This window comes from Rhizobium tumorigenes, from assembly GCF_003240565.2.
GTDB classification, from domain to species: domain Bacteria; phylum Pseudomonadota; class Alphaproteobacteria; order Rhizobiales; family Rhizobiaceae; genus Rhizobium; species Rhizobium tumorigenes.
In genome coordinates, this window is sequence record NZ_CP117255.1 from 620,323 (window position 1) to 674,929 (window position 54,607).

Sequence of the window (54,607 nt, forward strand, 5' to 3'; positions counted from 1 at the left end):
CATCCGCCGCCACCCGCTTCCGAAACGCCACGCCATCGATGGCCCCGCGCATCTCCGAGACCCCGGTTTTTGCCAGCGGCGCCGCAAAGGCATGCGGCGAAACCGCTCCCGCACTCGCAGCTGCCGCAAAAGCGCCAACCATCAACTCACGTCGGGAAATCATGCTCGGCTCCTCGAATGGAAGGGAGTTCACCTTATGCATCTCCTCATGATGCCGATAAAATCGCACGAGACGCGATCCCGGTCTATCGCACACGCCGGAACCACTCTTTTTGCTGCGTCGCCCTGATCATTTCCAGATCGAAGTCCGCAAAGGCGATCTCTGTTTGCTCTCCTGCCATGCAAACAATCCGTCCAAGGGGATCGACGGCGAGAGACCGGCCGTCGTTCTTCGGTGCCGGATAGTTGGCCACGGCGACACCAACAACCGATTGGAACGCCATGGCGCGGATGCCTGCCACGCGGACATCGCCCACCTCGCGGTCATCGACAAGAGGGCTGCTGTTAGGCACGAAAATGACCTCGGCGCCCAAGTGGACGAGGTCGGACGCCACGTCGGGAAATTCGCGGTCCATGCAGATCATGATGCCAACGGTAACATCGCCGTTCCGGGTCGAAAGGCGAGCGACACTGGAGCGGTCGCCCGGTGCGCAGGCATCTTCCGGTATGTCGAAATGGCAGATGTGTCGCTTTCTCTGCTGCAGCACGATTTCGCCGTCACTGTCGATCAGGACTGCAGCGTTGAAGGGCTTGGGTTCGGCCCGTTCGAGAAAGGTTGCCACGACGGCAATACCATGTTTGCGCGCTGCGTCGCGAAACCGCTTCACGTACTCCCCATCCGGGACCACTGCTCCATCGATCCAGGACGCTCTAGAGCTCGCATCCGTGCCGTCGTAGCGGCTGTAACCGTTGGAAAACATCTCGAGAAACACCACGACATCGGCGGCTGCCTTGGCTGCCGAGGCAATCGCGGCACCAATGTCCGCATCCGGCATGATTTGCGCCAGCCCGACGCGCATCGAATGGGTTGCCAAGACATCCTCCTTGTCTGCATCGCAATCGCACATGGCCGTCTTGTTCAAGACAGCAGTCTGTCGATGCGCCCTCGCAAGCACGAAGGTATCACCGTTTTGCGCCCCATCGACAAGCAGAAACCGCCCCAGCACATGCCGGCCGCTGCGACAGCGCAGCCCATCGCGCTCCGCCGTTGACCCATCTAAATTTGCGCGAAAGCACACCCCCCTCTGGCCGTCCGGGAAACTGTCGCTATCTTGTCCTCCATGAGGCCAGATGCATTGCTTTACCCCGCCCCGGAAGGGCTTTTCTGCCCGGTCGGCGGGTTCTATGTCGACCCGGTGCGTCCGGTCGACAGGGCGTTGATCACCCATGGGCACTCTGACCATGCGCGGCCCGGCCATGGCCATGTGCTTGCCACCCGCCAGACGCTCGACATCATGCGTATTCGCTACGGCGAGGGCTTTGCCGGCAGCGAGCAGGCGGCCGGTTTTGGCGAGGAGATCGTCGTCAACGGCGTCACCGTCAGCTTTCATGCCGCCGGCCATGTGCTCGGCTCGGCGCAGATCGCCATCGAGAAGGATGGCCTGCGCATCGTCGTATCCGGCGACTACAAGCGTCGCCCGGACCCCACCTGCGCCGCCTATGTGCCCGTGCCCTGCGACGTCTTCATCACCGAGGCGACCTTTGCGCTGCCGGTCTTCCACCATCCGGACCCGATGGCCGAGACGCGCCGGCTGCTTGCCTCGCTGAAACAGTTTCCCGACCGCACCCACATGGTCGGTGCCTACGCGCTCGGCAAGGCGCAACGGGTCATCCGCCTGTTGCGCGATTGCGGCTATGACGAGCCGATCTATATCCACGGTGCGCTGACGCGGCTGTGCGATTACTACGAGAGCCAGGGCATCGCGCTCGGCGAGCTCCGGCCGGCGACCATCGAAAGCCGCGCCGACCAGACGACATTCCACGGCGCCATCGTCGTCGGCCCGCCCTCGGCGTTCGCCGACCGCTGGGCGCGACGCTTCCACGACCCCGTCTCCGCGTTTGCCTCCGGCTGGATGATGGTCCGCCAACGCGCCAAGCAGCGCGGCGTCGAACTGCCGCTGGTCATCTCCGACCATTGCGACTGGCCGGAACTGCTGGAAACCATTTCCGAGCTGCAGCCCCAGGAAGTCTGGGTGACGCACGGCCGCGAGGAAGCCCTGGTCCGCTGGTGCGAACTCCAGGGCATCAAAGCCAAGCCACTGCATCTGGTCGGATACGAGGACGAGGGGGATTGATGGTGGATCGCGACCGACTGTTGCGCCCGGGAGAAGGCGGCGCTCGCCCGATCTCCCCCCTTGTGGGGGAGATGTCAGCGCAGCTGACAGAGGGGGGTAGCTCTCCGCAAATTCTGAATGTGCCGCATACCCCCCTCTGCCCTGTCGGGCATCTCCCCCACAAGGGGGGAGATCGCTGGAGCGGCCATCCCCGCCACACCGGAAATGTCTCGCTTGCTTGCGGGAGCCGCTCATGAAAGCCTTTGCCGATCTCCTCGATCGCCTGGTGCTGACGCCCAGCCGGAACGGCAAGCTGAAGCTGCTGACCGATTACTTCCGCGACACGCCCGATCCCGACCGCGGCTATGGCTTGGCGGCCATTGCGGGTACCCTCGAGGTGCGCAACGTCAAGCCGGCGATGCTGCGCGAGCTGGTGCTGGAGCGGATGGATCAGGTGCTGTTCCGCTATTCCTACGACTATGTCGGCGATCTCGCCGAGACCATCTCGCTGGTCTGGGACAACGATGCGGATATAGAGCGCGCGCCGACAGATGAGCCAGGTCTCGGCCAGGTCATCGACGAGATGAATGCGCTGGGCCGCACCGAGGTGCGTGGCTTCGTGCGCGACATGCTCGACAGGCTCGATCCCTCCGGTCGCTTCGCCTTCCTGAAGCTTGCGACCGGCGCCATGCGCATCGGTGTGTCGGCGCGGCTTGCCAAGCAGGCGCTGGCCGAATTGTCGGGCAAGGACGTGACCGAGATCGAGACGTTGTGGCACGGGCTGGAGCCACCCTACGTGACGCTGTTCCAGTGGCTCGAGGGCAAGGGCGACCGGCCGCTGCTGGCAACGCCTGCGATCTTCCACTCCGTCATGCTGGCAAACCCGGTCGAACCCGGCAATCTCGATGGCCTCGACCCGAAGGACTTTGCCGCCGAATGGAAATGGGACGGCATCCGCGTCCAGCTGTCGCGCTCGGGCTCGACGTCGAAGGTTTACTCGCGCTCGGGCGACGATATCTCCGGTGCCTTCCCTGACGTGGTGGACGCCATCACCTTCGAGGGCGTCATCGACGGCGAACTGCTGATCGGCGGCACGGCGCGCTCCAACAGCCCGACCCGCACCTTCTCCGACCTGCAGCAGCGACTGAACCGCAAGACGGTGAATGCCCAGATGCTCGCCGACTACCCGGCGTTCATCCGCACCTACGACCTGCTGTTCGACGGCGACGAGGATGTCCGCGCCCGGGGCTTCATCGAGCGTCGCAACCGGTTGGCCGAGATCATCGAGCACGCGCCGCACGACCGTTTCGATCTCTCGGCGCTCGTCGATTTCACCGACTGGGACGAGCTCGACAGGCTCCGCGCGGCGCCGCCCGATCCTGTTATCGAAGGGGTGATGATCAAGCGCCGCGACAGCCCCTACACAGCCGGCCGGGCCAAGGGCCCGTGGTTCAAATGGAAGCGCAATCCGTTCAATATCGACGCGGTGCTGATGTACGCCCAGCGCGGCCACGGCAAGCGCTCGAGCTACTATTCCGATTTCACCTTCGGCGTCTGGTCGACGACACCGGAGGGCGAGCAGCTCGTGCCGGTCGGCAAGGCCTATTTCGGCTTCACCGATGCCGAACTGGAGGTGCTCGACAAGTTCGTGCGCAACAACACGGTCGAGCGCTTCGGTCCGGTCCGGTCGGTGAGGGCTGAGCGTGAATTCGGCTTTGTGGTCGAGGTCGCCTTCGAGGGCATTAACCGCTCGAGCCGGCACAAGTCCGGCGTGGCCATGCGCTTCCCGCGGATCGCCCGTTTGCGGCAGGATAAACCGCCTTTCGAGGCCGATCGGCTGGAAACACTGGTCGCAATGATTGACGCCAAGACCCCTCCAGCCGAATATTAGCGTCGCTGCGAATCCTCACCACAAAGTGAGTTGGCGCCGACTTTCAACCCGTGCAGACTTGGTCTGGCGGGGAACCACCGACGGAGCTTTGACTTTGACTGATGTACCTGAGTTCTCCCACCGCCGCCGTGCGGTTCTGACCGGCCTCGCCTCATGCGTGCTCCTTCCGATCTCCGCCCGCGCAGCTTCCGTTGCCTCCCGCGCCACCACGCCAGCTGCTGCTTCCACGACGCCACCGGCGCCGGCCACTGCTGCTGCGCAAACCCCGGCTGCAAAGGCATCGGATGTTCCCAACACAGCACCGGCGCAGATGAGCGGCGATTATCAGCGCGAGCGCCGCAAGTTCCGCACCAACCTGCTCGTCAAGGGACCGGCGCCGGATAAGTACGAAGCGCTCGTCGCTCCCGAAGGTGCAAACCAGATTTTCTACCGCAGCGGCTATGGCGGAGAGCTCGAGCTCGTCGCCTGGGTATCGCGCTATGAGCGCACCCGCACGCCGCGCCCGGCAGTCCTCTTCCTGCATGGCGGCAACGCGATCGGCCAGGGCCACTGGCAGCTGATGAAGCCCTACATAGACGCCGGCTACGTGGTGATGATCCCCAGCATGCGCGGCGAAAATGGCCAGAAGGGTAACTTCTCCGGCTTCTACGACGAGGTTGACGACGTGCTGGCCGCCTCGGACCGGCTACGTCACATGCCGGGAGTCGATCCGCATCGCATGTTCCTCGCCGGCCACAGCATCGGCGGCACGCTGGCCATGCTGACGGCGATGTCGACGCGGCGTTTTCGCGCCGCCGCGCCGATATCGGGAAATCCGGACTCCTTCGCTTTCTTCAACAGGTACCCGCAGGACATCCGCTTCGACGACAAGGACCCGCGCGAATTCCAGATGCGCTCGCCTGTCTGCTACGCTCACAGCTTCAAGTGCCCGATGAAGGTGATGCACGGCTCGGAAGAGGTGCACTTCGTCACCCGCGTCGGCGTCCTGTCGAAACGGGCCCGCGAGGCGCATGTCAACATGGACGTCGATGTCATCCCGGGCGGCCACTTTTCCGCCCTGCCGGCCGAAATCGAACGCAGCATCCAGTTCTTCAAGGGCATTGCCGCCTAGCCTGTCGCGGAAAAATGGGCGGCTTTATCCGCAGAACACCCGTATCACGGTCGATTTCGGGTTGGTGACGCTCTCGAATGCTGTGCCGCTGTGGACAAAATTCAGCCGCGACGGCGTATCGGTGGCGACACGTTCCTGGCTCCCGTAGTGGCGGGAGTCTCCGGGTATTTTGAGCCCCACTGTCGCAGAGGATGGCCCGCCCACGAACTTTTGATATCGGGATGCACCACAGGCATCCGAGGTCGATGCCTGGTTTGACGGGGACGTGGTTGAGCATGCACTCAGAAAAATCAGTGCCGAAAATATTGATGCTAACGGTGAAGGTTTCAAGGTTGTGCCTTTTGCGTGATGGTTTGCTCTATCTCTGCTCTATCTCTGCTTTATCAGAGGCATAGACATTGCCACCGCGCCATTGCCGGCGCAACCGGTCTGATAATCTCAACACAGGATAGACTATGGCGACCTTCCCGGGGTCGTCTTCATGCTGGCGTCATCCGCTCGATCAGCGCCTGCGCCGCCTCGGCGATGACGGTGCCCGGCGGAAAGATCGCGTCGGCGCCGGCGGCCCTGAGCGTGGCGAAATCCTGGACGGGAATGACGCCGCCGACCGCAATCAGGATGCTGGCACCGCCCCGGCGGGTGAGGGCGCTTTTCAACTCCGGCACCAGCGTCAGATGGCCGGCGGCGAGCGACGAGGCACCGACGATATCGACGCCTTCGCGCACCGCGAGATCGGCCACTTCCTCCGGCGTCTGGAACATCGTGCCGACGACGACGTCGAAGCCGATGTCTGCAAAGGCCGAGGCGATGACCTTCTGGCCCCGGTCGTGGCCGTCCTGGCCCATCTTGGCAACCAGAATGCGGGGCGCCGCACCCCGTGCCCTGCGAAACCCCTCGACGGCGGCAACGGCGGCGTTGAACACGGGATCGCTGTCGCCGACCTGGCTGCGGTAGACGCCGGAGATCGTCTGCACCTCGGCCACGTGCCGGCCGAATGCCTTTTCCATCGCCAGCGAGATTTCGCCGACGGTAGCCCTTGCGCGCGCCGCCTTGACCGCGAGATCGAGCAGGTTGCCCTCGCCATTGCGGGCCGCCAGCGTCAGCGCATCCAGCGCCTGCTCCGTGGCAGCAGTGTCGCGCAAACCCTTCAACTGCTGCAGCTTCGACAATTGCCGGGCGCGCACCTCGGAATTGTCGATCGTCAGTACGTCGACGTCGCGCTCCTCGGCGAGCCGGGAGACGTTGAGCCCGACCACAGCCTGCCGGCCGCTGTCGATACGGGCCTGCGTCCGGGCGGCGGCTTCCTCGATGCGCAGCTTGGGGATGCCGGTTTCGATGGCTTTCGCCATGCCGCCGAGCGCCTCGACCTCCTCGATGTGATTGAGCGCCCGGGCAGCGAGATCGTGCGTCAGCCGTTCCACATAGGCCGAGCCGCCCCAGGGATCGATGATGCGGCTGGTGCCGGATTCCGTCTGCAGCAGGATCTGCGTGTTGCGGGCAATGCGGGCGGAGTGATCGGTCGGCAGTGCCAGCGCCTCGTCGAAGGCGTTGGTGTGCAGCGACTGGGTATGCCCCTGCGTCGCCGCCATCGCCTCGACCATGGTGCGGACGATGTTGTTCATCGGGTCCTGCGCCGTCAGCGACCAGCCAGAGGTCTGGCAATGGGTGCGTAGCGCCAGCGACTTCGGGTCTTTCGGCGCAAAATTCTTCTGCATCAGCGCCGCCCAGAGCAGTCGCGCGGCCCTGAGCTTTGCCACCTCCATGAAGAAGTTCATCCCGACGGCCCAGAAAAACGACAGGCGCGGCGCAAACTTGTCGATATCGAGCCCGGCAGCAACGCCGGCCCGCGCATAGTCGATGCCGTCGGCAATCGTGTAGGCAAGTTCGAGGTCTGCCGTCGCGCCGGCTTCCTGCATGTGGTAGCCGGAAATCGAGATGGAGTTGAATTTCGGCATTCTTCGGCTGGTATAGCTGAAGATGTCCGAGACGATCCGCATCGAGGGCTGCGGTGGATAGATATAGGTGTTGCGGACCATGAACTCCTTGAGAATGTCGTTCTGGATGGTGCCGGACAGCTTGTCCTCGGATACGCCCTGTTCCTCGGCGGCAACGATGTAGAGCGCCATGATCGGCAGCACCGCACCGTTCATCGTCATCGAAACGCTCATCTCGCCGAGCGGAATGCCATCGAACAGCTGCTGCATGTCGAGGATCGAATCGATCGCGACGCCGGCCATGCCGACATCGCCGGCGACGCGCGGATGGTCGCTGTCATAGCCGCGATGGGTGGCAAGGTCGAAGGCCACCGAAAGCCCCTTCTGTCCGGCCGCCAGATTGCGCCGGTAAAATGCGTTCGACGCCTCGGCCGTCGAGAAACCGGCATATTGGCGGATCGTCCAGGGCTGCTGGACGTACATCGTCGGGTAGGGGCCCCGGATGAAGGGCGCTGCACCCGGATAGGTATCGAGAAACGGGACCTTGGTCAGTTCCGCCTCGCCATAGCGACGTTTGACGTCAATCCCCTCAGGCGTCTCCCAGGCGCCACCGGCTTCTGCTAGCGTCGGAAGGTCAGGGCGAACCCAGGGCAGGATTGAAAAATCAGGAATGCGGCTCATACGATATCTCCCAAGCCCATGACCGGCACGAGTGCCCCGCCACGCCCCTTCATCAACGAGCCCCAAGACCCCAGGCACCGGCTCACCGATCTTCGACAGGCACCGCCCCATCCGCCCTCATTCCTGCGCTCGTCACAGAAATCCAGCCAAGGCGCGTCTGCGCCTTGAGGGGACCGGTGCCACACGCGCAAGAGCCTTTTCCGCCCAAAGACTTGGGCGTGCTGGATTCCTGTGACAAGCATAGGAATGAGGGGTGGGGATGCGGCGCTCTGTGCAGCAAGATGGTCCTGTTTCGAGGAGGGGGCTCTCAAGCCCCGTAGTCGCAAGGCAAATGTCACTCGGCTCCCTTGGCCACCTATCGATAACCCGCGCCGCGGGCCCACTCCTTTTTCCCGAGCACTGTCCCATCCTACCTCATTCCTGTGCTCGTCACAGGAATCCAGCCAAGGCGCGTCTGCGCCTTGAGGGAACCGGTGCCACGAGCGCAAGAGTCTTTTCCGCCCAAAGACTTGGGCGTGCTGGATTCCTGTGACGAGCACAGGAATGAGGGAAGGGGCGGCGCTCTGTGTCGCCGCAAGCCGGCCCTGTTTCGAGGAGGGGGGTGTCAGGCCGCATAGTCGCAAGGCAGATGTCACTCGGTTTTCTTGGCCACCTATCAATGACCCGCGCCGTGGCCCCACTCCTTTTTCGCGAGCGCCGCCCCATCCTCCCTCATTCCCGTGCTCGTCACAGGAATCCAACCAAGGCGCGTCTGCGCCTTGAGGGGACCGGTGCCGCGTGCGCAAGAGTCTTTTCCGCCCAGGGACTTGGGCGTGCTGGATTCCTGTGACGAGCACAGGAATGAAGGTGGGGGATGCGACCCTTCGGCCGGTAAGCCCCTCGGGTTCCGGTAGCGGACACGTCATCCCGTGCTGTCGGCCCATTGCCGGATAGCTCCGTCTTCTCCCCAATCCAGCCGTCATCGCGCGATCTCCTCATCCCGCCGCACCGGCTGCATGCCTAGGGTTGCTATCGGGTGGAGGGGGCCGAGGACGGAGGCGGGGCGGTCGTTTTCGGGTGCGTAGAGTGAAGTGCCAACGATCGGTCTGGCTGGACGGTTTCGGCGGGACTTGGCGATCATCAATGCCAGGCTGCCATCGGCGATGGCGGTCTGCAAACCACCTGCACGTTCGATATTGCCGAACAGCGCCCAGGCCTTGGCCGCCAGTGCGTCCGTCAATGCCTCGATGCCGCCGGAGCCTGCGGATGGGTCGGTGACGTCGGCGAGGTGGCTTTCGGCGGTCAGTATAAGCTGCGTGTTACGCGCGAGCCGTCGCGCCAGCGGGTCGGGAAGGCCGTGCGTGAGGGTGTGGGGGAGAACGGCAATCTCGTCGGCGCCGCCCGTGCCGGCGGCAAATACCGCGATGGTGTTGCGAAGGATATTGGTCTCGGGATCGCGCAGCGTCAGCATGCGGTAGCTGGTTTCAGTGAAAACATGCGGCCGTAGCGCTGGATCGACGCCGCAGGCTTCTGCGATGCGGGCAAAGAGCAGCCGTGCGGCGCGCACCTTGGCCATGGTGAGAAACTGGTCCTGGTCGGCGCAGAGGTTGAGACTGATGGCGCCGAGCACCGCCTCCGGCTCGATGCGCTCTGCCTCCAGGAGGCGCAGATAGGCGGCGATTGTCGCTGCCATGACGGCCAGTTCCTCCGCCTCGGTGCCGCCGGCATTGTGGATGATCCGCCCGTCCGCGTTCAGGATGGTGCCGCCGCGTGCCAGCCCTTGCCGCTGCCGGAAGCGGGTGCCGAGGTCGCCCGTCTCGACAGGCCGTCCGCCAAAGGCCGCCGGGGTGAAGGGGTCGATGCCGAAATGCACGGTCTGCGGCAGGTCCGCGCCGGACGACTGCAAGAGGACATCGACGACGGAAACCGACTGGACGCCCTGTTCGAGCCGCACCGAAACCGGACGGCCTGCGGTGGCGGCAAAGATTGAGGCGACAATGGCCCTGTTGTCTGCAGCCATCCCCATGCCAAAACCCTGGGCGCTGTCGTCAAACACCATGCTGACAGCCGTGGCGCCGTTGGCCAGATCGTCGGCCAGTTGCGACAAGGCGCGTGTTGTATCCGGATCGTCGATCCGCTGGGAGATCGCCCATGCTGCCGATGGCTGACGACGCGTCAGCGGTGTTGCATCCCGGACCCTGTCGTAGAGCGGTTGGATGGCGATACCGTCGTCGGTCGCAGACACCAGCGTGCGGTCGAAATCAGCGCCCTTCAGCGCCTTGCCAACCAGCACCAGCCAAGCCTCGCGATCTGTGGCGGCAAAAGCCTGCGGGTCGAGAATGTTCAGCGTCATACGATCCTCCTCAGGTCGTTCTAAAGGAGCGAGGCGGCGTCGAAAACAACACTTTGGCCGGTTTCTAAAAATAACTGCGCCATCCCGCCTAATTCGGATGACAAGCCTGCCTCACTGCCTCACTGCCTCACTGCCTCACTGCCTACTTCCTCCTTCTGCACCGGACACCAGCCTCGCGCCAGCCGTGGCTGGCAGGGTGCGGTGCATTGCTCCTTTTGCGCGTTCTCGATGATGGCTGGTCCTATGCTCCTTTCCCGTTTGCTGTTGCTGGCTTCGACTGTCTCCTGCCTCGCACTGGCAAGTTGCAGCATCATTCCCGACACCGGCGCCACCGATCCGGATCGCTTCGCCCAGGAAACCGCGCCGGTCTTCTATCAGCCGGAAGGCATCGATCCCGAGAAGGTCAAGCGCCTGCCGGTGCAGCCGGTGCCGCAGGTTCGCAATATCTACCAGACGCAGTTCCACCAGACCTATGGCTTGCCGGTGTCCAATCCGGTGCACCAGGCGATGTATGCCCAGCAGCACGAAGACGATTTCACCTTGCCGGCCATACCCTATTCCCGGATCGATCCGCGCTTCCTGCGTCAGGAGGTCAGCTACCAGTCGACCGAGCGGCCGGGCACCATCGTCGTCGATACCCGGAACTACTTTCTCTATCTGGTCGAGGGCAACGGCAAGGCGATGCGCTACGGCGTCGGGCTCGGTCGCGAAGGCTATGCCTGGGCCGGGCGGGGCGTGGTGCAGTGGAAGCAGAAGTGGCCTCGCTGGACGCCGCCGGCAGAAATGGTGGCGCGCGAGCCTGATATGAGGCCGATTTCGGCCGAGCGCGGCGGCATGAACCCGGGGCCGACAAACCCGCTGGGTGCGCGGGCGCTCTATATCTACAACAACGGCAAGGACACGCTGTACCGTGTCCACGGGACGCCGGACTGGCAGTCGATCGGCAAGCCGACATCGTCGGGCTGCGTGCGCATGCTCAACCAGGATGTCATCGATCTCTACAATCGCGTGCCGGCCCATACGCAAATTGTCGTGATGTAGGCGCCTACGGCTACTATTTTAGGAGCTGTTGCATAAGCGTGATAGCGGCGGAGGATAAGGCACTTTAAAGGCTTGTTAAGCCTGAATGGTCTTCAATCGGCGGAACTGATTCGGCACTTGTCGTTTTTGTCCGCCCGACGCCCCCGCACCATGGAATGATGTTCACTCATGAACCTGCCTTCGTCTCTTTCACGCCGTAAATTTCTGACCTTCGCCGGCATCGGCGCCGCATCAACGCTCGCCGGCTGCGCCTCTTCGGCCGGTCCCGGCGGCCAGATCATCGAATACCGCAACCCGATGCCGATGATCAGCGGCTGGCTCGGCGGCAACGGCTATCGGGGCGAACAGCCAGATCCGGCCGTTATCTACGCTGCTATGGAAGACAACGGCTATCTCCTGCCGGCCATTCCGTATCAGCAGATCGACCCGAAGTTTTGGCGCCAGCGCGTTGTCAACGACACCGGCCAGCCGGCCGGCATGGTCATCGTCGATACGCGCACCCGCTTCCTCTACATCACCGAACCCGGCGGCACGGCGATGCGCTACGGCATCGGCGTCGGTCGCGAAGGCTTCGCCTGGCAGGGCACCGGCGTTATCCAGTGGCGCCAGAAATGGCCACGCTGGAACCCACCGGACGAAATGGTTGCCCGTCAGCCGGAACTCGTCAAGTATTCGATCAAGAACGGCGGCATGGGCCCGGGCCTCAAGAACCCGCTCGGCGCGCGTGCTCTCTATATCTTCCAGGGCAAGCAGGACACGTTCTATCGCCTGCACGGCAATCCGGACTGGCATTCGATCGGCAAGGCCGTATCGTCGGGCTGCATCCGCATGCTGAACCAGGACGTCATCGACGTCTACGACCGCGTGCCGGAAAAGGCACCGATCATGGTCATCCAGTAACAGACCTTGAAAATGCGGGTCAGTCTGACTTTGTCAGGTTGGCCCGCAACTGCTGCAGGCGGTCGCGAAGACCTGCCATGTCGTCGATGCTGCAGCCGACGGTCTCGCCGATGGCGAGCATGATGCCATCGACCTCACTTTTCATCGCCTCTCCCTTGTCGCTCAACGACACGATAAGCTGACGTTCGTCCTCCGCATCGCGTGTCCGGACGATAAGCCCGTTTTGCTCGAGACGCTTCAGCAGCGGCGACAGCGTTCCGGAATCGAGATCCAGCTGCTCGCCGATCGCCTTCACCGGCAGCCGGCTTTTTTCCCACAGCACCAGCATCACCAGATATTGCGGATAGGTCAGGCCGACGCGGTCGAGGATCGGCTTGTAGGCACGCGTAAACGCTCGCGCCGTGGCGTAGACGGCAAAGCACAATTGCCGCTCGAGGCGTTTTTCCTCGTCGGGCACCACTGGTATTGTCATGTGCTTTGCCATTTCATCCTGCCGTTCGGTTCCCATCTAATTGCCCACAGGGGCTTTCCGAAATCAAATCGCAAATATCTATTGCGCACAATTAGATTTCGCGATATACAAAATCATCCAACCGAGAAGGAAACGCGATATGCCTATTCTCTACACCACAAAGGCTTCTGCAACAGGCGGCCGTGCAGGCCACGCCGCATCTGAAAACGGCGCACTCGACGTGACGCTGACGGTTCCGAAGGAACTGGGTGGCGACGGCGCTGCCGGCACCAATCCGGAACAGCTGTTTGCCGCCGGTTATTCCGCCTGCTTCCTCGGCGCATTGAAATTCGTTGCCGGCCAGCAGAAAGTCAGCATCCCGGAAGACACCAGGATCACAGCAACGGTCGGCATCGGCCCGCGCGAAGACGGCACCGGCTTCGGCATCGAAGTGGCGCTGTCGGTCCACATCCCGGGCATGGACAAGGCCGAGGCTGAAAAGCTCGCCGCTGCCGCCCACATCGTCTGCCCCTACAGCCACGCCATGCGCACCACGACCGAAGTGCCGGTCACGGTTGCCTGAGCCAGCATTTGCCGTGACACGAAGGGCCTTCTCCCAGCCGGGAGAGGGCCTTTTTTGTTTCGGAAAACAGGGCGAGGACCGATGTCGGTTAACAGACCGTTGCACAAGCCGTGAGGCGCTCTCCTTGACAAAATGTGTAAAACGCGCATTTTACAAAAAAACGGGAGGCACGCGTTGATGGCTGAAATTTTGAAAGTGCCGGCAACCGAGTTTGCGCGAAAATTCACGACATTCCGGGAGCAGGTCCAGTCGGCCGGCGTGATCGAAGTCACCGCTCACAACCGGACGATCGGAGGCTTCCTCTCCGCATCTGAACTGAAACACTACCACGATATGAAAAAACGCGAACGGCAAGTCATTCGCGTCAGCGAGATGGATGACGAGACCATGGCGTTGATCATGAACTCGGTGCACGGCAAAGCATCCGAGTGAGCTACCCGACCGCCGTGGCCGGTCTTGTCGTGCGGTACAACTATCTCTGGGACAAGGAAGAAAGTGAAGGATTGACGCAGGGTCGCAAGGACCGGCCCTGCGCGATTGTCGTATACCACGCGCGGACCAACGACACGATCGTGGTGCCGATCACGCACTCTCCACCGGAACTCGGCGAGGAGGATTTTTCGATCGAGGTTCCCGCAGAACTCTGCCGAGAACTCGGCCTGGACGACCATGCCAACTGGATAAGGGTTAGCGAGGCCAACAGGTTCGAGTGGCCCGGAAATCATCTCCGGACTTTACCCTCGGATCCACACCGTTATCACTACGGCATGATCCCGCCGGAACTTTTCGAGCGGATCAAAGTCAAACTGCATGAGACCATGATGAAGGGACGGGTGGCATTGGCCAAGCGCTGATCGCGCACGCTCCTCCACAGTAAAAGCGACGACATCTGTGTGGACCGGAAAACGAATTCCGCCTTCAATCCAGAGGTCACTATCAATTTTCCTTTTGAGCCGAACCTGTATTTCTGACGCGAAGTACATCGCTGCGGTGTACTTCGACACGCTCTTGTATCCAGTTGCGTCGCCCCATAAGGTTTGAACCCAGGCAAATCCGGTCGGTGGGGAGGCGGGAATGGTAGGCATGCGGGGGAACTTCGTCTGGTATGAACTGATGGCTGGGGACACGCAGGCGGCCGAGGCGTTTTATCGAGCGGTCATCGGCTGGGAGACCCAGCCTTCGGGCATGTCCGGCATGGACTACACGATGTTCACGGTCGATGGACGCCCGGTCAGCGGCGCCATGGCGCTTCCTGCCAGCGCCCGCAGCATGGGCATCGCGCCCCAGTGGATCGGCTATATCGGCGCCGATGACGTTGACACGCTGGCTGCCGATATCGTCATGGCCGGCGGGGTCGTGCACCGGGCTGCGGCCGATATTCCGGGCATCGGGCGCTTTACCATCGTCGGCGATCCCGATGGGGCGACCTTTGCTTTGTTCCAGTCCGATGGCGGCGACCCGCCGCCGCCGTTGCCGGTGGGAGCTGTCGGTCATATCGGCTGGCGCGAGCTCTATGCCGACGACGGCGAGGCGGCCTTTGCCTTCTACCGGCAGGCATTCGGCTGGCAGTTGCACCGCGAGATGGATATGGGGCCGACGGGCATTTACCGGATTTTCGGCATCGATGGCCAGGATATCGGCGGCATCATGACCCGGCCGCCGACGATGCAGCATGCCCAGTGGGTCTTCTACGTCACCGTCGACGAAATCGATGCGGCCGTCGGGCGCGTCGAGGCATCAGGAGGTCGTGTCGTCTTCGGCCCGACGGAGGTGCCGGGCGGTATATGGATCGTGCAGTGCGTCGATCCGCAGGGGGCATTGTTCGCGTTGACGGCGGCAAAGCGATAATTGCCGCCGTCACGTTTTGTCGAGGCTAGATCAGACCAGCTGGCCGAAATCCGCCGGACTGAAGTTCTTGAGAGCGGCGGTATTGCCGGCGTGGATCTTGGCGGCCCAGGCCGGATCGCTGATCAGCGCACGGCCGACGGCGATGAGGTCGAACTCTTCGCGCTCCATCCGGCGCACCAGATTGTCGAGACCGGTCGGCGTCGAGCTTTCTCCGCCGAAAGCAGCCATGAAATCGCCGGAGAGGCCGACGGAGCCGACGCTGATGGTGGCAGCGCCGGTGAGCTTCTTCGCCCAGCCTGCAAAGTTCAGGCCGTTCTCTCCATCGATTTCGGCAAATTCAGGCTCCCAGAAACGACGCTGCGAGCAATGCAGCACGTCGACCCCGGCTTCGACCAGCGGCACCAGCCAGTCCGCCATTTCATCCGGTGTTTCCGCCAGGCGGGCCTTGTAGTCCTGCTGCTTCCACTGGCTGAGGCGCAGGATGATCGGATAGTCCGGACCGACTGCGGCGCGGATGGCTTTGACAACTTCGATCGGGAAGCGCGAGCGTTCCTTGATCGACGTGCCGCCAAACCGGTCGTCGCGGACATTGGTGAGGCCCCAGAAGAACTGGTCGAGCAGATAGCCATGGGCGCCGTGGATTTCGAGTGTGTCGAAGCCTAGGCGCTTGCTATCTGCAGCCGCACGCGCATAGGCGGCAAGCGTGTCAGCGATCGTCTCGTCGCTCATTGCCTCACCGAATGGTGTGTCTGGCGCCTCGAGTCCCGATGGGCTCTCGAGTGGCGATGGCGGAACCCACTCGGTTCGGGCGTTCCTGACGGCGCCGACATGCCAGATCTGCGGCCCCATCTTGCCGCCGGCTTTATGGACGGCGTCGATGACGTCGCTCCAGCCGGAAAGCGATGCCTCGCCATGGAAGAACGGTACATTGGGATCGTTCTTGGCGGCCGGGCGGTCAATTGCCGTGCCTTCCGAAAGGATCAGTCCGACTTCGTTTTCGGCGCGACGGCGGTAATAGGCGGTGACGTTGTCGCCCGGTACGCCATCCGGCGAGAACGAGCGCGTCATTGGCGCCATGACGATGCGGTTCTTCAGTTCCAGCGACTTGACGCGGAAGGGCTGGAACAGGGAGGTTACGTCTGTTGAACTCATGGAAAGGCTCCGCATTGATGATGCGGCAGATTAGTATATCCTGGATACTTAGTGTCAATCAGGCACTTTTTAGCCACTAGGTTGCTCAAAGGAAACCACCATGTCAGAACAGCAGGCATTGTCGCGGGAAGCCGGTGGGGAAATCGCAAGCTCGCCACGGAAAAAGGTTCTCAGCGCCGCCGATTGCCCGCACCGCCTGCTCCTGGAGCAGGTCGCCGACAAATGGTCGGTGCTGCTGCTGGCAGCCCTTTGCGACGGCCCGCTGCGCTTCAATGAGATCCGGCGCACGCTGGAGGGCATCACCCAGAAATCCCTGACCCAGAGCCTGCGTCGTCTCGAGCGCAACGGTATCGTCGACCGCCGCGTCATCGATACATCGCCGGTTGCCGTCGAGTACAGCATCACCCCCCTTGGTCATTCGCTGAAAACGCCTTTCCGCGCTCTCTACAGCTGGACGGTCGACAACCTCCAGAGCGTTGAAACGGCCCGCGCCCGGTTCGACCAGAGGAAGAGCGGGTGAGGAGATGTTGCGATTGATTGCGCGACTGCTATAAGCGGCCATCTTTGCATCAGGAGTAGATTTCGATGGCAGCCGATGACGACGAATACGTGTATGACGAGGCGACCGGCGACTGGCGTCCCGCGTCCGAAGTAAAGGCTGCCGGCGCTCCCGGTGCCGTCGAAGTGCGCGATGCCTCCGGCACGGTCCTGACGGACGGCGATAGCGTCACGCTGATCAAGGATCTCAAGGTCAAGGGCGCAGGCCAGACCCTGAAGCAGGGCACCGTCATCAAGTCTATCCGTCTGACCGACAACCCGGAAGAGATCGACTGCCGCCACGACGCCATCAAGGGTCTTGTCCTGCGCACCGAGTTCGTCCGCAAGCGCTGATCGCCACAGCCCCGGGATCAGAACCGGGGCTTCTCCGGTTTTCTCGTTTCACACCCGGCGCCTGCTACCGCTTCAGGCTCCCCAAAATACCCCGCACCAGCGCTCGACCGACCTGGGTCGCAACGGTGCGGGCAACGCTTTTGAGCGCCGCCTCCATGACCGTTTCGCGCTGATATCCTGTTCGTCCGGCCGGTTTTTCCTTGGTCTCGTCCTTGTCTCCGCCAAAGCCGGGCAGGGTCCAGCGGCCCGAGGCGTTGTCGTTGTCGGCGGGCTGAGCCTGCGGGTGCTGCTTGGCGGCATCCTGGTCCGCAGCCTTGCTGGCCCGGGCGATCAGGATTTCGTAGGCGGATTCTCGGTCTATATCCTGGTCGTACTGGCCGGCGACCGGGCTGTTGGCCATGATCTTCTGGCGCTCGTCATCCGTGACCGGTCCGACGCGGCCGGAAGGTGGGCGGATCAGCGTGCGCTGGACGATAGACGGCGCGCCTTTGCCCTCCAGCGTCGACACCAGCGCCTCGCCGGTACCGAGCGTGGTGATGACGGTGGCGCAATCGAAATCGGGGTTGGGCCGGAACGTCTCGGCAGCGCTCTGTACTGCTTTTTGCTCACGCGGCGTATAAGCGCGCAGCGCATGCTGTACGCGGTTGCCGAGTTGTGCGAGCACGGTGTCCGGCACGTCGAGCGGGTTCTGGGTGACGAAGTAGACGCCGACGCCCTTCGAGCGGATCAGTCGCACCACCTGCTCGACGCGCTGCGTCAGCACTTTCGGAGCGTCGTCGAAGAGCAAGTGGGCCTCATCGAAGAAGAACACCAGCTTCGGCTTTTCGGGATCGCCGATCTCGGGCAGTTCCTCGAACAGTTCCGACAGCAGCCAGAGCAGGAAGGTCGCATAGAGCCGCGGGTTCATCATCAGTTTGTCGGCGGCCAGCACCGAGATCTGGCCGTAACCGTTCTGGCTGGTGCGCATGATGTCGCTGATCTTCAGCGCCGGTTCCCCGAAGAAATGCTCGGCGCCCTGCTGCTCCAGCACCAGCAGCCCGCGCTGGATCGATCCGACGGAGGATTTCGAGATCAGGCCGTACTGGTTGGACAGCGCAGATGCGTTTTCCCCCATGTAGTTGAGCAGCGCCTGGAAATCCTTGAGGTCGAGCAGCGGTAGTCCGCCCTGGTCGGCGATCTTGAAGGCGATGTTGATGACGCCTTCCTGTGCCTCCGACGCATTCATCAGCCGCGACAGCAGCAGCGGCCCCATCTCGGCAATCGTGGTGCGCACGCGGTGGCCCTTTTCGCCGTAGAGATCCCAGAAGATCACCGGAAACTGCTCGAACTCATACGGCGAGAGGCCGATCTCCTCGGCGCGTTTCAAGAGGAAATCCTTCGGCTCGCCCCGCTCCGCAATGCCGGAAAGGTCGCCCTTGACGTCGGCGCAGAAGACCGGGACGCCGGCCCGCGAAAAGCCCTCGGCCATCACCTGGAGCGATACGGTCTTGCCGGTACCGGTAGCCCCGGTCACCAGCCCGTGGCGGTTGCCGAACTTCAGCGACAGGTATTCCTTGCCGGCGATGCTGTCGTCCGGCTTGCGGCTGGCGCCGAGAAAGATCTGTCCCTTGTCATCAGCCATCCGTCGTCTCCCCACCGGATCAGGCAGCCCTGCCGGCTGCGATCGTGTTTTACATTGCTTGCTTATAAAGAGGGTCTTCCGCAGGAACAACAACTTGCTGCGGACGCTGCCATAATCGGAGAAAAGCGACCTCCCGCCCCGCGTCGCCTTGAGTTGGCCGGCCAAACAAAATACGCTTTGAACTACCCTTTAATCCCTGTGGCAGGAGAGCCCCATGAACGAAGTCGTAGACCAGATCGCCTCCAAGGCAGGCATCGCCCCCGATATCGCCGAACGCGCCGTCGGCATGATGCTCGGCTTCCTGCAGCGCGAGGCTCCGGACGGCCCCGTCTCGAAGATGATCACGGCGATCCCCGGCGCGCCCGATCTCGTAGCCCAGTTCAATGGTGCCGAGACCGGCGGCGGCGGCGGGCTGCTCGGAGGCCTCATGAGCGCCGTCGGCGCTGGCGGCGGCATCATGGCGCTCGGTCAGGAACTGATGAGCCAGGGGCTCGGCATGAGCGAGATCTCGGCGCTCGCCAAGGAAACCATCGCAGTCGCAAGGCAATATGCCGGTGACGAAGTCGTCGACGAGGTCGTCGGCTCGATCCCGGGGCTCAGCCAGTTCGTCTGATCCGGTAATATCAGGCGGCGGCTCGGAAATCCGGGCTGCCGCTACGCCTGCTTGTCCAGCCATTCGCGCAGCGCGGCGTTAATGCGCGTCTGCCAACCCGGACCACCCTCGCGAAACCGCTCCAGGACATCCGCATCGAGCCGGATCGTCGTCGATTCCTTCGGCGCATCGATCAGCGGCCGGCCGCGCCTGACGGGCACGCTTCTGAATTTCTCGATCCACTCGGGGGTCGACAAATCCGGTGCGTCATCAGGGTCTTGCCATTCTTCCTTGATAGACTTTTCGCTCTCGGTCATTGGCTTTCCTCATGCTGATGATCCGCTCATGACCGTCCCGTGGCGTCCACACGACGATCATCATTCTGCCGTCGAGAAAGCCCACGGTGATGAACCGTTGTTCGCCATACTCGGCCCGGTCGTCTTCCCGGGTAAGCGTGTCGCCGGCGAAAATCTCGCTGCATCTGGCAAAGTCGAGCCCGCGCTCTGCAAGCGCTCTGTCGCGTTTCGCCGGGTCGAAAATGATCGCCATTTTTGTTACTACAAAAATCTATAATTTGCAATAACGACAGAATAGCAACTTTTGCGCGCATTGATAGCCGTTCAGGCTTTTTTGACGGCCACCATGAACAGCCGGGGAAAGCGTAGCAGGACCTTGCCGTCGGCAAGCGGCGTATAGGCTTTGGCGATGCGGGCAAGATAGTCTGCCGTGAAGGCATCGCGGTGGGCGTCTCCGGCCCTGTCGAGATAAGGGCGCAGGCCCGTTCCCTTGACCCATTCGACGATCGCTTCAGCATCGGCCATCGGGTGGTTGTAGACGGTGTGCCAGAGATCGATACGCGCAGCCTTGCCGATCAGCCGGTGGTAGTAAACGGAAGGGGGGGCGAGGGGAGTGCGGCGAACGCTCTTTGCCTCGAACGCCGGACGCCAGGGCCCGGCATGCGCCGTCTCTTCCATCAGCAGGTGTGTCGGCTCGTTGAGATTGTCCGGCATTTGCACCGCCAGCACGCCGCCGGGCGCAAGGCCGTCCAACAGCCTGTCGAAGATGTCGAGATGGTTTGGCAGCCACTGGAAGACGGCATTGGCAAACAGCAGGTCGGTCTTTTCGCTCGGTTGCCAGGTCGCAAGATCCGCCTGCGTGAAGGTGGTGCCGGGCAGGCGTAGGTGCGCGCTCTCCAGCATGTCGAGATCGCTGTCGAGGCCGGAAACCGCGGTGGCACCGAAGCGCTCGACGATCAGTTCCGTCGAATTGCCGGGCCCGCAACCGAGGTCGATTGCACGCGTCACCGTTTCAAGCGGCACCTGGGCCAGCAGGTCGCGCGCGGGACGGGTGCGCTCGTCCTCGAACTTCACATACTGGTTTGCCGACCACGCCATGTCATGTCTCCCTGTCTTTTCAGACAGACCATTGGCGCCAACTATGACACCAGCATGACGTCAGGCCGGCTCTGCGACCCGGCTGATCCGCACCTTGGCGATGTTGCGACCTTCCAGCTTGACGATCTCGAAAGCCAGGTCCTCGGAGGCAAAGTTCTCGCCCTCGTGCGGCAGGTGGCCGAGACGCCAGAGGATGAAGCCGGCCAGCGTCGAATAGCGGTCGTTTTCGTCGACGAGGTCGGCGTCGACCAGTTTAGAGGCTTGGCGGATGTCGATCCAGCCATCGACGGTCAGCGATCCGTCGTCGCCTCTCTCGATCGACAGTTTTTCGTCGTCCTCGTCCGGAAATTCGCCGGCGATGGCTTCGAGCAGGTCGGTCGTCGTCACCATGCCCTCGATCTCGCCATACTCGTCGAGAATGACGGCAATCGCCTGGTTCGAAAGCCGCAGTTGCTCCATCAGCTTCAGCGCCGTGATGCTTTCATGCACGACGAGCGGCTGGCGGATCGACCGCGCCAGATCGATGGCACCGTCCTTGAGGAGGTCGCGCAGCAGATCGCGGGCGCTGGCGATGCCGATGAAATTGTCGAGACTACCGCGCGCCACCGGAAAGCGAGAATGGCCGACATCGAGGATCAACTGCTGCAGTTCGGCGACTGGCTTGTCGAGGTCGAGCCAGTCGATGTCGATGCGGGGCGTCATGATCGAGCGGGCAGAGCGGTCGGCCAGCGCCAGCACGCCCTGGATCATGTCCTTCTCCTCGTTCGAGAAGACTTCGGCTTCGCCAGCCTGTTCGGCGATCAAGTCAGCCGTCTGGCCGAGCGTGCCCTGCGAGCGCTTGCCGCCGAGCAGGCCCAGCACGGCGTCGGCGGTGCGGTCACGGATGTTGCTTGGCGTGATCAGCCGCTCCTTGCTGTGGCGGGCAAGCTGGTTCAGCGCCTCGATGATCACCGAGAAGCCGATTGCGGCGTAGAGATAGCCCTTCGGAATATGAATGCCGAAACCTTCGATGATCAGCGAGAAGCCGATCATCATGAGGAAACCGAGGCAGAGGATAACGACGGTCGGATGCTTGGAGACGAACAGCGTCAGCGGCTTCGACAGCACGAGCATGAAGCCGACGGCAATGATGACGGCCATCATCATCACGGCGAGATCCTGCACTATGCCGACGGCGGTAATGACGCTGTCGAGCGAGAAGATCGCATCGAGCACGACGATCTGCACGATCACCTGCCAGAAGACAGCATGGACCTGCTTCTTGTCCTTGCTCTCCTCCTGGCCTTCCAGCCGCTCGTGCAGCTCCATCGTCCCCTTGAATAGCAGGAATATGCCGCCGATGATGAGGATGATGTCACGGCCCGAAAAGCCGAAATTCATCACTGAAAACAAGGGCGTCGTCAGCGTCACGATCCAGGCGATCGAGGCCAGCAGTAAAAGGCGGATGACCAGCGCCAGGCCAAGGCCGATAAGCCTTGCCGAATCGCGCTGCTGCGGCGGCAGCTTATCCGCAAGGATCGCGATGAACACGAGGTTGTCGATGCCGAGAACGATCTCGAGAACGATGAGGGTGGCCAGACCGACCCAGACGGAAGGATCGGATATCCAGTCGAAGATCATAGTTCTGCGTTGGCGGCCGCAGTCATTGCAGACCGGCCACTCCCCTGTTTTGAGATTGGATGATGTGTGATGCCGCAAGTCGCCGCCGACAACTGGCTTCGGCGTCTCGAGGTGCCGATAGCTGTCACGGACGAGGAGTGAAAACGACCCGCTTTGCCGGGTCTACAATAGTCGCTGCCCTCGTCTGCCGGCATATCGCTCGCGGCATGGGGCAGGCTGGTACTGGATGGGTCGCTATCGGGCATCGGTGCAATCTGGCGTCGAACTGGTGTTTAAGCAAGGGGGAGACGACGAAAACATCGGTACCGGCAAGGTTATGAACATCGCATGCCGGCAACTGGACCGCGGCACTCTGCTGCGGTCCGCCTGATCGGTTACGATGCCAGAATACGGATACCGTGTTCGCCGGCGGCGACCAGAAACCGTTCGGCTTCCTCGTCGGGCGCGATTTCCGCCTGCGGACCGATATCGGCAACTTCGAAATAGGTCGCCATGTCCTTGTCGATTATGGCCGAAAAGACGACGGCGTCGGGACCGGCATTGCTGTAGCCATGCGGCACGTTGCCGGGGATGGAAATGATGTCGCCGGCCTGCGCCCGCGTCTCCGAGAGGCCGGAGTCCGTCATCTGCTGCACGGTCAGCGTGCCCTCGAGAATGCGGAACACTTCAGGGCTGGCGTGGCTGTGAAGGGGTGTGCCGCCACCGGACGGGACCGTGACGTCGAAGACGTTGAGCCACGTGCCTTCAAGGCGCGCCTGGCGCTGGACGTGGTCGCCGAGCACGAAAAGAGGCTTGGCCTGGGCTGCCATATCGGCATGGGAGGAGTCGGACATGATGTCGCTTTCTTGTTTTTCTTCTTGAGGACGCGTCCGTTAAACCCTTCGACCACCCTTGGCAACCGTGCGGCCATGGTCATACGGACGGGCTGCCCTGCGTCATATTCACGGGTACGAACGCGGTGTAGCAGTATCAGGCGCATTCGAGCGACCTTTGGAGGTCGGCCGAACCAGCCTTGCATATCCACCTTCGTGCCCTTGCAGCGCAAGTGCTAACACGCTCTCCGATACAGACATGTGACAGGGAAGACATCGCAGGCGAGGCATGTGGTCTAAATGCAACCCGGCCGTCGATCGCGCCCGATGAGGCCGCCGACCGCAACCTCAAAACCGTGTGATGACGCTGATCCCGAGGCCTTCCGCCCGGTCGAGCGTCATCAGCGCGGGAATAGCCTCTTCCAGGCTGATCCGCCGCTGGATGAGCTTCTGCGGCGCGATCTTGCCGGCAGACAGCATTGCGAGCATCGCATCGTAGCGCCAGGCCTGCATGCCGTGGCTGCCATAGATCTCGAGTTCCAGGCTGATCACCTGCGCCATCGGGATCGCCGGGGTCGCGTGCTGCCCGAGCATCAGCCCGACCTGCACGTGCCGGCCGCGTCGGCGCAAGTTGCGGATAGAGTTAAAGCAGGTCGTGGGGTGCCCGAGCGCATCGATCGACACATGCGCGCCACCGCCGGTGATCTCGCGCACTGCCTCGGCAACATCGGAAACGGTCCCGGCATTGATCGTCGCCACCGCACCGCATTCGCGGGCAAAGGCCAGCTTTTCGTCGGAGAGATCGATGGCAATGGCATTGGCACCGAGTGCCGTGGCGATCATGATCGCCGACAGCCCGACGCCGCCGCAGCCGTGCACGGCGATCCATTCTCCGGGCTTGGTCTTTGCCTGGTCGGTGACGGCGCGGAACGACGTGGCAAAGCGGCAGCCGAGGCTTGCCGCCGTCGCGTCGTCGATCGTCTCCGGAAGATGTACCAGATTGGTGTCCGCATAGTCGATCCCGACATATTCCGCGAACGATCCCCAGTGGGTGAATCCCGGCTGGAACTGGTTCGGGCACACCTGCTGATTGCCGGAATGGCACTCGCCGCAATGGCCGCAGCCCGAGACGAAAGGTACGGTCACCCGGTCGCCGATCTTGAAGCGCACCACGCCGCGCCCTGTCGCCACCACCTTGCCAGCCAGTTCGTGGCCGGGAACATGGGGGAGGGCGATATCGGGATCATGCCCCATCCAGCCATGCCAGTCGCTGCGGCAAAGACCGCTCGCACCGACTGCGATGACCACCCCGTCTTCCGACGGAGTCGGATCGGGCAGGGTGCGGATTTCGGGTTTAGCCTCGAAGGCTTCGTAATACATGGCGCGCATCGGCAGTTCCGATTCGAGTGGGCGTTGGATGGTTTCCATGATGGCACGCCACCACGGCTGCTTCCACTCCGCGCCCCATCAATTCTGCTCATGCACCAATTCATGCGACGGATGGCAAGCGCAGGAAAGTTGCGCCGGCTTCACACCTTCGCGTCGTTTGTTGCGAATGGATTTGCCACTGAGATTTCTTCTTGATTCTCGCCTTCCATGAGGTCTTGTCTCGTGACGAAATTCGAAGGAGATCACCATGGCTGTCGATACATCGCCGCGTTCCACTACCTGGACCTATGTCGACGGCGAGTGGCTGCCCGGCAACCCGCCGCTGATCGGGCCCACCTCGCATGCGATGTGGCTGGCCTCGACAGTCTTCGACGGCGCCCGCTGGTTCGACGGCATAGCGCCCGATCTCGATCTGCATTGCCAGCGCGTCAACCGCTCGGCCCGCGCCATGGGCCTCGAACCGACCATGACTGCGGAGCAGATCGAGGCGCTGGCGCTGGAGGGCGTGAAGAAATTCGATGGTACTTCGGCGCTCTACATCAAGCCGATGTACTGGGGCGAGCACGGGATGCCGACCAGCGTCGTCGCGGTCGATCCGGCCTCGACCCGCTTTGCGCTCTGCCTGTTCGAAGCGCCGATGAACAATGCCAAGCCGCAGTCCCTGACCGTCTCGCCCTATCGCCGCCCGTCGCCTGAGACGGCGATGACCGAGGCCAAGACCGGCTCGCTCTACCCGAACAGCGGCCGGATGATCGTTGAAGCCCGTAGCCGTGGCTTCGACAATGCGCTTGCCTGCGACATGAACGGGAATGTCGCCGAGACGGCATCCTCCAACGTCTTCATGGTCAAGGACGGAGCCGTATATACGCCCGTCGCCAACCGCACCTTTCTGGCCGGCATCACCCGCGAGCGGATCATCGGCCTGCTCCGCCAGGCCGGCTTCGACGTTCGCGAGACGACGTTATCCGTTGCCGACTTCATGGGATCGGACGAGGTCTTCACGACTGGAAACTATTCGAAGATCGTCGGCATCGACCGCCTCGATGGCCGCACGTTCGGCGAAGGACCGGTCGCCCGCAAGGCACTGGAGATTTACATGGACTGGGCCCATTCGCGCAAAGCCACCGACGAATGATCGGCCAATCTTCAGACGCATGAAGAAGAGTTGGCAGCGAGGCGCAATGGCCACCGCCCGCTGAAGGCAAGCAGAGGCATAGTGCGAAACCCTATTTCGCCCGCCCGACGGTCTTGCCCTTCGTCTGCCAGAGCGCATGTACCTCCTGCCAGTCCGGCACGCGGTCGGCATAGAAACCCAACGTCTTGCCGGTCGCAATCGAACCGAACGCCCTCATCGCTTTCAGATGCGCGCCGGCGACGAGATAGCGGCGCATGGCGGCCTCGTCTTTCCAAACCGTCAGCGTATGATGGACGCCGTCTATCTGTCTTGCAGCCGTTGAGATGTTTCCCTCTGCCTTCTGCGCCTGCAGCATAGAGGGGATGGCGTGCCACCAGAAGCGCGGCAGATGACGCCGTGCCTTGATCTGGAGGCCCGTAATCGACACGTAGACCATCGTTCCGTCCATGATTGCTCCCGTCCGCGAGGCCTGCTGGCTCTTATCTAGACACTGTAAAGATATATGACATCCATCCCGGCCTCTCGTCAAGGGCGATCTTGTCGGTGTAAGGATGGCGGATGACACAGACCTATCATCACGGAGCGCTTCGTCCGGCGCTGCTTGCCGCGGCAGAGGCGATCCTCGACCGCGACGGTATTGAAGCCCTGACGTTGCGGGCAGCGGCACGCGAGGCTGGAGTCTCCCATGCGGCACCGTCCCATCATTTCGGCGACATCACCGGCCTGCTGACCGAGTTGGCGGAAGGAGGCTTCGTCCGACTGCGGCAGGCTCTCGAGAAGCATCTGGCCGAACCGGACGCACTCAAGCGAGTTCGGGCACTGGCGCACGGTTACGTCGCCTTCGCCAGGGCCCATCCCGGGATATTCCTGCTGATGTTCCGCTCGGAGCGGCTGGACTGGTCTTCCCCGGCGCTGGCGACGGCAGGCGTCGCCGCCTTCGCCCTGTTGACCCCGGACCAGTCAGGCCTGGCACCTGATCAATCCGGATTTGTGCCGGACGCCACGCCGCAAAACTTCGAGACCTTGGTGCTGGCCAGCACACGCTGGTCGCTGATGCACGGGCTGGCCACCCTGCTGATAGACGGCCGGCTCGGCGCGATGGCGGAAAAGACGCCGGATGCGGATCTCGAGCGGCTGGTCGAGGCGGTGATCCGCAGTGGCCTCCGGGCCTGATGGAGGCGCTTGTCAGACTGTTTGCCAAATTCCCCGTTGCACAACGGAAGAAAATGCATTTTCCTGACGACCAAGCCGATGTTTCCGAGTTTCGTCTGCACCGTAATGTGCCGGAGAGGGGGGAAGGTTCATGAAGAGCAACCGAGCCAGCCTGGAAGAAATCCGAGGATTTTTCGCCAAGCGCATGGCCGCCGTCAGCCTGTCCCGCGATCCACGCCTCGAGCGTGTCTTCGAGCTCGTTCCCCGCGAAGTCTTTCTCGGCCCGGGGCCGTGGCACGTCTGGGTAGAGGGCAGCAACTACCTGGAAACGCCGAGCGCCGATCCCGTCTATCTCTATGAGAACAACCTTGTCGCCTTGGATGCAGCAAAAGGCATCAACAATGGCGAGCCTTTCCTGCATGCCTCGTGGATCGGAGCGGTCGCCCCGCAGCGCGGCGAAAGCGTAACCCATATCGGCGCGGGTACTGGATACTACACGGCCATCCTGGCGCTCCTCACAGTGCCGGACGGCAAGGTCACCGCTTTCGAACGGGAAACCCATCTCGCCGACAGAGCGCGGCTCAATCTCCAGCCCTTCGAAGGCGTCACCGTCGTCAATGCCAACGCCACGCAAGCAGCAATGCCGATGTCCGACGTCATCTACGTCAATGCCGGCGTTGCCGCACCCCCGGTTGCCTGGCTGCAGGCGCTGAAGCCAGGCGGGCGGCTGATTTTCCCCTGGCGACCGACGCAGGGTGTCGGATTGACGTTGCTCATCCGCGCCGATGCAAATGGCTTCAGCGTCGCCCCGCAGAGACCGTCGTGGTTCATTCCCTGCATTGGCGCATCCGATGAGATCGTCGCGACGCGGACGCCACAAAGCGCATCGGAGGCGCGGTCCGTCCGCTCTGTCTGGACCACGGCCGCAAGGGTGCCGGACGACACCGCCATTGCCGTCTATCCCGATGTCTGGTTTTCCAGCGATATCCCGCAACCTGCCTGAGTGGCTTTGCGTGCGGTGACATTCTTGCAATTAAAGCCGCCGCCTGACGCTCTCGCGTGCTATGCTCTGCGGGAGACCTGCGATGCCACGCTCCCGCAGGCAGCTTTTCCGGACGCACGGGGACACGAGGCGATGGCGCTTCGGCCCCCGATTTTTCAAGGCGACCGGGCCGTTTTCAGAAGGTAGTCCGATGTCGCTTACGTTTCCCAATGCCAGCCGCAGCTATGACGAACCCGGTCGCCGCGTTCGCTTCCTCGGTCACGACGGCATGTTCCAGGTACAGCTTTTCGTCGATGTCGACGTGTTTGCCGGCGCCAATTCCGAGGCCGGCTATCTCGCCGCCTTCGACGCCAAGCGCAGCGGCATCCAGGCCGTCGCCACCAAGGCCTACGCAGCCACTCGCCGCAGCTCCTACATCCTGACGTCGAAGGATTTCAGGTAGTATTCGATCGAGGCGGCCCATCGGATACCTCTGAAATGAGGCCCATCTTGTCTGGTCGAAATTTCGAGGTTATAGTGCTTATGGAGTGAGGGATAAGCTTTCGCCCACCCCTCTCTTCGCCAGACTAGCAATTGGAACCGGGCATTCACTTGCCAGCCTGTCCGGTTTTTCCTGACTGTTAGCGTGATACTAAATGGTATCCACCACATAGATCATCTCCAGTTTACAGCGAGGCCTTCGCTTGGTCGGAGAAGCCCATCGTCTCCGATACGCCAGCTGGTCTGGCGCCTCTGCTTCCGCTGTAACCCCGGCCTTGCTGGCAATGCTTTTGCCGTCAAGTTGAGATTAGCTTAGAAGTAAACGCGCTTAGATTGCAATATTGTTTTGCGGACGGGCGGTATTGCTTATATCGTTTCCAGAAAACCGTTGAGCCCTCTCAGGCTGCACCTCTCCTTTCATGTCGCGGCCGAACTATCCAGCTGTAGACCGCGCCGGCCGACAGCAGCACGCAGGTGCCGAGAAATACCGCGCGCATGCCGATATGGCCGCCAACGAAGCCGCCGAGCACCGGGCCGACCACCTGGCCGACGAACTGCGACGAGGTCGACAGGCCGAGGATGCCGCCGGCTGCGGCATCGGGAACGCTGTGGCGGATGACGGCAGCGATGCAGGGCAGCAGTCCGCCGAGCGCCACGCCCATCAGGAAACGCAGGATAATCAGCTGCCAGGCGCTGGTAACGAAGGCCTGCGGTATCAACAGCAGCGCGGCGATGCCGAGCGCGCCTGATATCACCGGCCAGTGGCCGATGCGGTCGGCGAGCTTGCCCAGCCACGAGGCCGAAAGTACGCTTCCCAGCGCCGCTACCGACATCACCACGCCCGATATCAGCGTCAGCTTCGTCTGGTCGTCGATCAGGTCTGCAACATAGACGGTGATGATCGGCTCGATCGACATGTTGGCGAGCATCAACAGCATGCCGGTTGCCAGCATGGCGATGACCGGCCGCTTGTCCTCGATCGAGCGCCAGCCACCGCTGGCCTTGGCGGCTTGTCTGCGGGAGGCCGATTTCTCTTCCTTGATCAACAACATGGTGGCAAGGAAGGTCAGGAAGATCACTCCGCCGGCCGCAAGGAACGTGTTGCGGATGCCGATGATTGCCGGCAGCGCGCCACCGATCAGCGGCCCCACCAGATTGCCGGCCATGATCCCCGACGACACCATGCCGAGCGCCCAGGCGACGCGATGCTTTGGCGTCTGCGTGGCCACAAGCACCATCGACCCCGACGCATAGCCGCCGGCAAGCCCGGTGAACAGCCGCAGCGCCACCAGCTGCCAGACGCTGTCGACCATGCCCATCAGGCCGATGGCGAGGGTCATGCCGAGGCTGGCGCGCACCAGCATCAGCTTGCGGCCGTAGATATCGCCGAGCCTGCCCCAGATCGGCGCGACGAAGGCTGCGGCAAAGAAGGTGGCGCCATAGGCGATGCCCGACCACTGGACGATTCCGGCCTTGTCGCTGACGCCGAGCTCTTCGACATAGAGCGGCAAAAACGGCAGCAGCAGCGTCATCGCGACGATGGTGGTGAAGGAGCCGACGAGGCAGACGATCATGTTGCGCATCCAGTGCGCCGTGACATCCTCGCTCGCGGTCTTGCTCATGTCCGTCCCGGTCATTCCCTGGCCCTGGCATTCAATGTGTAGAGCAGCTCGGCGCTGCCGCTCGACAGGATATGGCCATCGGCGGCCCGCAGCAGGTCGGCCCGGGTGAACGCGTCCGGCAGGCTGAGGTGCTCGACATCCAGCGCGTAGACGGTGACGCGGTAGTGGTGGACGCGCTGGTCGTTCCAGGGTGGGCAGGCGCCGTGATAGCCGCCCTGCGGGCCGTTCTTCAGCGAGCCCTCGCCAAATCCGTTCTGTCCTCGCCGGCCGTGGTCGGTGCGTTTCAGCGGCAGTCCCGCCTTGGTCACGCCGTTGCCGTCGATTGCCTCGGGCAGGTGGCTGAAGTCGGAGGGAATGTCGGCCAGCACCCAATGGACGAATTCCTCGCGCGGCGCGGTCTCGGCGATCACGACGTCATCCTTGTTGAAGCCGCTGCGATCGACGGGCACGTCGGGATCGACCATGGCGACGGCATAGGATTTCGTGCCCGCCGGGCCCTTCGACCACGACAGCGACGGGCTCTCGTTGCGTCCCGGCCTGAGCTTGCCCTGACGCACGACGCAGGCAGCATTTGCCGGCGGCAGCATACGTCCGGGCTCGGCCTTGCCGAAGCTGACCGCAAGATCGGCGGCAAAGGCCGGCACTGCCGAGGCGGGGAGAATGAGGCCAGCCACGGCGGCAAGCACAATGGCACCCGGAAATCTGTTGGTGGTTCGCATGGAAGCCCCTTTGGTGGATCGCTGGACACTGGCTAACAGATCGCCGGCCCGACCATGAGCACGGAAACGCTCGATTGGAAGTCTGAAACGCTTAAATCGGCTCCGTCGTGCCGTGCTGGATGAGCGCCCGCCGGCGTTCTGCAAAGCGCCTGGGCGAGCGGTAGCCTGTCGCCAGCGCCGCTTCCCGCAAGCTGAGCCCGTCCTCCGCCAGCATCGCTTCGGCAAGTGCCATGCGCTCGCCGGCAATCACGGCACGGAGCGAGGTGCCCTCCATCCCCAGTCGCCGGCGCAGGGTCGCATTGCTGGTGCCGAGCTCGGTGGCGATCAGGTCGGCAGTCCAGGCCCGGTCGGGCTGCCAGCGCACCAACGCCCGGATGGCATCGGTCGTGGTATCCGCCCGCGTGGGCAGGGCGCCGCGCATTGCCAGAACCATCAGGATTTCCAGCACCCGGTGTTCGGCAATCACCGTCGGCAGATTGCCGTCCATGATCCCGTCGCCGGCATGGCGGATCGTCTCGGCAAGGGTCGCATCGAGCGCGATGTGAGGAAGCGCCGGCCGCCGCAGCGGAGAGAGGCCGGACTCTGCCCGGCGCACCAGCGCATCCGGGAAGTCGATGAAGATGGCGCGGTACGCGCCGCTTGCCGGATCCGGATCGTTGACGACCTCGCCGCGCCAACCGGGCGGCAGCACCAGCACCGTGCCGGCATCGAGACGCTGATGGCGGCCCATGCTGAGCACTTCCTTGCTGCCCTCGACGATAACCACGACCGACAGCCGCGAAAAGGCGGCGCCGGCGATGCGCTCGCGCCGATGGGTGACGAAGGAGAACAGCGACGACGCGGCATTCCGGTCGGAGAGTGGCGTAATCGGCCTGCGATCTTCAGCCACCAGGCGGTGCAGGCGCTCGAGAATGAGACGGAATTCGGACATGTCAGGCTCCAGGCGGGAGCCGATATCTACGCCGACGTTTCGCGGGATGCCAAGGCCGGATAGGGCGTCAAACGGCGTCTTTTCGGCATGTCGAAGCGAATTGGCGACAGGCTGTCGCTGCCGCGCCTTTGCCAAGGATGGAACCGACCGCCGCCGGCAAATGTTACCGCTGCGTCAGGAAAACGCGAAAAGGACACCCCCATGACAGACGAAGACAAGATCTCGCCAGCCGCCCAGTCGCTGAAGCAGGAACAGGCGGACCAGCGCAAGACCGCCGCAAAGGGCGAGCTTGACACCGGACTGGAGGATAGCTTTCCGGCATCCGACCCGGTTGCCATGACGACAAGCAGCATTTCCGGCGGTCGCACCGACGTCGAGGAAGCGGAAAAGGTCAAGACCCAGGCGGAATAGTCACTGCTATCAGCCAAAACGCCGGTGCCGACCCGTCAGGCTCCGGGGCCTGAGAGCCCAGACGGCAGGACGGCATCGCGCAATTCGTCCTGTCCGGGCTGTCGGTCGGTAGCCTTGTGCAACAGTGTGGACGTGTAGCCACGCGTGCCGTTGCCCTCGATCATTGTCACGTCGGCATTGCCCGGATTGTCGGATCCTTCGAACCAGGCGACGGGATGCTGCAGGAAATTCATCTCGAAGGCGCGGTTGGTAACGCCGTGGCCGACGATCAATACGCTATCGTGGCCGTGCAGCGCCTCATGCATAACGGTCTGCAGGAACAGCCGCATGCGCTGCGCCACGTCGGCGCGGCTTTCGCCATCCGGTGGCCGCGCGTAAAACTTGGCGCCATTGCTGCGCAGCCGTGCCCACCGCTCGAACTCGTCCGGAAACTTCTGCCTTTGCTCAACATGGTCGTAGATCTCGGTGAAGACCCCGAAATCCTGCTCGCGCAACAGATAGTCTTCCCGCACCTTGCCGACGGTTGCCGCTGGCAACACCGTCAAAAGCGCATCCTTGCTCTGGCGCGTCCTGAGGAACGGCGAGAACCAGACACGCAGTTTCGGACGCTCGAACTCGGGAAGGCTGTCCAGGTATTTGGCAATCACGCCGCCAGCGTGCGCCACCTGACGATAGCCCCATTGGCTCAAGGGCACGTTGTGGTCGCCGAATTCACGGTAGGCATGGCCATCGAGGTTGCCGAGGGATTCGCCATGGCGAACGAGAAAGATGCGCATCAGCCGTTCCGCATTGTCAGCATGTCGCCACAGGCGGCGTGTTTCGGGACAAGGCTCAGAGCCGCCGGGACCAAAGCATCGCCACGACACCGCAGATAGCCGTGATGGCGCCGCGATAGACCCAGGGTCGCTGGTCGATCATGAAGCTGCTGGCGGGGTAGGGGAAGTAACCGCTGCCCTGTGCGGCCCAGATCACTCCGGCGATGAACAGCAACAGACCCAAAACAAACAACGCTTTTCTTGCCATCGTCCCATCCTCGCTTGAAAGGACGACATAGCAGTTCCTGTGCCCGATGCCTACCGTCACGATGGTGGTGAAGGCGCTGCTGACACAATCTGACAGTGGCAGCGTCTACTCCTGCGACATCGAGCAAGTCTCGGAAACGGCAAGGAGCACCACATGATTACCTGGTTACGCAGCGCGGCGATTGCGCCCGGCAAGGTCCCCGACGCATTCGCATTCGTCCACAAGGCAGCAAGGCTGATCGAAGAAAACCACGGCATCCGGATCGCTATCAGCCGGCCGCTCGCCGGAAATCCGACGCGGATATTCTGGTCTGCGCAGCACGAGGATCTTCAGGCCTTCGAGCGCGACCACCGGGCGATCAACACCGATGCCGCGTTTCTGCGATTGCTTGGCGAGGCCAGCAGCTGCTTCATTGCCGGCTCGACCCACGATGAAATTCTGCAGACGATTTGAGGATGCCACGATGACAGATGCCGGCGGCGCCAGCGCGGCTCAAATCAGGCTCCCGACCTCGATCGTCGGGTGGTCGGATGGGATCGCGATGGCTATGTCGGCATCTTCGAGCCCGGCCATGGCTACCGCCTTTGCGTCGGAAGTGCCGACGAGCGCAAGGCTGGGGTAGGCGCGGGCTCGAAGCGGTGTCTCGACAATGACCGAACGGCCCTTGAAAAAGAACAACATGGCACTCTCCTGTGGGCGTTGGCGATGCTTGACGAGGGGCTTCTGGCGCATGTCGTAGAGGCCGGCGACAGTTGGATGAGGACGCCCTTCAGGCGACCCGTCCGGAAATGCTGCCGGTCAAGGCCGCCGTTACTCGGCGGCGATATCCGGGACGATGTCATAGGCTTCGATATCGCGCTCCTGGCTGACGCGCTCCTGGGAGACTTCGTCGTTGCGCATCCGGTATTGCGGCGAGTTGTCCCGCACCGGCAGCAGGGCGATGATGCGGTAGGTATCGGCGGCACGGGGCGACAGGCCCTGGCGGCTCTTGAGGCGTACGGACTGGCCGATGGGGAAACGATGAACTGACATGGGCGCTTTTGCTCTCCGCCACGTCGCCGGTCGCCATCAGGGCGCCGTAGCGTGGTCTTTATCTCAAGGTCATGCACTGTGGCGAATGCCATCCGCGGCACCCGCCGGTCACAAGGCACCTTTCAAGACCAATCGGGACAACGTGCGATTGCTGCCCCTCCCTGCCTTTCCAGCCCCCAGTGATCGATGAGAGCATAGCATGATGCGCGCGACAGGCTAGACCTCTCGGCGGTTGCAGTAGTACCGAAGGCTTTGACACCCATGAACGCGCCAATCGAGCGCTAATACCGCGTTTCGCCCCGGCCGCGTCGGTGCTGAGACAACTTCAGGCTGAACACAGTCAATGTGCGGCCGCTGCGGGCGGCAACCCCTCAGGCGGCGAGCGACATGGCACGTCCTTCAGGCATTGGCCATGCGACGTGTTTGCCATGCTCCTGAAATACGGCGGATTTTTTCGGCAGGCACTCCGATTTTTAGCCTTTGCGCGGTTGCCTCGTGCGGGTTCCGCTCCTATGTTCCGCCTCACCTGCCAACAGGAGAACAAGACCATGGCTTTCGAATTGCCTGAACTTCCCTATGACTACGATGCGCTTTCCCCCTTCATGTCGAAGGAAACCCTCGAGTTTCACCACGACAAGCATCACAAGGCCTATGTCGACAACGGCAACAAGCTCGCCGCCGAAGCCGGCATGAGCGACCTGTCGGTCGAAGAGGTCGTCAAGAAGTCGTTCGGCACCAATGCCGGTCTCTTCAACAACGCTGCCCAGCACTACAACCACATCCATTTCTGGAAGTGGATGAAGAAGGGCGGCGGCGGCAACAAGCTGCCCGGCAAGCTGGAAGCAGCCTTCGCCTCCGATCTCGGCGGCTACGACAAGTTCAAGGCCGATTTCGCTGCTGCCGGCACGACGCAGTTCGGCTCCGGCTGGGCCTGGCTCTCCGTCAAGAACGGCAAGCTCGAAATCTCCAAGACCCCGAACGGCGAAAATCCGCTGGTCCACGGCGCAAGCCCAATCCTCGGCGTCGACGTCTGGGAACACTCCTATTACATCGACTACCGCAACGCCCGCCCGAAATATCTCGAGGCCTTCATCGACAGCCTGATCAACTGGGATCACGTGCTGGAAATGTACGAAACGGCAACCAAGTAATTCTCTCCGAACACCCCTAAAGCCCGGCCCCGCGCCGGGCTTTTTCCGTTTTGGCCGGCCTCCGCTGATCTCACCCTCTGGGGAAGATGTCCACATCCCCAGAGGGGGCAGCGCCCAAACGGACACAATGGTCTCTTCTCCGATCCTTTGCCGCGAACCCACAAAAACCCTGCTCGCGCGGCCCGCCACAAATCAGGCGCAGTTCAATTTAACCTTGCAGGCCGGCAGACCGGTTGTGCCAACCGTCTGCCCGGCCGCGAGACCTCGCGGCATACACGCACGGGGGATCGCCACCGCATGTCCAGCAAGCCGAGAATTGCAGTCCTTTTCGGGGGACGTTCCTCCGAGCACGAGGTCTCGCTCCTGTCCGCCGCCAATGTCGTCGACGCCATGGATCGCTCCCGATACGAGATCGTCCCCATCGCCGTCACCCGCAGCGGCGAATGGTTGCTGATCGACTGGGATAGCGAGACGATGCCATCGGCCGTGCCCGCAACCGGCACCGGCGTCTGCCTGCTGCCGGGCGGCCGCGGACGGATGATGGCGATGCCGCTAATGGGCGCGGCCTATGAACTGCGGCCGGTCTCCGTGGTGTTTCCGGTTCTGCATGGCCTGTTCGGCGAGGACGGCTCGGTGCAGGGTCATTGCGAGGTGGCCGATGTCGCCTATGTCGGCTGCGGTATTCTCGGCTCAGTCGCAGCGCTGGACAAGGACATCGCCAAGCGGTTGCTTGCGCAAGCGGGGCTTGCGGTTGCGCCCTCGGTGACGCTGCGGCGCGGCGAACCGGCGTCTTTCGAGGCGATCTCGGGGACGCTCGGTCTGCCTGTCTTCGTCAAGCCGGCCCGGCAGGGATCGTCGGTCGGCGTCGGCCGCGCGCGTACCTCCAACGAGTTCACCGGGGTCCTCAGCGACGCCTTCCGTCATGACGACAAAGTGCTGGTGGAAACCTTCGTGGACGGCCGCGAGATCGAATGTGCGGTGCTGGAGGATGCCGACGGCTCTCTGGTCGTCTCGCTCCCCGGCGAGATCGTGCCCGCCGAAAAGCACGGCTTCTACAGCTACGACGCCAAGTACATCGATGCCGACGGCGCCCAGGTCAAAGTACCTGCCGATCTGCCGGACCAAGTGGCCGCAGCCATCCGCGAAATCGCCCGCCGCGCCTTTCTGGCGCTCGGCTGCGAGGGCATGGCGCGCGTCGATGTCTTCCTGCAGGCCGACGGTACGATCACCATCAACGAGGTCAACACCATTCCCGGCTTCACCAATATCAGCATGTACCCGAAAGCCTTCGCCGCCAGCGGCATCGACAACACCGAACTCATCGACCGCCTCATCGCCCACGCCCTGCGCCGCGATAGCGCAAGGCGGTCTGTGGCATGATTGAGAGCTAGGGGGGCGGCGGCTTTGGCGGTTGCCCCCCGTGTTTGCACCCTGCCGGGACATCAGAATGCTTGCGTTTCATGCTAGCATTTGCTATCCTTATTCATGAACAGCAGGCATCGCAGAACCCTGGTCGCCCTTTTCAAGGATCCGGTGCAAGGCACGATCGCCTGGGCCGACCTAGAGGCGCTTTTGCTGGCGTCCGGATGCCGGGTTGTCGAAGGCAGCGGTTCGCGTGTCCGCTTTGAAAAAGATGGAAAGCTAGCTTTTTTTCATCGGCCGCACCCCGTCAAGGAAGCCAAGCGATATCAGGTCAGGGATGCGCGGCTCTATTTGCAGGAACTGGGAGTAACACCATGAGTATCCTCACCTACAAGGGCTATTCTGCACGCATCGCCTTTGATGCGGAAGACGAGATATTTTTCGGTAACATTGCCGGCGTGCCTGACGTCATCGGTTTTCATGCCGACAGCGTTGCCGCTCTCAAGAAGGCTTTTCACGAGGCGGTCGACGATTATGTCGAAACCTGCCGGAAGCTCGGGCGGGCGCCCCACAAGCCCTATTCCGGCAAGATGATGTTTCGCGTCGATCCCGAGATCCACGCCCGTGCCGCAAAGGCCGCAGAACTTGCGGGAAAAAGTCTCAATCAATGGGCCGAAGAGGTTCTGGACAAGGCCTCTGTACGCTGAACACTTAATCTCAAACGAGGAACCGGAGGCCGTATTGGGAGACGCAAGCTCCGCTCCGCCTCCAGGCCAGAGCTTGCCTTATCCTCTTTTGGACCCTCGGGCGACCCAATCCACATCACCTTCATCCGATCGCCTGCAAATACCGCATCCCCGTCACCGGGCGGGGGGTGAAGTCCAGCTGTTCGTAGAAGCGGTGGGCGGCGACGTTGCCGGTGGCGGCGCTGACCGAGAGGTAGCGGCAACCGGCCTTGCGGGCGGTCTCGCGGGCGCGGTCGACGAGGTGCTGGCCGATGCCGTGGCCGCGATGGCCGTCGCGCACGAAGAGATGATGCAGGTCCATGCCGCGCTGGCCTTCCTGCGCCTTATAGAGCGGCACGAGGATGGCGTATCCGAGGAGGCCTTCGGCGGAATCGGCAACCAGCGCCGAGATCCACGGCAGGGGGCCGAAGAGATCGCGTTCCAGCTGCTCGGGCGTCGTCGCGGCCGCATCGCCGTGATGGGCTGCCAGCAGGCTGATCATCGCGTTGAGGTCTGGCAGGTCCTCGTGCCTGGCGGCACGAATGGTCAGCACCGGAGGTCTCAGGAGAGATATTTCACTGTCTTCGAGCATGGTCTGCGTCCTGTGTGGAGTGCCGTCAGGACGCTGTCGCATACAACAAAGCCGCCTGACGGCGGCTTGTTGACAAATATGATCTGCCGGCCGCCCTTCTAGAGGTACAGCCAAAAGTACGAGCGGGTGATGAGCGCGTGCGTGATCATGGGGGAAGGGATGATCTGAAATGGTGGGGATGTCAAGGGGAGGGGGTGATTAGTGAGTAGTGAGTAGTGAGTAGAGGCAGTAGGCGTTAGGCAGTAGGCAGTAGGATTTGAGCATTAGGTAGGCGCTTTGAAAATAAGTAGCAGACATTTTTAGATCAGCAGTAATAGGCAATAAGCGCATTCAAGTTGCCTTAAAATATTGATAGCGACTTGCGTCAACACTTTGGTGGAAATAGATACTGCCTACTGCCTACTGCCTACTGCCTACTCACTACTCACTACTCACTACTCACTAATCACTAATCGCTAGAAGCCACCCCCACCAACATGCTCCGTCTCGCAAAGACCGTGGTCGGAGAGAGCTCGGATGACGTAGCAGTCTTCTATGCTGTGGCCGTTGCAATGGGAGACGATGCGTTCCAGTTCGTTTTCCAGCTTCTTCAGGCGGGCGATCTTTTCGCGGACGTCGGCAAGGTGCTCGCGGGCGATCTGGTCGGCATCGCGGCAGGGGCGTTCCGGATGCTGGCTGAGGGTGATCAGGCCGCGGATCGCCTCGACTGTCAGGCCGAGATCGCGGCCATGGCGGATAAAAGCCAGCCGCTCCACATCGGTCTCGCCGTAGCGCCGCTGGTTGCTGTCGCTGCGCTCGGGCGCGTCGAGCAGCCCGACCTGCTCGTAGTAGCGGATGGTCGGCACCTTGACGCCGGCGCGCTTCGACAATGTCCCGATCGACAGCATGGCGAAATTTCCTCTTGTTCCTCTAGTCGCTAGAGGGATTAGATAGGATGTCACACAGGTTCTGGCAACTAAACCAGCCCGATAAGAAAGGTGACATCATGAGCGCTTCCTGCGGCCACACCCACGGTCCCTTCGACGGCATGTCGGATACCTACAAGACGCGCCTGTGGATCGTCATCGCGCTCAACGGCATCATGTTCTTCGTCGAGATGGTCGCCGGCCAATTGGCCCGGTCCCAGGCGCTGCAGGCGGACGCACTGGATTTCTTTGCCGATTCCGTCACCTACGGCATCTCGCTGGCCGTCATCGGCGCGTCTCCCCGGATCCGCACCATGGCGGCAGCGGGCAAGGGCATCAGCCTGTTTCTGATGGGCCTGTTCGTCTGCGCCGCCACCATCTACCGGGTCTTCGTGGTCGGCGTGCCGGAGGCGCCGGTCATGGGCATCATCGGCTTCCTGGCGCTGCTTGCCAACCTTGCAACCGTCGTGCTGCTGGTCAACTACAAGGATGGCGACGCTAATGTGCGCTCCGTCTGGCTCTGCTCGCGCAACGATGCCATCGGCAATGTCGTGGTCATGGCGGCGGCGCTCGGCGTCTGGGGCACCAACACGGCCTGGCCGGATCTCGCCGTCGCTGCCGTCATGGCAGGCCTGTTCCTGACGTCCTCGGTGCAGATCCTCAGCCACTCCTGGCGCGAATGGAAAGCAGCCGGAACCGGCGGTGTCGCTGATACCCACGATCACGAAGGCCATAATCACGAAGGCCATGACCATGCCGGCCACAATCATGGGGGCAGCTGCTCTCACGATCACGCCGCCGGCGATAGCCACGACCATAAGCCGGCAGCCGCACACAGCCACTGAGGCTGCTGATGTCCCGGATTTCGCCAACACTCTGAACGAAATCAGCCCATTGCATTCGCGTGCAATGGGCTGATTCGTGTCTGCAGCATTCGAATAACGTCTACTATTCCTGGCGCAGCTTTGCGTCGACGCTGACAGGGCCTGGGCCCGATGTCACGAAGTAGAGGAACAGGAAGCAGAAGACGACGGCAGCATAGCCGCCGTTTTCGGTCGGGAAGAAGCTCTTCGGAAAATGGGCGATGAAGTAGGCGACTGCCATCTCTCCGCTGAGCACGAAGGCCACGACCCGTGTCTGGAAACCGATCAGGAACAGGAAGCCGAGGATAAGCTCGATCAGCCCCGCGACCCATGGCAGCGAGCCCTCCGGTGGCATGAAGACGCCAGCGTGGAAATGGAAGATCTTGGCAGTGCCGAAAGAAAAGATGACCAGGCCAAAGACGATGCGCAGGAGGCTGAGCACGTAGGGCTGGGCGGAGGATAGTTGCTGTTTCATAATCGTCTCCGGTGGTTGGGCTTTGTCGGTTGATGAGCAGCGTCCGCCGATACTCTTTAAAAAAACCCCATAGCGCGACACACTGTCGCCGCCAAGCCGACCGGCGGCGACAGACTGTTCACAGGTTCGATCATCCGCTTACTAGAGCGGCGACGGCAATGCCGATCCGCCAGGTGTCATTCAGCCACCCTCCGCATCGTCATCCTCGGGCTAGACCCGAGGACTCACGCCACGGCCTGCAACTGAGCCTCGCCATTGTGCAGGAAGCATGCCTTGGTGAAGAGGCCGAGGTCGATGAGGTTGGGAAGGCGGATATCGGAGATATCCGGCAGGCGCCTGCTCTCGGCGTCGAACGACCGGTCGACCTGCGAAATGAACCCGAGGACGATGCCTGTCTCCTTCGCAAAACTCCCCAAAGCGACGATCTGCTCGGCGAGCGCCGGCTTGCTGCGGTTCTGGTCGAGGATCTGCAGGTAGTCGATGATCGCGATCGTTCCCGGCTGGGATCCCGCCAGATGCCGGATGACGTAATCCGCGCTGATATCGTCGGACGTGACGACCTCCAGCCTGTCGCAATCTGTGCGGTCATCCTTCTCGAGCACGCCGATATGCTTGCGCACCTGCTGCTCGGTCATTTCGAGCGTGAAAAACACCGCTCTTCGTTCGTCGCCGATGGCATCGACCAGAAGCTGGAGCCCGAGGCTGGTTTTGCCGTGCCCCGGTCGCCCCGCCACGAGCAGCAGGTCGCCGTCCTCGAGCCTGGACAATATCGTTTCAGACAACGACCTGACGGCCATGCGCGATGACAGCATGCTCCATCGGGCAAACCCCTCGTCGCGGGCAATCTGGTCGAGCGCCTGGTTGAGCGGAACGCCAGAGCTCCGGGCCATCAGCTTTGCCCGCCGCTTCAGCTGGAATATGGGTGCAGAAAGTTTCATGCGTAACCTCCATTGCGAGCCGAAAACGCAACCCCTCCGCATGCGATGCCCGAACAGATGGCTCGATGAACGTTTGTGACCCTGCATGTATGATGCTTCCCCGAATGGAGGGGGGAGGCGCGGGCCTAGCCTGACCCAAAGACTAGCCATCGGCGTGAGTCGCGGCAAGCGCAAATGCGACTGATCTCAGGCTCGGCCTACTCAGCGCCCCCATGGCTCGAACGTGTCGGGAAGATCGCGCCAGCTTTCGGGCGTGAAGGCATCGGCTTTTATCAGGCAGGCATCGAGTTGCTGCCTGATCCAGCCTTCGTCCATCGGATCGGCGCCGATAAAGACGATTTCCTGCCGGCGGTCGCCCCAGACCGGGTCGATATAGGTTTCCATCAGCCGCACCGTATCCGCATCCTGAGGCCAGCGCTCGCGTGGCACCGATGCCCACCAGAGACCCATGTTCGCGGTTCGAACCATGGCACCCGCCTGGCTGAGTTCGCCGACATGGTTCGGACGCGTCGCCAGCCAGAAGAAGCCCTTCGAGCGCACGACGCCCGGCCATGGGCGATCCAGAAATGCGCGCAGCCTTGCAGGGTCGAAGGGTCGTTTTTCGCGGTAGACGAAAGAGCGGATCCCATATTCCGCAGTTTCCGGAATATGGTCTTTGAAGCCATGAAGCTCCTTGAACCAGAGCGGATTCGTCTCTGCCTTTTCGATGTTGAAGAGGCCGGTTCCGAGAACGTCGCCGGGAGCAACCGCACCGAAATCCGCCTCGATCAAGCGTGCGTCCGGATTGAGCCCGACGATGATCTTCCTCGCAGCATCGCGCTGCGCCTGCGTTGCGCTGCCGATCTTGTTGAGGACGACCACGTCGGCAAATTCGATCTGCTCGACCAGCAGATCGACAATCGTCCGGTTGTCTTCCTCGCCCGCTGTTTCGCCTCGATCCGCCAGGAAATCTGACGATCCATAGTCCTTGAGCAGGTTGGCGGCGTCGACGACGGTCACCATCGTGTCGAGCCTGGCGATATCGGAGAGGCTTTCGCCGGCTTCGTCGCGGAATTCAAAGGTTGTGGCAACCGGAAGCGGTTCGGCAATGCCGGTGGATTCGATGAGCAGATAGTCGAAGCGACCTTGCTCGGCGAGCTGGCGGACCTCTTTCAGCAGGTCGTCGCGCAGCGTGCAGCAGATGCAGCCGTTGGTCATCTCAACCAGCTGCTCGTCGGTGCGCGAAAGATTGGCACCGCCATCCCGCACCAGCGCCGCATCGATGTTGACCTCGCTCATGTCGTTGACGATCACCGCAACCCGCATTCCCTCACGGTTTCCAAGGATGTGATTAAGCAGCGTGGTCTTGCCGGCGCCGAGGAAGCCGGACAGGACGGTAACGGGAAGTCTCGAATTCATTGCCAACCTCAATATACGTTATAACATTACAATAATTTCGTCTGGAATTTTGTCAAGCAGGTTCCGGTGGGAGGAGGGGTCGTCTCGTGGTTTGGCCGCCAATGACTATCCGGCGGCAGAGGAACTTGAAGCCCAAGAGAACTCCATTCACTGCGCCCACGGCATATGCATAGCAGGGGGCTGGAGCATATGGCGTCGTCTACTGCCCACGACCGGTACGATTCTTCAGCCCCCGCAGAATACTGCCTGAATGCATTTCAATTCTCGGGCCGCTGAAGTTTGATGCCGCGCTGAAGTACACGATGACGGTTGAGGTCGGAATCAGTTGCCACCTTCCGCATTGCGTCGTGATAGCGGCGTGTAACTTCCTTCATGTTGTCGGTTGGATTGCCGATACGAGAATACGCGCCTAAACTGCGTAGTATCACGGCAAGTTTCTTGCCCTCGTATGTGCGGAGAATCCGCTCATACTCATCTATCGGAAAAGCTAGAAGCGCTATGACCACCTTCTGTTCATAGACGTCTTGAGATTCAGAGAGAATATGTTCAATAAGCTTCTTCGGCTGCTGCTCCTTACGCACCTCTTTCAAGCGCTCAACAATCTCTGGGTCAAGTTTACTGTCGTCGGTATAAATTCTATCATTATCCGTCGCCGCTGGATTGTCCTTACGTGAGGCTATGAACGCGTCGATGGTCGGCTTGATGCTGTCCGTCAGCGATAACTCTCGGAGCAGGCTCACTGTTGCCTGAAGGTTCTCGACAGACAGAAACTCCACCTCGCGGATGAAAGAGTCGGCGATCTTTGTCACGACCTCCAAGCCATTCCGGAAAGAGTTGTGATATTCATTGCAAGCTTCGCTATATCGTTCCAAAGCTTGTTCCTTCAGGACTTTTTGGTGGAACTCTGAGGCATGATCGTCGATGGTCGCTTGAGTGAAGTAGCCATTAGCAATGCCATTATAGAGTTCCATGTCGAGTTCATCCAAATCGCTAAAGCCGAAATTACTTAAGGTTGCGTCGTATGCCTCTTCATCCAGCGTGAGCGTTTGTTTTTCTCTTCCCCACATCCGGCTACTGAAGCCTTTGAGGAACTCTATCGAGGGGGCGCTGGAAGGCTGATGATGCACCCAGCCCATGACAACCATAGATGCCGCGATGCTTTCCCTCGTTTCTCCAGAAAATTTTGAGAGTAGCGGCATGATCTGTTGAACGGCATTGTAAATCTTTCCGATAACACGGATGTTGTCGATGCCAAGCTGGATGCAACGCTCTCTCACGATATTCGCAATATGGTCGATTTGGGGGATTGCAATCATCGCGCTCTCCTCCGCCGTTGGGGCAAACAGGAGGTTCCGGTCAACTACCTTTTCTAGGTATACAGCGAACTGCTGCTTATCTGAGCCGTTCAAAGCTTCGTCATTCAGTAGGATAACGACCTTGCAACCGCGCTCCTCTTTAAGATTGGAGAGGTAGCCCAATACGTCGCCAGTGCTCAATTTTTCGCCTTTACGTTCGAGGTCATCAATGCAGACAATCTGCTTGCTGATGAGAAGGCCCAATGCGGAGACGATGGCCTCCAAGCGAGTTCCCAGAATTCCGGATACAAGTCCAAGAATTCCCTTTTTCGTGGCAGTTTCTACGGATGATGTGAACTTGGTAGCGGTCTCCATACTAGGGACATCGCCCATTTGGGCCCTGGTCACAGTGTTCTGGAGGATTTGCGATTTTAGATCGGTGATCGAATTGACGCCAAAAAGGGACACGTAGGCGTAGGCGTTAAATGCAACAGCCCCTCTCTCGCTACGCTGAGCCTTGGCTGTGGTTTTCCAGGCGTGGGTCTTCCCCGTGCCCCAGTGGCCCCTTATGCAAAGAACTTCAGCTTTGGGCGAGGCTAGAAATTCTTTGATCGCTGTTTGGACGCTGATAACAGACATTTTTCACCACAGTGGCTGGATGAGACAGTAGTAATCTGCTCTTTCAGGAAGCGTTTCCCGACAGTCGCGTTACAACTATAACAGAACTTCACGAGCCCCTATACAGCTCTCCCTGTACTCAATACCTCCTCCAAAACCACCCGCACACCTCGCAAAACCTATCGCACCCACTTTCCCCCTCCCATCAAAATTCCTTCGCTTGACCCATCGCCATCGTGATGATCTGCCATAGATGGGTTGCTACCGACCAGGAGCGAAAGGACGATACAATGAGTGCTTATGTGGTTTTCGTGCGCGACCGGATTACCGATCCGGAAGAATTCGCCACCTATGGCAAGATGGCGCCGCGGGCGGCAGAGGGGCGTGAAATGAAGCCGCTGGCCTTCTACGGGGCCGTCAAGACGCTGGAGGGCGCCGCAGTCGACGGGTCCGTCATCCTCGAGTTTCCGACCATGGAAGCAGCGCAGGCCTGGTATGACAGCCCGCTTTACCAGGAAGCCGTCCAGCACCGCTTCAAGGGTGCCGACTATCGCGTCTTCATCGTCGAAGGCGTCGCTGGCTGATCGGCGACAAAGGGTGGGCGCCCTGAAAAGCTCCCGCCTGTTGAAATTTGCGGGGCCGGGCGGGGTACTTGGGGAAACTACGCTCACCCACGCGCCATCTGCGCCAGACCCGCGCCATATTCCCTCGTTAGGTGGGGGAATACGAACTTTTCGGAGGAAAGCATGCCTGCATCCATCACCCGTCGCCTGCTTCTGGGCTCGGCCATTCTCGGCCCCATGGCGGCCCTGCTGCCGCAGCAATTGATGGCGCAAACAACCCCGCCGCCCGTCGTGCCGCAAGACCCGACGCCCCCGGTGCCGGAACAGCCGGCGCCGCCGTCCGACAAGACCGAGGAGGATGCCGGAGCCCAGCTGGCAGCGCTGGAAAAGCGCACGGGCGGCCGGCTCGGAGTCGCCGTTCTCGACACCGAAACCAATATCTCGCTCGGCAACCGCGAGACGGAACGCTTTCCGATGTTCAGCACCTGGAAGGCGCTGGCGGCAGGCTTCGTGCTCGCCCGCGTCGACCAGGGCAAGGAAAAGCTCGATCGCCGCGTCAGCTTCGGCAAGGAGGCGCTCGTTGCCTATTCGCCGGTCGCAGAAAAGCACGCGGGCACCGATGGCATGACCATTGCGGAATTGTGCGAGGCGGCAGTCACCGTCAGCGACAACACCGCCGCCAATCTTCTCCTTGACAGCTTCGGCGGCCCGGCGGCGCTCACCGACTGGCTGCGCACGACCGGCGATACGGAAACCCGTCTGGACCGCCGCGAGCCTGAGTTGAACGAGGCGAAGAAGGACGATCCGCGCGACACCACGACGCCGGATGCCATGCTCGATACGCTCGGCCTATTGACCCTCGGCAACACGCTGTCGGATGCCTCGAGTACGATGCTGACGGGTTGGCTGGTCGCCGCCACCACGGGCAAGGATCGCCTGCGCGCCGGCCTGCCGGCAGAATGGAAGGTCGGCGACAAGACCGGGACGGGGGCTCAAGGGATGGCCGCGGACATCGCCATCGTCTGGCCGCCCGAGCGCGGCCCCATCCTGGTGGCCGCCTACATCACCGATGCAACGGCACCGGCGGCCGAGATCAACGCCGTCTTTGCGGAGATCGGAAAAATGGTCGCCGGCATGGTCGGCAGTTCGGCCGAAGAGCAGTAAGTACTGTAAATTCATAGCGCTACGGGACAGATGCGAATCTCTCCCGTAGCGACTTCACCCCATGAATGCGGCAATCAGCCGAGTGAAACCGCAGCGCTTCCGCCGTCACTCTCGTCTTCGCCCGCAGCCGTCGTGCTGGCACCGACCTGCTGCTTGATCTGGTTGGCGATCTGGTCGTTGATGGCCTTCTGCTGGTCGGCCGGCAGTTGCGAGAACTGCTCTTCCGTCATGTTCTGCTGTTCCAGATATTGCGAGCGGATCTTGTCTGCCGGCGTCATGTCCGCCCATTTGGAAAATTGCGACAGGATATCGTCGTCATCGGCAGAGCCGGCGGCGCTGCCGGTATCCGTCGCATCCGTGCTGTCGGCGGCTGCCGCAGTGGCGGCATCGGTGGTCGATCCGCCCGACTGGCTCTGCCAGAAAAAGGATGAAATCGAGTTGGCAACGCCGGCGCTGCTGATCGACGGGGCGGTCTTCTTCTCGCTGCTGTCTTCGTCGTCGGGCAACACGAAGGGCGTGTCGTCGTCGGAGTCGGTGTAGGACTGGCTGAGGAGTGGCGCACTGTAACTGCTTTGGCTGCTGTGTACCTTCATGATCGTATCTCCTGAAATCTGATGCACACCCTGCCACGGCAAACCTGTCCGGGCCTTGCGGCTCAGGGCATGCAGACACAAAAAACTCCCCGTCGTTGCCAACGGGGAGTTGATAATTTTTGGCGATAGCGACGCCTGCGTTATGGCAGCGTATAGGCCATGACGTAGTCGCCGGGCTTGGTGCCGATGGACCCGTGGCCCCCGGCGACGATCAACACATACTGCTTGTTGTCGCCTGCCGTGTAGGTCATCGGCGTCGACTGGCCGCCGGCGGGAAGGCGGCCCTTCCAGAGCACCTTGCCGGTAGTCAGGTCGTAGCCGCGGATATAGTCGTCGACCGCTGCTCCCATGAACACGACGCCACCCTTGGTGATCATCGGGCCGCCGATGCCGGGAACGCCGACATTGAAGGCCAGCGGCAGTGGCGTCATGTCGCGCGTCGTGCCGTTCTTGTGCTTGTAGACGGTCTTGCCGGTCTTCAGGTCGACGCCGGCGACATAGCCCCATGGCGGAGCCTGGCAGGGGATCTTCAGCGGGCCGAGGAACGGGCCCATGAAGACGCCGTAAGGAGCGCCATCATTGCGGTTGAGGCCCTGTTCGCTGCCCTTCTGGTCCTGACCCTTCGGCGGGATCTGGCTGGCCGGCACGAGCTGCGATGTGAAGGCGAGATAGGTCGGCATGCCGAACATCACCTGGCGTTCCGGATCGACGGCAACGCTGCCCCAGTTGAAGGTGCCGAAGTTACCGGGATAGATCAGCGATCCCTGCAGCGATGGCGGCGTATAGCGGCCTTCATAGCGCAGTTCGTGGAACTTGATGCGGCAGGCGAGCTGGTCGAACAGCGAGACGCCCCACATGTCCTTCTCCTGCAGTGGCGGCGGGCTGAAGGTCAGGTCGGAAATCGGCTGCGTCGGCGATGCATGGTCCTCGGGGATCGTACCGCCCGGAGCTGGGATCTCCTTGAACGGGATGACGGGCGCGCCGGTGCGCCGGTCGAGCACGTAGATATCGCCCTGCTTGGTCGCGCCGACGAGTGCCGGAACGGTGGTGCCATCCTTCTGGGTGAGATCGATCAGCGACGGTTGAGCCGGCACGTCCATGTCCCAGAGGTCGTGGTGTACGAACTGCTGGACCCATTTGACCTGGCCGGTGGCAAGATCGAGGGCTGCGATCGACGACGAGAACTTCTCGACGCTCGGGCTGCGGCCCATGCCGAGCTGGTCCGGCACCTTGTTGCCGAGTGGCACGTAGATGAGGCCGAGGGCTTCGTCGGCGCTGGAGACCGACCAGCTGTTCGGAGAGTTCGTGGTATAGGTCTGGCCGGCCGGCAGCGGCGTCGTCACGTCAGGATTGCCGCTGTCGAAATTCCACACCAGGGCGCCGGTGTTGATGTCGAATGCGCGGATGACGCCGGATGGCTCCTGCGTCGAGTAGTTGTCGTTAACGGCACCACCGACGATGATCATGCCCTTGGCGACGACAGGCGGCGAAGTCGAGTAGTAATAGCCGGCCGGATTGTACTTCATGCCCTGGCCGAGATCGAGCGTACCCTTGTTGGCGAACGTCTCGCAGACCTTGCCGTTGGCGGCATCCAGCGCGATCAGGCGGGCATCCGAGGTCGGCAGGTAGACGCGCTCGGCGCAGGCCGAGCCGGGCTGGGCAGCAACGTCATGGTAATAGCTGACGCCGCGGCAGGTCTGGTGCTGGCGGTTCGGATTCATTCCGGAGTTGGGGTCGTAGCGCCATTTTTCCTTGCCAGAGGCCGCGTCGAGCGCAATCGCCAGATTGTGCGGCGTGCAGAGATAGAGGCTGTCGCCGACTTTCAGCGGCGTCACCTGATAGGTGGTTTCGCCAACGTCGTCCGGGCGCTTCACATCGCCGGTCTGGTACTGCCAGGCAAGCTTCAGGTCGGCGACATTGGCCGGCGTGATCTGGGCAAGCGGAGAGTAGCGCTGGCCGTATGGCGTGCGGCCGTACTGGTGCCATTCGCCATCGGGCATGTCGCCACCCGTCGGAGCCGTGGCGGCAACTTCTGTCGGCAGGCTGCCTGCCAGATCATGCGGATCTGTGGTCATCGAATAGCCGGCGACGAGCACGGCGATGATCACCGGAATGGCAAGCGGCCATGGGTTGGCGCCATAGGTATGGCCAGTCGGGCTGCGGAAGCCGAGCGGCTTGCGGATCCACGGCGTCAGCAGCCAGAGGCCAAGCACGATAATAAGTCCGCCGCGCGGCCCGAGCTGCCACCAGTCGAAGCCGACTTCCCAGACCGCCCAGCCAAGTGCTGCCAGAACGAGGACGGCATAAACCCAGAGAGCGGACGACCGGCGCATCCACAGCAGGACGCCGGTGACGATGAACATCACGCCGGCAAACAGGTAGAAGGGACTGCCGCCAAGGGCAACCAGCCAGCCTCCGCCGCCGCCGAGCGCAAGCCCGATCAAAATGAAAAGAAGGGAGGTAATCGTGACCGCCATCGAGCAATCTCCGCTGAGAGGGAGCCGCGCCGCCGGAGAGCGCGCACGGCATGTGGGGCCGAAAGCCGGCCCTGTCAGCGACGCAAATAGCGTGTCATCCGTGCCTTTCAATAGCCACAATCAAAATAAGGTAGCCTGGCTACTTATTTCGCTGTCATGAAGGCGAGTGTTCGTTCCGACCAGGCAATGCGTGGACCGCTCACGTCCCGCAAAAAGTCTGCAGCACCCGTTCAGTCGGTTTCGGTGGCTCGGCATAGGCGGCGAAGGCCGGCTGGTCCTCGTAGGGCTTCGCCAGCACATCCAGCAGCGCATGAAACAACGAGAGGTCGCCTTCCTCGACGGCAGCGACGATGGCCTGCTCGATCCGGTGGTTGCGCGGAATGAAGGCGGGGTTGACCGACCGCATGGTTTTAGCGCGCTGTGCCGGCGTCTGGCCATCCCGAGCCAGCCGCGCGCGCCAGCGTTCTATCCAGGGGAGGGCGGCCTCCCGGTTCTGGAAACTGGCGGTGAACGCCGCAATATGGTCGTCGTTCTCGGCCACCGCCGCGAGCCGGCGGAAGGTCAGCGTGAAGTCGGCGGCACCGGCCTGCATCAGCGCCAGCAACGCCTGTATGAGGTCGAGATCGCCGTCTTCCTCGCTCGAAAGGCCGATCTTGCGGGTCGTTCCGCTCAGCCAATGGGCCTGGAAACGGGGGCCGAATCCCTTGATGACGTCGTTGGCAAGTTCCGCCGCCGTGTCCGGGTTGTCATCGAACAGCGGCAGCATTGTCTCGCCGAGCCGCGCCAGGTTCCATTGTCCGATGGCAGGCTGGTTGGCATAGGCGTAGCGCCCTTGGCGATCGATCGACGAAAACACCGTGGCCGGATCGTAGGTATCCATGAATGCGCAGGGCCCGAAGTCGATGGTCTCGCCGGAGATCGTCATGTTGTCCGTATTCATCACCCCATGGATGAAGCCGACCTGCAGCCAGCCGGCGATCAACGCCGCCTGCCGCTCGGTAATCGCCTCGAACAGGGCAAGATAGGGGCGGATACTGTCGCGCGCACGGGGGTAATGCCGATCGATGACGTAATCCGCCAGCGCCCGCGTGCCCTCGACATCGCCGCGTGCCGCAAAGAACTGGAACGTGCCGACGCGAATATGGCTGCCGGCCACCCGGGTGAAGACAGCACCGGGCAGCGCAGTCTCGCGATAGACCGGCTGTCCGGTCGCCACCAGCGCCAGCGCCCGCGTAGTCGGCAGGCCGAGCGCATGCATGGCCTCGCTGACCACATATTCGCGCATCGCCGGCCCGAGTGCCGCACGTCCGTCGCCGCGCCGTGAAAATGGCGTCTGGCCCGCACCCTTCAGCTGGATGTCCCGCCGCCGCCCTTTGATGTCGATGACCTCGCCGAGCAGGATCGCCCGCCCGTCGCCAAGCTGGGGCACGAAGCCGCCGAACTGGTGCGCCGCATAGGCCATTGCCAGCGGATCCGCACCGTCCGGCACCACATTGCCGGAAAATATCTCGGCCCCGTCGCGCTGCAAGGCCGCAACGTCGAGCCCGAGCTCGACTGCCAATGGCTCGTTCAGCATAATCAGCATCGGCGCCGCCGCAGAAGACGGCCGCTGCCGGGCAAAGAAATGCGCGGGCAACCGGGCATAGCTGTTGTCGAACGGAAATGTTGCAGCAGACGCCGCGCTGTCGTGAATGGATGAGTTCATGAGGGAAAGGTAGGGCGCCGGCCGGACGGGTGCAAGGCGAAGACCTTGGTACCGGTATCCGAATGGCAGTATTTGCGCGGCGGGTCGTCATCCTCTACCGCGTCGAGACAGACATCGTCTTTGACGGCCGCGACTACGAGACTTTGCTCACGGACCGGCGCCCGGACCCCGGCATGACCCGGTCTAGTCGTTCACCAGCGCCAGGATCAGTTGCTGCATCTTTCCACCCTGGCCCATTTCCACCTTGTCGAAATCGCGGTTGCGCTGGCGTTCACGGGCGGAGATCTCGCCAAGCCGCTTGGTCAGTTCGACGCGGATCTTGCGGCAGTCCGGATCGTCGGCAACGGTAAAGCCGATGCTGGTGGCCTCGATCTCGTGCACCATGTCGCGGATGAAGCCGCCATGCACCTTCTCATGGGCAGCAACGCCGGCAATGAAGGCCTGCCATTTCGCGTTGACGGCAGGCGGCAGCGGGGAGGAGGGTTTGGGCAGGGTGTAGATGATCGCCAGTTTCGGCACGGCAGAAACCAGAACGCAGGACGACGCCTGTGGCTGGTAGTTGCGTGTCCATGTCAGTTTGAAGGTGGTGTGGGCGATCACCCGCCCTGTACCGAGCGCCGGACCCCTTGCGCCAATGGAGGCGTAAAGCTCCGGCGCCGTCTGACCGGTGATCGCGTAGGGCCTCGTCGTCTCCACCGCCTGCCAGTCGGCATGCGCAGAGATGGGGATCAACATCGCGGCCAAAGCCACCGTAGCGTTCAAAATGCCTGTTCTTCTCAAAATTTTCGCTCCATCTGCCGACCGGCCGGCGCCTAGAGGCCGCAAATCCGGGTTACGATCAAGTGGAATTGTCGATCCTGTCCCGTTCGCGCCTGTCCGCCTGTTCGCGCAAATCGGCGAGGAGGCTTCAGAAAACCGTTCACGCCGGCATCGGGCCGGTCTAATGTCTGCGTCGACAGGCATTTTTCCGGACTGGACCCCATGACCGATACCGTTACCGACCGCTTCCTTCGCTACGTCGTCATCGACACCCAGTCGGACGCAAGTTCCTCGACCCAGCCGACCACCGAAAAGCAGAAGACCCTCGGCCGGCTGCTGGTGACGGAACTGCTGGCCATGGGCATTGGGGATGCTCACTTAGACGAGCACGGCTATGTCTACGCGACGGTGCCTGCCAACACCGACAAGAATGTGCCGGTCATCTGCTTCTGCTCGCACATGGACACCGCACCGGATTTTACCGGGACCGACGTCAAGCCGCAGCTGATCGAGAACTACCAGGGCGGCGATATCACGCTCGTCGGCGATCCCGCGCGTGTCATCCGCGTCAGCGAGCACAAGGCGCTGGCCGACCAGATCGGCAACGACATCATCACGACAGACGGTACAACGCTGCTCGGCGCCGACGACAAGGCGGGGCTGGCGGAAATCATGACGGCGGCGCAGACGCTGATCGACAACCCCGACATCGGCCACGGCAAGATCAGGCTGCTGTTCACGCCCGACGAGGAAGTCGGCCAGGGCGCCGACAAGGTCGATCTCGAAAAGCTCGGAGCCGCCTTCGCCTACACTGTGGATGGCGAGACCGCCGGCCATATCGAGGACGAGACCTTCTCCGCCGATGGCGTCGAGATCACCATTGCCGGCGTTGCCATCCATCCGGGCTTTGCCAAGGGGCGCATGGAAAACGCCATCAAGATCGCCAGCGCCATCGTGGCCGGCCTGCCGAAGGACCAGGCACCGGAGACAACATCGGGCAGGGATGGCTTCGTCCACCCCGTTGCCGTAACCGGTTCGATGGAAAAGGCGACCATCAGCCTGATTGTCCGCGATTTCGACGATGCCGGCCTTTCTGCCAAGGAAGAGATGCTGAAGACCTTGGTCGAAACCGTCCTGAAAGACTATCCGGGCTCGACCCACACGTTCACGGTCAGGCAGCAATACCGCAACATGAAGCAGGTGCTGGATCGCCACCCCGAGATCATGGAAAACGCCGTCGAGGCGATCCGCCGGGCCGGCATGGAGCCGGTGCGCGGCAGCATACGAGGCGGCACCGACGGCTCACGCCTGTCCTTCATGGGCCTCCCATGCCCCAACATCTTCGCCGGCGGCCACGCCTTCCACTCACCCTTGGAATGGGTGAGCCGGCAGGACATGGAAAAAGCGGTGAGGACGTTGGTGGAACTGGCCCGAGTCTGGGAGGAGCGGGCCTAAGGCAATACGGCGTGGAGCCAGAGGCGCGCAAATCCCCTGCCGTTGCTAAGCGAAAATCACTGGCGCCTTTCGCAGCCACCGATCCTCCGTCAATTGTGCCACCGCGAACGTCGCCACACTTTGCCGTGAAATCGATCCGCCGTGGAAACCGGACAGATCGGTCAGTGCCTGCACCGTCTGCGCTTCCTGCTTGTCGTTGAGCACGGCTGGCCGGAGGATCACCCAGTCGAGGCCGCTTTCGCGGATCACGGCTTCCTGCCGGTCCTTGTCCTGATAGACCTTTCTGAGCAGGATCGGCTGGATCAGCCGGTCATAGACGAAGCCGCCGTGGCCCTTGCTGTCGCCGGCACCCATGCCGGTGATGCAGACAAGACGCGGCACGCCGCGGCGTTTCATCGCCGCGATCAGCGCTGCTGTCGATTGCGACAGCAGCGTGATTTCCTTGACCGGCCCGATGCCGGTGCCGAGTGCGCTGATCACCGCGTCGCAGCCTTCGAGTGCGGCAAAATGCGCCGCCTCGTCGCGGGCATCGCCGTCGAAGAGCACCGCTCCTTCAAGCTGCGCTGCCTTCTGTCTTGAGCGCACCAGGGCGACGACGCTGTGGCCCTGCGCTTGTGCGGTACGAACGATGGCCTGGCCGGTTCCCCCGGTGGCGCCGACGACGAGAATTTTCATGGGATCAACTCCTTGATGGATGCTGCAGCTTGCTCAGGCCTTTGCCCAGACAGCGGCTGTCTCGGTTGCAAAAGCACGATAGGATGTCAGCGGCCGGCCGAGCATGGCCACCAGCCGTTCGACGTCGCCGGCGTCAGGGATCATGCCGTCGCTTTGAAAGCGGCGGGCCATCAGGGCGAGATCGTAGGCGGCCCAGCTTGGCGAAAATTGCTTCAACATCGCTTCGAACGCTCCGGTATCGTCGCCACCATAGGCAATCGGCTTGCCAAGTACATCCGACCAGATCGCAGCGACCCGCTCGCCCGTCAGGCTGTCCGGGCCGACGACGTTGATCGTTATGCGCGGTAGCGGGTCTGGGGCGCTCTCGCGGCGCAGCAGTTCGATGACCGCCAGATCGGCGATATCGCGGGTCGCCACCATCGACAGGCCACGACTGCCAATCGGCATGCCGTAGACGCCGTGATCGAGCAGCGCCGTCTTCTGTTGCCCGTCATTGTCGATGAAATAGGCCGGACGCAGGATGGTGGCCGCCATGTCGAATTGCTCGATCATCCGCTCGACGGTGAATTTGCCGGTGAAATGCGGCACGTTCGTATAGAGGTCGCTGTGAATGACCGAGAGGTAGACGATCCGCTCGATGCCGGCATCGCGGGCAAGGTTGAGGGTGATCAGTGCCTGCGTGACTTCGTCCGGCGTTACAGCGTTCAGCAGAAACAGCGTCGAGACGCCTGCCAGCGCGGCGCGCATCGCATCGATATCCATCAGGTCACCCTTGACGACAGTCACGCCGGCCGGGAATTTTGCCTTGGCCGGATCGCGGGCCAGCGCATGCACATCCGCGCCTCTGGCGACAAGGCCCGCCACTACCTG

General features: G+C 62.1%; 59 protein-coding genes (2 of these 59 running past the window's edge). 26 read left to right on the forward strand and 33 right to left on the reverse strand.

The window, feature by feature from the left end:
• Window positions 1-163, reverse strand: the start of a protein-coding gene (locus PR017_RS03025) for a TIGR03808 family TAT-translocated repetitive protein (protein ID WP_111220752.1). 1,196 nt of this gene lie to the left of the window's left edge; the window shows 163 of its 1,359 coding nt (coding positions 1-163); the start codon lies at window positions 161-163; its stop codon lies beyond the left edge, outside the window.
• An 82-nt stretch (window positions 164-245) separates the two neighbouring features.
• The gene (locus PR017_RS03030; RefSeq protein ID WP_111220753.1) at window positions 246-1,034 is read right to left on the reverse strand and encodes a carbon-nitrogen hydrolase family protein; all 789 of its coding nucleotides are present in this window, start codon (window positions 1,032-1,034) and stop codon (window positions 246-248) included.
• A 246-nt stretch (window positions 1,035-1,280) separates the two neighbouring features.
• Here PR017_RS03030 and PR017_RS03035 point away from each other — a divergent pair, with 246 nt between their 5' ends.
• The 3 genes from PR017_RS03035 (at window position 1,281) to PR017_RS03045 (ending at window position 5,275) form a co-directional block, all read left to right on the forward strand.
• A complete protein-coding gene (locus PR017_RS03035; protein WP_111220195.1) occupies window positions 1,281-2,294 on the forward strand; it encodes a ligase-associated DNA damage response exonuclease in 1,014 nt (337 codons plus the stop codon).
• A gap of 232 nt (window positions 2,295-2,526) precedes the next feature.
• Window positions 2,527-4,164 (forward strand): cisplatin damage response ATP-dependent DNA ligase, encoded by a 1,638-nt coding sequence (locus PR017_RS03040; RefSeq protein WP_111220197.1) that lies wholly within the window; start codon window positions 2,527-2,529, stop codon window positions 4,162-4,164.
• An 88-nt stretch (window positions 4,165-4,252) separates the two neighbouring features.
• A complete protein-coding gene (locus PR017_RS03045; RefSeq protein WP_240538988.1) occupies window positions 4,253-5,275 on the forward strand; it encodes an alpha/beta hydrolase family protein in 1,023 nt (340 codons plus the stop codon).
• Window positions 5,276-5,754: 479 nt separating this feature from the next.
• On the opposite strand, the gene scpA is transcribed toward PR017_RS03045, so the two are convergent.
• Complete coding sequence (scpA, locus tag PR017_RS03050) at window positions 5,755-7,890, reverse strand: methylmalonyl-CoA mutase (protein WP_111220199.1); 2,136 nt, start codon at window positions 7,888-7,890, stop codon at window positions 5,755-5,757.
• A 958-nt stretch (window positions 7,891-8,848) separates the two neighbouring features.
• Window positions 8,849-10,222, reverse strand: coding sequence for a methylmalonyl-CoA mutase family protein (locus PR017_RS03055; RefSeq protein WP_111220205.1), 1,374 nt, complete (start codon window positions 10,220-10,222; stop codon window positions 8,849-8,851).
• Window positions 10,223-10,465: 243 nt separating this feature from the next.
• Here PR017_RS03055 and PR017_RS03060 point away from each other — a divergent pair, with 243 nt between their 5' ends.
• Window positions 10,466-11,263 carry a L,D-transpeptidase gene (locus PR017_RS03060; RefSeq protein WP_111220756.1) on the forward strand — a complete coding sequence of 266 codons (798 nt, stop codon included), beginning with the start codon at window positions 10,466-10,468 and terminating at the stop codon, window positions 11,261-11,263.
• Window positions 11,264-11,431: 168 nt separating this feature from the next.
• Entirely contained in the window at window positions 11,432-12,163 is a 732-nt protein-coding gene (locus tag PR017_RS03065; RefSeq protein ID WP_111220207.1) for a L,D-transpeptidase, read from the forward strand.
• Window positions 12,164-12,182: 19 nt separating this feature from the next.
• On the opposite strand, the gene PR017_RS03070 is transcribed toward PR017_RS03065, so the two are convergent.
• Window positions 12,183-12,635 carry a MarR family winged helix-turn-helix transcriptional regulator gene (locus PR017_RS03070; protein ID WP_240538989.1) on the reverse strand — a complete coding sequence of 151 codons (453 nt, stop codon included), beginning with the start codon at window positions 12,633-12,635 and terminating at the stop codon, window positions 12,183-12,185.
• A gap of 139 nt (window positions 12,636-12,774) precedes the next feature.
• Between PR017_RS03070 and PR017_RS03075 the strand changes: the two genes are divergently transcribed.
• The 4 genes from PR017_RS03075 (at window position 12,775) to PR017_RS03090 (ending at window position 15,045) form a co-directional block, all read left to right on the forward strand.
• Window positions 12,775-13,197, forward strand: a complete 423-nt coding sequence (locus PR017_RS03075) for an organic hydroperoxide resistance protein (protein ID WP_111220209.1) — start codon at window positions 12,775-12,777, stop codon at window positions 13,195-13,197.
• Between the two features lie 177 nt (window positions 13,198-13,374).
• Entirely contained in the window at window positions 13,375-13,629 is a 255-nt protein-coding gene (locus PR017_RS03080; RefSeq protein WP_111220211.1) for a hypothetical protein, read from the forward strand.
• Window positions 13,626-14,051 carry a hypothetical protein gene (locus tag PR017_RS03085; protein WP_111220213.1) on the forward strand — a complete coding sequence of 142 codons (426 nt, stop codon included), beginning with the start codon at window positions 13,626-13,628 and terminating at the stop codon, window positions 14,049-14,051. The genes PR017_RS03080 and PR017_RS03085 overlap by 4 nt, the downstream gene beginning before the upstream one ends.
• A gap of 229 nt (window positions 14,052-14,280) precedes the next feature.
• Window positions 14,281-15,045: a VOC family protein gene (locus PR017_RS03090; protein ID WP_111220758.1), complete on the forward strand. Its 765-nt coding sequence runs from the start codon at window positions 14,281-14,283 to the stop codon at window positions 15,043-15,045.
• A 30-nt stretch (window positions 15,046-15,075) separates the two neighbouring features.
• Here the strand turns inward: PR017_RS03090 and PR017_RS03095 are convergent, their stop codons facing one another.
• Entirely contained in the window at window positions 15,076-16,197 is a 1,122-nt protein-coding gene (locus tag PR017_RS03095) for an NADH:flavin oxidoreductase (RefSeq protein ID WP_111220215.1), read from the reverse strand.
• Between the two features lie 100 nt (window positions 16,198-16,297).
• Here PR017_RS03095 and PR017_RS03100 point away from each other — a divergent pair, with 100 nt between their 5' ends.
• Window positions 16,298-16,717: a winged helix-turn-helix transcriptional regulator gene (locus PR017_RS03100; protein ID WP_111220217.1), complete on the forward strand. Its 420-nt coding sequence runs from the start codon at window positions 16,298-16,300 to the stop codon at window positions 16,715-16,717.
• Window positions 16,718-16,782: 65 nt separating this feature from the next.
• Window positions 16,783-17,088 (forward strand): alkylphosphonate utilization protein, encoded by a 306-nt coding sequence (locus tag PR017_RS03105; protein WP_111220219.1) that lies wholly within the window; start codon window positions 16,783-16,785, stop codon window positions 17,086-17,088.
• A 64-nt stretch (window positions 17,089-17,152) separates the two neighbouring features.
• On the opposite strand, the gene PR017_RS03110 is transcribed toward PR017_RS03105, so the two are convergent.
• Window positions 17,153-18,709, reverse strand: coding sequence for a helicase HerA-like C-terminal domain-containing protein (locus tag PR017_RS03110; protein ID WP_111220221.1), 1,557 nt, complete (start codon window positions 18,707-18,709; stop codon window positions 17,153-17,155).
• Window positions 18,710-18,923: 214 nt separating this feature from the next.
• On the opposite strand from PR017_RS03110, the gene PR017_RS03115 reads away from it, so the two are divergent.
• On the forward strand, window positions 18,924-19,322 hold the full coding sequence (locus PR017_RS03115) for a hypothetical protein (RefSeq protein ID WP_111220223.1): 399 nt from the start codon (window positions 18,924-18,926) through the stop codon (window positions 19,320-19,322).
• Window positions 19,323-19,363: 41 nt separating this feature from the next.
• Here PR017_RS03115 and PR017_RS03120 read toward each other — a convergent pair whose 3' ends face one another.
• The 6 genes from PR017_RS03120 to PR017_RS03145 all read right to left on the reverse strand — a co-directional run bounded on the left by PR017_RS03120 (window position 19,364) and on the right by PR017_RS03145 (window position 24,516).
• A complete protein-coding gene (locus PR017_RS03120) occupies window positions 19,364-19,618 on the reverse strand; it encodes a BrnA antitoxin family protein (protein WP_111220225.1) in 255 nt (84 codons plus the stop codon).
• Window positions 19,572-19,850 (reverse strand): BrnT family toxin, encoded by a 279-nt coding sequence (locus PR017_RS03125; protein WP_111220227.1) that lies wholly within the window; start codon window positions 19,848-19,850, stop codon window positions 19,572-19,574. Before PR017_RS03125 ends, PR017_RS03120 begins: the two co-directional genes overlap by 47 nt.
• Window positions 19,851-19,921: 71 nt before the next feature.
• The gene (gene tam / locus PR017_RS03130; protein WP_111220229.1) at window positions 19,922-20,695 is read right to left on the reverse strand and encodes a trans-aconitate 2-methyltransferase; all 774 of its coding nucleotides are present in this window, start codon (window positions 20,693-20,695) and stop codon (window positions 19,922-19,924) included.
• Between the two features lie 60 nt (window positions 20,696-20,755).
• Window positions 20,756-22,315, reverse strand: coding sequence for a TerC family protein (locus tag PR017_RS03135; RefSeq protein WP_111220231.1), 1,560 nt, complete (start codon window positions 22,313-22,315; stop codon window positions 20,756-20,758).
• A gap of 374 nt (window positions 22,316-22,689) precedes the next feature.
• On the reverse strand, window positions 22,690-23,148 hold the full coding sequence (locus PR017_RS03140; protein ID WP_111220233.1) for a cupin domain-containing protein: 459 nt from the start codon (window positions 23,146-23,148) through the stop codon (window positions 22,690-22,692).
• 327 nt (window positions 23,149-23,475) lie between these two features.
• Entirely contained in the window at window positions 23,476-24,516 is a 1,041-nt protein-coding gene (locus tag PR017_RS03145) for a zinc-dependent alcohol dehydrogenase family protein (RefSeq protein WP_111220759.1), read from the reverse strand.
• 247 nt (window positions 24,517-24,763) lie between these two features.
• On the opposite strand from PR017_RS03145, the gene PR017_RS03150 reads away from it, so the two are divergent.
• Complete coding sequence (locus PR017_RS03150; RefSeq protein WP_111220235.1) at window positions 24,764-25,651, forward strand: branched-chain amino acid aminotransferase; 888 nt, start codon at window positions 24,764-24,766, stop codon at window positions 25,649-25,651.
• A gap of 91 nt (window positions 25,652-25,742) precedes the next feature.
• Here the strand turns inward: PR017_RS03150 and PR017_RS03155 are convergent, their stop codons facing one another.
• Window positions 25,743-26,099 carry a hypothetical protein gene (locus PR017_RS03155; RefSeq protein WP_206423171.1) on the reverse strand — a complete coding sequence of 119 codons (357 nt, stop codon included), beginning with the start codon at window positions 26,097-26,099 and terminating at the stop codon, window positions 25,743-25,745.
• Window positions 26,100-26,209: 110 nt separating this feature from the next.
• On the opposite strand from PR017_RS03155, the gene PR017_RS03160 reads away from it, so the two are divergent.
• From PR017_RS03160 to PR017_RS03170, 3 genes are all read left to right on the forward strand, one after another.
• Window positions 26,210-26,824 carry a TetR/AcrR family transcriptional regulator gene (locus PR017_RS03160; RefSeq protein WP_111220237.1) on the forward strand — a complete coding sequence of 205 codons (615 nt, stop codon included), beginning with the start codon at window positions 26,210-26,212 and terminating at the stop codon, window positions 26,822-26,824.
• A 130-nt stretch (window positions 26,825-26,954) separates the two neighbouring features.
• Complete coding sequence (locus PR017_RS03165; RefSeq protein ID WP_111220239.1) at window positions 26,955-27,806, forward strand: protein-L-isoaspartate O-methyltransferase family protein; 852 nt, start codon at window positions 26,955-26,957, stop codon at window positions 27,804-27,806.
• 190 nt (window positions 27,807-27,996) lie between these two features.
• Window positions 27,997-28,248 (forward strand): DUF1488 family protein, encoded by a 252-nt coding sequence (locus PR017_RS03170; RefSeq protein WP_111220761.1) that lies wholly within the window; start codon window positions 27,997-27,999, stop codon window positions 28,246-28,248.
• A gap of 436 nt (window positions 28,249-28,684) precedes the next feature.
• Here the strand turns inward: PR017_RS03170 and PR017_RS03175 are convergent, their stop codons facing one another.
• From PR017_RS03175 to PR017_RS03185, 3 genes are all read right to left on the reverse strand, one after another.
• Window positions 28,685-29,908 carry an MFS transporter gene (locus PR017_RS03175; RefSeq protein ID WP_111220762.1) on the reverse strand — a complete coding sequence of 408 codons (1,224 nt, stop codon included), beginning with the start codon at window positions 29,906-29,908 and terminating at the stop codon, window positions 28,685-28,687.
• An 11-nt stretch (window positions 29,909-29,919) separates the two neighbouring features.
• Window positions 29,920-30,627 (reverse strand): YbhB/YbcL family Raf kinase inhibitor-like protein, encoded by a 708-nt coding sequence (locus PR017_RS03180; protein ID WP_111220242.1) that lies wholly within the window; start codon window positions 30,625-30,627, stop codon window positions 29,920-29,922.
• A gap of 91 nt (window positions 30,628-30,718) precedes the next feature.
• Window positions 30,719-31,558, reverse strand: a complete 840-nt coding sequence (locus PR017_RS03185; protein ID WP_111220763.1) for a helix-turn-helix transcriptional regulator — start codon at window positions 31,556-31,558, stop codon at window positions 30,719-30,721.
• Between the two features lie 201 nt (window positions 31,559-31,759).
• Between PR017_RS03185 and PR017_RS03190 the strand changes: the two genes are divergently transcribed.
• Window positions 31,760-31,969: a hypothetical protein gene (locus tag PR017_RS03190; RefSeq protein WP_111220244.1), complete on the forward strand. Its 210-nt coding sequence runs from the start codon at window positions 31,760-31,762 to the stop codon at window positions 31,967-31,969.
• Window positions 31,970-32,004: 35 nt separating this feature from the next.
• On the opposite strand, the gene PR017_RS03195 is transcribed toward PR017_RS03190, so the two are convergent.
• Window positions 32,005-32,745: a histidine phosphatase family protein gene (locus tag PR017_RS03195; protein WP_111220246.1), complete on the reverse strand. Its 741-nt coding sequence runs from the start codon at window positions 32,743-32,745 to the stop codon at window positions 32,005-32,007.
• Between the two features lie 55 nt (window positions 32,746-32,800).
• Entirely contained in the window at window positions 32,801-32,992 is a 192-nt protein-coding gene (locus tag PR017_RS03200) for a hypothetical protein (protein WP_111220248.1), read from the reverse strand.
• Between the two features lie 153 nt (window positions 32,993-33,145).
• Between PR017_RS03200 and PR017_RS03205 the strand changes: the two genes are divergently transcribed.
• Window positions 33,146-33,445 carry a hypothetical protein gene (locus PR017_RS03205; protein WP_111220250.1) on the forward strand — a complete coding sequence of 100 codons (300 nt, stop codon included), beginning with the start codon at window positions 33,146-33,148 and terminating at the stop codon, window positions 33,443-33,445.
• A gap of 39 nt (window positions 33,446-33,484) precedes the next feature.
• On the opposite strand, the gene PR017_RS03210 is transcribed toward PR017_RS03205, so the two are convergent.
• Both PR017_RS03210 and PR017_RS03215 read right to left on the reverse strand, forming a co-directional pair.
• Entirely contained in the window at window positions 33,485-33,673 is a 189-nt protein-coding gene (locus tag PR017_RS03210) for a hypothetical protein (protein WP_111220252.1), read from the reverse strand.
• Window positions 33,674-33,802: 129 nt separating this feature from the next.
• Complete coding sequence (locus PR017_RS03215; RefSeq protein ID WP_111220254.1) at window positions 33,803-34,024, reverse strand: hypothetical protein; 222 nt, start codon at window positions 34,022-34,024, stop codon at window positions 33,803-33,805.
• 548 nt (window positions 34,025-34,572) lie between these two features.
• Between PR017_RS03215 and PR017_RS03220 the strand changes: the two genes are divergently transcribed.
• The 4 genes from PR017_RS03220 to PR017_RS03235 all read left to right on the forward strand — a co-directional run bounded on the left by PR017_RS03220 (window position 34,573) and on the right by PR017_RS03235 (window position 37,244).
• Window positions 34,573-35,175, forward strand: a complete 603-nt coding sequence (locus PR017_RS03220) for a superoxide dismutase (RefSeq protein ID WP_111220256.1) — start codon at window positions 34,573-34,575, stop codon at window positions 35,173-35,175.
• A gap of 297 nt (window positions 35,176-35,472) precedes the next feature.
• A complete protein-coding gene (locus tag PR017_RS03225; protein WP_111220258.1) occupies window positions 35,473-36,555 on the forward strand; it encodes a D-alanine--D-alanine ligase family protein in 1,083 nt (360 codons plus the stop codon).
• Window positions 36,556-36,708: 153 nt separating this feature from the next.
• A complete protein-coding gene (locus PR017_RS03230; RefSeq protein WP_240538990.1) occupies window positions 36,709-36,915 on the forward strand; it encodes a type II toxin-antitoxin system HicA family toxin in 207 nt (68 codons plus the stop codon).
• A complete protein-coding gene (locus PR017_RS03235; protein ID WP_111220262.1) occupies window positions 36,912-37,244 on the forward strand; it encodes a type II toxin-antitoxin system HicB family antitoxin in 333 nt (110 codons plus the stop codon). The genes PR017_RS03230 and PR017_RS03235 overlap by 4 nt, the downstream gene beginning before the upstream one ends.
• 121 nt (window positions 37,245-37,365) lie before the next feature.
• Here PR017_RS03235 and PR017_RS03240 read toward each other — a convergent pair whose 3' ends face one another.
• A complete protein-coding gene (locus PR017_RS03240) occupies window positions 37,366-37,854 on the reverse strand; it encodes a GNAT family N-acetyltransferase (protein WP_111220264.1) in 489 nt (162 codons plus the stop codon).
• A gap of 455 nt (window positions 37,855-38,309) precedes the next feature.
• The gene (locus tag PR017_RS03245; protein ID WP_111220266.1) at window positions 38,310-38,741 is read right to left on the reverse strand and encodes a MerR family transcriptional regulator; all 432 of its coding nucleotides are present in this window, start codon (window positions 38,739-38,741) and stop codon (window positions 38,310-38,312) included.
• A gap of 98 nt (window positions 38,742-38,839) precedes the next feature.
• Here PR017_RS03245 and PR017_RS03250 point away from each other — a divergent pair, with 98 nt between their 5' ends.
• Entirely contained in the window at window positions 38,840-39,604 is a 765-nt protein-coding gene (locus PR017_RS03250; RefSeq protein WP_111220268.1) for a cation efflux transmembrane domain-containing protein, read from the forward strand.
• Between the two features lie 103 nt (window positions 39,605-39,707).
• On the opposite strand, the gene PR017_RS03255 is transcribed toward PR017_RS03250, so the two are convergent.
• From PR017_RS03255 to PR017_RS03270, 4 genes are all read right to left on the reverse strand, one after another.
• Window positions 39,708-40,097 (reverse strand): DoxX family protein, encoded by a 390-nt coding sequence (locus PR017_RS03255; protein WP_111220270.1) that lies wholly within the window; start codon window positions 40,095-40,097, stop codon window positions 39,708-39,710.
• 224 nt (window positions 40,098-40,321) lie between these two features.
• Window positions 40,322-41,035 (reverse strand): DNA helicase, encoded by a 714-nt coding sequence (locus PR017_RS03260; protein WP_111220272.1) that lies wholly within the window; start codon window positions 41,033-41,035, stop codon window positions 40,322-40,324.
• Window positions 41,036-41,236: 201 nt separating this feature from the next.
• On the reverse strand, window positions 41,237-42,433 hold the full coding sequence (locus PR017_RS03265) for a GTP-binding protein (RefSeq protein WP_111220274.1): 1,197 nt from the start codon (window positions 42,431-42,433) through the stop codon (window positions 41,237-41,239).
• A gap of 257 nt (window positions 42,434-42,690) precedes the next feature.
• Window positions 42,691-44,367 carry a P-loop NTPase fold protein gene (locus PR017_RS03270; RefSeq protein WP_111220276.1) on the reverse strand — a complete coding sequence of 559 codons (1,677 nt, stop codon included), beginning with the start codon at window positions 44,365-44,367 and terminating at the stop codon, window positions 42,691-42,693.
• Between the two features lie 269 nt (window positions 44,368-44,636).
• On the opposite strand from PR017_RS03270, the gene PR017_RS03275 reads away from it, so the two are divergent.
• Both PR017_RS03275 and bla read left to right on the forward strand, forming a co-directional pair.
• Window positions 44,637-44,930 carry a DUF1330 domain-containing protein gene (locus PR017_RS03275; protein WP_111220278.1) on the forward strand — a complete coding sequence of 98 codons (294 nt, stop codon included), beginning with the start codon at window positions 44,637-44,639 and terminating at the stop codon, window positions 44,928-44,930.
• Between the two features lie 162 nt (window positions 44,931-45,092).
• On the forward strand, window positions 45,093-46,073 hold the full coding sequence (gene bla, locus PR017_RS03280; protein WP_111220280.1) for a class A beta-lactamase: 981 nt from the start codon (window positions 45,093-45,095) through the stop codon (window positions 46,071-46,073).
• 74 nt (window positions 46,074-46,147) lie between these two features.
• Here the strand turns inward: bla and PR017_RS03285 are convergent, their stop codons facing one another.
• The 4 genes from PR017_RS03285 to PR017_RS03300 form a co-directional block, all read right to left on the reverse strand.
• Window positions 46,148-46,666: a hypothetical protein gene (locus PR017_RS03285; protein WP_111220282.1), complete on the reverse strand. Its 519-nt coding sequence runs from the start codon at window positions 46,664-46,666 to the stop codon at window positions 46,148-46,150.
• 140 nt (window positions 46,667-46,806) lie between these two features.
• Window positions 46,807-49,143, reverse strand: coding sequence for a glucose/quinate/shikimate family membrane-bound PQQ-dependent dehydrogenase (locus PR017_RS03290; RefSeq protein WP_111220283.1), 2,337 nt, complete (start codon window positions 49,141-49,143; stop codon window positions 46,807-46,809).
• A gap of 199 nt (window positions 49,144-49,342) precedes the next feature.
• Window positions 49,343-50,848: a protein adenylyltransferase SelO gene (locus PR017_RS03295; RefSeq protein ID WP_111220285.1), complete on the reverse strand. Its 1,506-nt coding sequence runs from the start codon at window positions 50,846-50,848 to the stop codon at window positions 49,343-49,345.
• Window positions 50,849-51,031: 183 nt separating this feature from the next.
• Window positions 51,032-51,583 (reverse strand): DUF922 domain-containing Zn-dependent protease, encoded by a 552-nt coding sequence (locus PR017_RS03300; RefSeq protein WP_111220764.1) that lies wholly within the window; start codon window positions 51,581-51,583, stop codon window positions 51,032-51,034.
• A 246-nt stretch (window positions 51,584-51,829) separates the two neighbouring features.
• On the opposite strand from PR017_RS03300, the gene pepT reads away from it, so the two are divergent.
• Entirely contained in the window at window positions 51,830-53,062 is a 1,233-nt protein-coding gene (pepT, locus tag PR017_RS03305; protein WP_111220287.1) for a peptidase T, read from the forward strand.
• A 45-nt stretch (window positions 53,063-53,107) separates the two neighbouring features.
• Here pepT and PR017_RS03310 read toward each other — a convergent pair whose 3' ends face one another.
• Window positions 53,108-53,737, reverse strand: a complete 630-nt coding sequence (locus tag PR017_RS03310; RefSeq protein WP_111220289.1) for an NAD(P)-dependent oxidoreductase — start codon at window positions 53,735-53,737, stop codon at window positions 53,108-53,110.
• A gap of 33 nt (window positions 53,738-53,770) precedes the next feature.
• Window positions 53,771-54,607: the 3' portion of an NmrA/HSCARG family protein gene (locus PR017_RS03315; RefSeq protein WP_111220290.1), read on the reverse strand. Its footprint extends 42 nt past the window's final position; 837 of the gene's 879 nt are visible here — the last part of the coding sequence; the start codon falls outside the window, past its right edge; it ends in the stop codon at window positions 53,771-53,773.

Bases quoted from the DNA above. Each gene is read 5' to 3' on its own strand.
- PR017_RS03035 (WP_111220195.1), top strand. From the start codon at position 1,281: ATGAGGCCAGATGCATTGCTTTACCCCGCCCCGGAAGGGCTTTTCTGC.
- PR017_RS03040 (WP_111220197.1), top strand. From the start codon at position 2,527: ATGAAAGCCTTTGCCGATCTCCTCGATCGCCTGGTGCTGACGCCCAGC.
- scpA (WP_111220199.1), bottom strand. From the start codon at position 7,890: ATGAGCCGCATTCCTGATTTTTCAATCCTGCCCTGGGTTCGCCCTGAC.
- PR017_RS03055 (WP_111220205.1), bottom strand. From the start codon at position 10,222: ATGACGCTGAACATTCTCGACCCGCAGGCTTTTGCCGCCACAGATCGC.
- PR017_RS03060 (WP_111220756.1), top strand. From the start codon at position 10,466: ATGCTCCTTTCCCGTTTGCTGTTGCTGGCTTCGACTGTCTCCTGCCTC.
- PR017_RS03065 (WP_111220207.1), top strand. From the start codon at position 11,432: ATGAACCTGCCTTCGTCTCTTTCACGCCGTAAATTTCTGACCTTCGCC.
- PR017_RS03070 (WP_240538989.1), bottom strand. From the start codon at position 12,635: ATGACAATACCAGTGGTGCCCGACGAGGAAAAACGCCTCGAGCGGCAA.
- PR017_RS03075 (WP_111220209.1), top strand. From the start codon at position 12,775: ATGCCTATTCTCTACACCACAAAGGCTTCTGCAACAGGCGGCCGTGCA.
- PR017_RS03080 (WP_111220211.1), top strand. From the start codon at position 13,375: ATGGCTGAAATTTTGAAAGTGCCGGCAACCGAGTTTGCGCGAAAATTC.
- PR017_RS03090 (WP_111220758.1), top strand. From the start codon at position 14,281: ATGCGGGGGAACTTCGTCTGGTATGAACTGATGGCTGGGGACACGCAG.
- PR017_RS03095 (WP_111220215.1), bottom strand. From the start codon at position 16,197: ATGAGTTCAACAGACGTAACCTCCCTGTTCCAGCCCTTCCGCGTCAAG.
- PR017_RS03100 (WP_111220217.1), top strand. From the start codon at position 16,298: ATGTCAGAACAGCAGGCATTGTCGCGGGAAGCCGGTGGGGAAATCGCA.
- PR017_RS03105 (WP_111220219.1), top strand. From the start codon at position 16,783: ATGGCAGCCGATGACGACGAATACGTGTATGACGAGGCGACCGGCGAC.
- PR017_RS03110 (WP_111220221.1), bottom strand. From the start codon at position 18,709: ATGGCTGATGACAAGGGACAGATCTTTCTCGGCGCCAGCCGCAAGCCG.
- PR017_RS03115 (WP_111220223.1), top strand. From the start codon at position 18,924: ATGAACGAAGTCGTAGACCAGATCGCCTCCAAGGCAGGCATCGCCCCC.
- PR017_RS03120 (WP_111220225.1), bottom strand. From the start codon at position 19,618: ATGACCGAGAGCGAAAAGTCTATCAAGGAAGAATGGCAAGACCCTGAT.
- PR017_RS03125 (WP_111220227.1), bottom strand. From the start codon at position 19,850: ATGGCGATCATTTTCGACCCGGCGAAACGCGACAGAGCGCTTGCAGAG.
- tam (WP_111220229.1), bottom strand. From the start codon at position 20,695: ATGGCGTGGTCGGCAAACCAGTATGTGAAGTTCGAGGACGAGCGCACC.
- PR017_RS03135 (WP_111220231.1), bottom strand. From the start codon at position 22,315: ATGATCTTCGACTGGATATCCGATCCTTCCGTCTGGGTCGGTCTGGCC.
- PR017_RS03140 (WP_111220233.1), bottom strand. From the start codon at position 23,148: ATGTCCGACTCCTCCCATGCCGATATGGCAGCCCAGGCCAAGCCTCTT.
- PR017_RS03145 (WP_111220759.1), bottom strand. From the start codon at position 24,516: ATGCGCGCCATGTATTACGAAGCCTTCGAGGCTAAACCCGAAATCCGC.
- PR017_RS03150 (WP_111220235.1), top strand. From the start codon at position 24,764: ATGGCTGTCGATACATCGCCGCGTTCCACTACCTGGACCTATGTCGAC.
- PR017_RS03155 (WP_206423171.1), bottom strand. From the start codon at position 26,099: ATGGACGGAACGATGGTCTACGTGTCGATTACGGGCCTCCAGATCAAG.
- PR017_RS03160 (WP_111220237.1), top strand. From the start codon at position 26,210: ATGACACAGACCTATCATCACGGAGCGCTTCGTCCGGCGCTGCTTGCC.
- PR017_RS03165 (WP_111220239.1), top strand. From the start codon at position 26,955: ATGAAGAGCAACCGAGCCAGCCTGGAAGAAATCCGAGGATTTTTCGCC.
- PR017_RS03170 (WP_111220761.1), top strand. From the start codon at position 27,997: ATGTCGCTTACGTTTCCCAATGCCAGCCGCAGCTATGACGAACCCGGT.
- PR017_RS03175 (WP_111220762.1), bottom strand. From the start codon at position 29,908: ATGAGCAAGACCGCGAGCGAGGATGTCACGGCGCACTGGATGCGCAAC.
- PR017_RS03180 (WP_111220242.1), bottom strand. From the start codon at position 30,627: ATGCGAACCACCAACAGATTTCCGGGTGCCATTGTGCTTGCCGCCGTG.
- PR017_RS03185 (WP_111220763.1), bottom strand. From the start codon at position 31,558: ATGTCCGAATTCCGTCTCATTCTCGAGCGCCTGCACCGCCTGGTGGCT.
- PR017_RS03190 (WP_111220244.1), top strand. From the start codon at position 31,760: ATGACAGACGAAGACAAGATCTCGCCAGCCGCCCAGTCGCTGAAGCAG.
- PR017_RS03195 (WP_111220246.1), bottom strand. From the start codon at position 32,745: ATGCGCATCTTTCTCGTTCGCCATGGCGAATCCCTCGGCAACCTCGAT.
- PR017_RS03200 (WP_111220248.1), bottom strand. From the start codon at position 32,992: ATGGCAAGAAAAGCGTTGTTTGTTTTGGGTCTGTTGCTGTTCATCGCC.
- PR017_RS03205 (WP_111220250.1), top strand. From the start codon at position 33,146: ATGATTACCTGGTTACGCAGCGCGGCGATTGCGCCCGGCAAGGTCCCC.
- PR017_RS03210 (WP_111220252.1), bottom strand. From the start codon at position 33,673: ATGTTGTTCTTTTTCAAGGGCCGTTCGGTCATTGTCGAGACACCGCTT.
- PR017_RS03215 (WP_111220254.1), bottom strand. From the start codon at position 34,024: ATGTCAGTTCATCGTTTCCCCATCGGCCAGTCCGTACGCCTCAAGAGC.
- PR017_RS03220 (WP_111220256.1), top strand. From the start codon at position 34,573: ATGGCTTTCGAATTGCCTGAACTTCCCTATGACTACGATGCGCTTTCC.
- PR017_RS03225 (WP_111220258.1), top strand. From the start codon at position 35,473: ATGTCCAGCAAGCCGAGAATTGCAGTCCTTTTCGGGGGACGTTCCTCC.
- PR017_RS03235 (WP_111220262.1), top strand. From the start codon at position 36,912: ATGAGTATCCTCACCTACAAGGGCTATTCTGCACGCATCGCCTTTGAT.
- PR017_RS03240 (WP_111220264.1), bottom strand. From the start codon at position 37,854: ATGCTCGAAGACAGTGAAATATCTCTCCTGAGACCTCCGGTGCTGACC.
- PR017_RS03245 (WP_111220266.1), bottom strand. From the start codon at position 38,741: ATGCTGTCGATCGGGACATTGTCGAAGCGCGCCGGCGTCAAGGTGCCG.
- PR017_RS03250 (WP_111220268.1), top strand. From the start codon at position 38,840: ATGAGCGCTTCCTGCGGCCACACCCACGGTCCCTTCGACGGCATGTCG.
- PR017_RS03255 (WP_111220270.1), bottom strand. From the start codon at position 40,097: ATGAAACAGCAACTATCCTCCGCCCAGCCCTACGTGCTCAGCCTCCTG.
- PR017_RS03260 (WP_111220272.1), bottom strand. From the start codon at position 41,035: ATGAAACTTTCTGCACCCATATTCCAGCTGAAGCGGCGGGCAAAGCTG.
- PR017_RS03265 (WP_111220274.1), bottom strand. From the start codon at position 42,433: ATGAATTCGAGACTTCCCGTTACCGTCCTGTCCGGCTTCCTCGGCGCC.
- PR017_RS03270 (WP_111220276.1), bottom strand. From the start codon at position 44,367: ATGTCTGTTATCAGCGTCCAAACAGCGATCAAAGAATTTCTAGCCTCG.
- PR017_RS03275 (WP_111220278.1), top strand. From the start codon at position 44,637: ATGAGTGCTTATGTGGTTTTCGTGCGCGACCGGATTACCGATCCGGAA.
- bla (WP_111220280.1), top strand. From the start codon at position 45,093: ATGCCTGCATCCATCACCCGTCGCCTGCTTCTGGGCTCGGCCATTCTC.
- PR017_RS03285 (WP_111220282.1), bottom strand. From the start codon at position 46,666: ATGAAGGTACACAGCAGCCAAAGCAGTTACAGTGCGCCACTCCTCAGC.
- PR017_RS03290 (WP_111220283.1), bottom strand. From the start codon at position 49,143: ATGGCGGTCACGATTACCTCCCTTCTTTTCATTTTGATCGGGCTTGCG.
- PR017_RS03295 (WP_111220285.1), bottom strand. From the start codon at position 50,848: ATGAACTCATCCATTCACGACAGCGCGGCGTCTGCTGCAACATTTCCG.
- PR017_RS03300 (WP_111220764.1), bottom strand. From the start codon at position 51,583: ATGTTGATCCCCATCTCTGCGCATGCCGACTGGCAGGCGGTGGAGACG.
- pepT (WP_111220287.1), top strand. From the start codon at position 51,830: ATGACCGATACCGTTACCGACCGCTTCCTTCGCTACGTCGTCATCGAC.
- PR017_RS03310 (WP_111220289.1), bottom strand. From the start codon at position 53,737: ATGAAAATTCTCGTCGTCGGCGCCACCGGGGGAACCGGCCAGGCCATC.